The organism is Dactylosporangium sp. NPDC005572, assembly GCF_040605515.1.
Taxonomy (GTDB): Bacteria; Actinomycetota; Actinomycetes; order Mycobacteriales; family Micromonosporaceae; genus Dactylosporangium.
On the sequence record NZ_JBEXCY010000049.1, the window covers coordinates 1 to 56,773 of the forward strand.

Genomic DNA, 56,773 nt, shown 5'->3' on the forward strand with positions numbered 1-56,773 from the left:
CCCGCCGGTTCGTCCTCGTCCTCGTCGACGTTGTCGGGGTGGGGCGCGGCGCCGAGCGCGCCGCCGGCCGACCCCTGGACCCCGCCGGCGCAGCCGGCCGCAGCGGCCCCGCCGGCGCCCGGCGTGCGGCGCAAGCGGCGGCGGGTCGTGCTGCTCGCGGTCGCCGCGGCCGTGGTGGTCGCCGCCGCCATCGGCGTCCCGTTCGCCGTCGACCGGGCCGGCAAGGGCGACGGCGGGTTCGACCAGGCGCTGCTCAGGGCCGACGACATCCTGCTGCCGAGCTTCAACCAGCTCGTCTCGACGACCGGAAACCGGTTCCCGTCCGGGGGCACGTACGACGCCGAGCGGCGCGCCGTCGACAGCAGCACGAACTGCGCCGACGCCGCCAGCGGCCCGGCGCTCGCGCTCCTCACCACCCACGGCTGCGGCCAGCAGCTCCGCGCCGTCTACCGCGACCCCCGCAACGACGACTACGTCATCAACGTGGGCGTCTTCAACCTCCGGACCGCCACCGGCGCCGTCGAGGCCCAGCGGCGCATGGCGAGCCTGGCCGGCGGCCTGCTCCGCCTGCCGCCGGGGGTGGTCGGCGACCAGAACTCGCTGTCCACGTCGGTGATGACGTCCGGCGACCGCAGCCACTACTGGGTCTACGTCCTGATCACCGCCACCGATCCGGCCCGGACCCTGCAGGCGCACGAGGATCTCCCGGCCGCGTACCGCGACGCGCTCTGCGAACTGGTGCTCGCACGGCTCGCCACGTTCGGCGACGACTGACCGGCGCTACCAGCGGTTGTAGGCCTCCTCGGCCCAGCCGGTCAGGCCGTCCAGGTCGACCCGCGAACCGTCGTCCAGCGCGGCCCAGCCGGTGAAGTGGCCGAAGCACTGGTGGGTCTCGTTCGCCACGACCAGCAGGTTGGTGCGGGCCACCCGCTCGTGGAACGGGTGGAACGTGACGTCCACGCCGGCGCCGGTGATGCGCCAGGGCCGCAGCCAGTCGCGGCGGTCGTACGTCCAGGTCAGGTCGGCGCCCAGCTTGTGCAGGCGGCCGTCGACGAAGACGGCGTTCTCGGTGGAGCCGGTGCCGTCGGTCCACTTGCCGCCCAGCTGGATCGCGCGGCCGGGCGCGCAGCCGGCCGCCCAGTTCCAGCGGATCGAGTACGGCCACTTGCCGCGCCCGTGGTCCAGGACGGCGAAGCCGTCGACGGTGTGCTCGGCGGAGCCGAGGCGGAGGGTCCCGTGGGCGGGGCGGCCCAGGTCCTTCACCGTGTACTGGAAGCGCCGCGTGCTCCACGGCACGACCACACCGAGCGACTCGTGGCCGGGCGGCAGCGGTACTGTCACATCCACCTCGACCCCCGGAGCCGTCGCCCGGATCGAGGAGCCATCGATGTCGATCGACAGGCCGCCGCCGCGGACGTGCGCGGAGCCGAAGGCGCCCAGGGTCGCGCCGCGGGCGAACGGGACCACCGCGTCGCGGACGGTCTCCTGACCGGTCGCCCGGTCCAGGACGTAGACGCCGTGGACGCCCGCGTAGTCCAGGGACGACGCGACCAGGCCGATGACGTGGCCGGGCGTGACGATGCCCCAGTACTCCCAGCGCTTCGCCCGGCCCCAGCCGCGCAGGCCGGTCCGGTGCAGGGGGCGGCGGGTCCAGCCGACGGCGGCCGGGTTGAGGCGGCCGCCCGGGAGGCACAGGTCGACCGGCTCGGTGATCTCGCGCTCGTGGGTCGTCATGGCACGAGGTGGATCCGCACCTTGCGGGCGGTGACCGCCGCCTCCTCCAGCACGGCGAGGCGGGGCTCGGCGACCTCCAGCAGGTGCGGGTGCCGCTTGGCGGCGAGCGGGGCGAGGCGGCGGTCGGCGAGCACGGCGTCGACCATACCCCGGTCGCCGCCGCACACCAGCGCGGCCAGCTCGTCCGCGTGGGGGAGCAGCACGCGCGCCGCGATGTCAGCCGTCCTGGCGGCGACGGCGTCGCTCTGGTTGTCCCGGCGGCGGGCGTACCGCTGCTGCGACCACCCACCCGCCGCGGTCCGCCCGTGCACGTGGAAGCGCTCCACCTTGGACAGCCGGACGGTGGTCCCGTCGACGACCGCCACGCCGGCCGCCCCCTTGCGGGCGAGCAGGAGCCCGATGGCGGGCGGCGTGGGCAGCCCGGCCAGCAGCCCGTCGAGGTCGGTGACCGCCTCCAGGCCGGGCGGCGGGTGGACGGCGGCCGTGTCGCCGTTGCTCGCGCCGGTGAGCGTGAGCCCGTCCTCCTCGGCCCCGTCGTGCCGCCCGTAGAAACCGTCGAGCCACCCGCGCAGCCGCTCGGGCGAGATCTCCACCCACCGGCCGCCCCCGGCCGCCGGCCGCGCCGTCACCATCCCGCCAGCCTAGTAGCGTGATCGGTATGAAGGCGGCGCGGCTGTTCGGGATCGGGGACGTCCGGATCGTCGAGGAGGAGGCGCCGGTCGCCGGGCCGGGGGAGTGCCTCGTGCGCGTGACCGCGGTCGGGCTGTGCGGGTCGGACCTGCACTGGTTCGGCGAGGGCGGTATCGGCGACGCCGTGCTCGACCGGCCCCTGGCCCTGGGCCACGAGATGGCCGGGGTCGTGCTCGACGGGCCGCGGGCCGGGCAGCGGGTGGCGATCGACCCGGCCGTCGCCTGCCGGGCCTGCGAGTTCTGCCTCGGCGGCCACCCGAACCTCTGCCGGAACCTGCGCTTCGCCGGGCACGGGAGCACCGACGGCGGGCTGCGCGAGGTCATCGCCTGGCCGGAGCACCTGCTGCACCCGCTGCCGGACACGGTCAGCGACGCCGGGGGAGCGGTGCTCGAACCGCTCGGCGTCGCCCTGCACGGGCTCGACCTCGCGCACCTGCGGGTCGGTGCCACCGTCGCCGTGGTCGGGTGCGGGCCGATCGGGCTGCTGACCATCCAGCTCGCGAGGGTCGCCGGCGCCGCCCGGGTGGTCGCCGTGGAGCCCCGGGCGCACCGCCGCGCGGCGGCGCTGGCCGCGGGCGCGGACGCCGTCTACGCGCCCGCGGCGTCCGCGGCGTTCCCGGCCTCGGCGGCGCCCGACTCCGAGATCGACAGTGTCGCCGACGTCGCGTTCGAGATCGCGGGCACCGACGCCGCCGTGGAGAGCGCGATGCGCGCCTGCCGGCCCGGCGGCAAGGTGGTCCTGGCCGGCATCCCCGACGACGACCGCACCTCGTTCCCGGCCTCCCTGGCCCGGCGCAAGGGCCTCACGCTCCTGCTCGTGCGCCGGATGCGGGAGATGTACCCCAGGACGACCGCCCTCGCCGCGAGCCGCGCGATCGACGTCGAGTCCCTGGTCACGGCCCGCTACCCACTCGAGCGCACGGCCGAGGCGTTCGCCGCCGCGACCGCCCGCGAGGGCCTGAAGACCGTGGTGGAAGTTTCATAGGCATCGAGCGTCGTCATCGTCCGGGCATTGACAACCGTCGCAATGTTAGCGCTCACTCTCCGGCATGAGACGCAGGCTGGTGATGGCTGCCGCGGCGGCCCTGACCCTCGTGGCGGTCACCGCGATCGACGCCGAGGCCGCCACGTACCCGAACCCGGGCACGGTCACCGGGAGCACCCGGGTCCACGACCCCAGCATGATCAGGACGCCGGGCGGGAGCTACCTGCTCGTCCACACCGGCGACAACCTGGCGATCAAGACCTCGACCGACCGGGTCGCGTTCCGCGGTGCCGGCACCGTGTTCCCCGGCGGCGTGCCGTGGACCACCGCGTACACCGGCGGCAGCCGCACCCTGTGGGCGCCCGACATCTCGTACCGTGACAGGCGGTACGTCCTCTACTACTCCGCCTCGACGTTCGGCTCGAACCGCTCGGCCATCTTCCTCGCCACCAGCCCGACCGGCGCGTCCGGCAGCTGGACCAACCAGGGCCTGGTCATCGAGTCCCGCACGAGCGACACCTTCAACGCCATCGACCCCGGCCTCGTCGTCGACGACCAGGGGCGCTGGTGGCTCACGTTCGGCTCGTTCTGGTCCGGCATCAAGCTGGTCCAGCTCGACCCCGCCACCGGCAAGCGGGCCGACACCACGATCCGGTCGCTCGCCGGCCGGGGCGGCGGCCCGATCGAGGCACCGGTGATCGTCAAGCGCGGCGCCTGGTACTACCTCTACGTCTCCTTCGACTACTGCTGCCGCGGCGCCGCCAGTACGTACCGCGTCATGGTCGGCCGCTCGTCGAGCGTCACCGGCCCGTACACGGACCGCAGCGGCGTGGCGATGACCGCCGGCGGCGGGACCGAGATCCTGGCCGGCCACGGCGCGATCCACGGGCCCGGCCACCAGGCGGTCCTGGCGGACACCGACGGTGACCTGCTCGTGTACCACTACTACGCCGACAACGGCACCGCGCTGCTCGGGATCAACCGGCTCGCGTACGACGCCGCGGGCTGGCCGGTGGTCGGCTGAGTCGGGTGGCAGACTGACTGACCATGTCAGCAGCGCAGCCCTCCGGAGTGGTCATCCCCAGCGTCGACGGGAAGCCGAGCACGTCGGCGCTGGGCCGCGGGGTGGTCGCCGACGCGCTGCGGGCCGTCGACCCGATCGGTGCTCGGGCGGCCGAGTCGGCCACCAACTGGCGGCACGACTACCTGCTGCATTTCCGGCGGCTCGTCGAGGCCGGCCTGCCGTCCCGCGACGGGGCCCTGGCCATTGCCGGCGCCGGGCTGGCGTCGCTGCACGAGCGGATGCGCTTCTCCGACGGCACCGCGGAGCACGGGCTGGCGGCCGCGTTCGAGCCGGTCGGTGAGCCGCTCACCACGCGCGTCGTCGAGGGCCAGGGTGCGGCGCAGGCCACGCTGATCCTGCCGTACCGTGGCCGCCGTCTCGAAGGCGACGACCTTCTCCGCCAGCTCGACACCTGGGTCGCGGCCGGCGTCATCGAGTCCTCCTGCGCCGACGCGGTGCGGACCGTCGCCGCCAACCCCGGCTGGCTGCGCCTCGAGGGCCACCGCGTCGCGGTCCTCGGCGCCGGCGCCGAGATGGGCCCGCTGCGCGCCCTGCTGCGCTGGGGCGCCGAGGTGGTCGCCGTCGACCTGCCCCGCCCGCCGATCTGGCAGCGCCTCACCGACCTCGCGACGCAGTCGGCCGGCCGCCTGGTGCTGCCGGTGTCGGGCGACGAGCCCGGCGCCGACCTCCTGCACGACCTGGGCCGGGTCGCCCACTGGCTGGCCGGCGTCGAGGGCCGGCTGGTGCTGGGCAACTACGTCTACGCCGACGGCGCCGTGAACGTCCGCGTCGCCATGGCGGTCGACGCGCTCACCCAGTGGCTCCGCGAGCGCCGCCCCGATCTGGCCCTCGCGTTCCTGGCCACCCCCACGGACGTGTTCGCGGTCCCGGCCGACGCGGTCGACGAGTCCACCGAGCGCTACCGCACGGCGACCGGCATCGGCCGCCTCCGCCGCCCGCTGCGCCTGGCGAGCGGCGGCCGCCTGCTGACCCGCAACTACCCGCCGGGCATCTACCCGGGGATCAACGACAGCCTGGTACCGCAGCAGGGCCCGAACTACGCCCTGGCCAAGCGCCTGCAGCGCTGGCGGGCCGCCGAGGCCCGCGCGGCGGGCGTCCCGGTCTCCTTCACCGTGGCCCCGGCGACCCGCACCCGCAGCGTCCTGAAGAACCGCCTGCTCGCGGCGGCCTACGCGGGCGCCCACCGCTTCGGCATCGAGATCTTCGAACCGGCGACCTCGAACGTCCTGATGGCCGCCCTGCTCGTCCACGACCTGCACCAGGACCGCCCGGCCCACGACCACCCGTGGCAGGACGAGGCGCACGCCGCCGCCCACGGCGGCCTGTGGCGCCAGCCGTACTCCCCACGCAGCGCGCTGGGCATCGCGGTCCTGCTGGGCATCGGCGCCGCCCGCGGCTGACGGGCGCCGCTACCATCTTGCGCGGCGGGTGTAGCGCAGAGGTCGTCGCGCCGGGACTGCGATTCCCGAGGACGCCGGTTCGAATCCGGCCGCCCGCCATTCGACGTCTCGCCCAGGGGAGAACGGTGGCCAGAAGCGCGCCCGTGCTACGGCGGTACGACCTTCCGGCGGCCGCCGTGCGTGCCGCGACGCAGCGCCGGCTGGCGGGCGACTGGCGGGGTGCGTGCGCGGCGGCCGGCATCGAGGTCGACGCGACCGTGACCGCCGCCGAGCCCGGGATGCTCGACGACCTGCGGCACCTGGTGCCGGACCTGATCCGGTGGCACCTGCTCGGCGCAGACCTCACGTTCAACCACGGCGCGCGGCCGCCGTTGCTCCTGGCGCGCGACCCCGCCACCGGGCAGGACCTCGTCATCCTCGACCGCTTCGACCGGCACGGCCCGCCGCGGCTGGTGCTGGCGGTGGACCGGCGGCCGGTGATCGGCCGATGGGACACCAGCCGGCACCTGTGGGACGTCCGGCACGCCGACCGGCTGCGGCAGCGGCTGGGCGGCGGCGACCGGGTCCCGCACTTCCACCGCGACGGCCGCCCCGTGGACCGCGCGGACCTGCCGCGGGCGGCCCCGCCGCCGGACGACCGGGCCGCCTGCGCGGAGTGGGAGGACCACCTGCGCCTCGGCGACCTGTTCGAGGGCTGGCGCGCGGCCGGCATCGAGGTCGCCCCGGAGGTCGACGCCGCGTACGCCGTTCGTGGGGCACCCCGCCCGTACCTGCGGATGAGCGTGGTCGTGCCGGCCGCCCGGGACCTGCTCGGCGGCGGCACCGAGCCGGGCACCGTCGTGGTGACCCGGCTGTGGCACGCGCCCGAGCTGGTCCTGACGCTCACCCTGGCCCCGGACGCGAAGCCGGTACTGCGGGTGGCCGAGCGGCGGCAGGCCGAGCGCCTTCCCGTGGTACCGGCGAGTGCCCACGGTCTCCCGTGGTTCTTCGAACCGCTGCGGGCCGGGCACCTGCCGGCGACGGCCCTGCATCCGCTGGTCCGCGCCGCGATGTTCCCGGACGGCCCGGACGAGCCGTACGCTCCCGCGCCGGGCGTGCCGGTGCCCGACCGCGTCCATGTGCAGTGCGTCGCCCGCCACTACGTCGGATGGCGGGCCGGGCAGCTGCAAGCGCTGAGCCACACCCCGGACGACCTGCACCGCGAACGCACCCTGCTTGCCCTGGGCGGGCGTGCGACCGGCTGCCTCGCGGTGCTGGACGCCTGGGCGGCCCGGACCGGGACGCTGCCGCGGCAGCTCCGGGCGGTCGCCCACCACATGTTCCTCGCGGCCGCCCACGGCGACGCCGCCGAGGTGCACCGGCTGCTCGACGCCGGCGTCGACCCCCGCGGCGTCCGCGGCGTGCAGCGCCAGTCGCTGCTGCACGTCGCCCACCGCATCGGCGACGTCGCCCTCATCCGGCGCCTGCGAGCGGCCGGCGTCGACCCCCTCGCGGCGGACAGCCACGGCTGGAGCGCGGTGCGGGCGGCCGAGGCGGCCGGCGCCCCGGCCCCGGTCCTCGACGCGCTCCGCCTCGCCGCTACGTAACGGGGCGTACGGCGGATGCCGCCCTGGGACGGACGCCGTTGCCACCCGGGACCGGCGAGCATCGGCGGCATGACACTCAACGGCAAGGTGGCCCTGGTCACCGGCAGCTCCCGCGGCATCGGCGCGGCCATCGCAACGACCTTCGCCGCGGCCGGCGCCCAGGTCGTCCTCCACGGCCGGGACACGGCCGCCCTCGCCGAGGTCCAGGCCCGCACCGGCGCCGCCGCGGTCGTCACCGGCGACGTCACCGTCGCCGCCGACCTCGCCCGCATGCGCGAGGAGATCCTGGCCCGCCACGGCCGCCTCGACATCCTGGTCGCGAACGCCGGCAGCACGACGAGCCGCCCCGCGCCGATCGAGGACATCACGGAGGAGAGCTGGCGCGCGGACGTCGACCGCAACCTGACCGGCACGTTCCTGACCGTGAAGACGTTCCTGCCGCTCATGAAGGCCCAGCGCAGCGGCGCCATCATCACGCTGTCCTCGGCCGCGGGCCGCAAGCCGAGCGACCGGACGATCGTGGCGTACGCGGCGGCGAAGGCGGGCGTACAGCTGTTCACCCAGGACCTGGCGGCGCAGGCCGGCCCGTTCGGCATCCGGGCGAACTGCCTGGCGCCGGAGACGATCCTGACCGAGACCAACCGGCAGTGGATCCCGCCGGAGGTGCAGCGGTCGATGGCCGAGGCCCACCCGCTGCGCCGCCTGGGCACCCCGGCGGACGTGGCGCGGGCGGCACTGTTCCTGGCCTCGGACGAGTCGTCCTGGATCACCGGCGTGATCGTGGACGTGGCCGGCGGCGCCGTCCTGTCCTGACAGCGCGAGCAGCCGGAACCCGTCCGACGTCCGGCCGTCTCCAGGATTTGGTGATCGTCAATACTATGAGGCGATGCGGCGGCGAGGCGTTGCGAGGCATCCGATCATCAAGTACCCGCTGGCGTTGCGGATCAGCCGGCTGCGCCTGCGGACCATCATCACAGCGTGCGTGCTGACGCTGGCCGTGCTGGTGGTGGCGCTCGCCGTGGCGCTGCACTTCCTGGATCGGGATCGTCCGACCGTGCGGCACGCCATGCGGCTGGTGTGGGCGGAGATCGTGAACCCGGGCGGGCTCATCGCCAAGGACGGCCAGTCGCCGCTGTATTACGCCGTAGCCGCGGGGCTGTCGTTCCTGGCCGTGCTGGTGCCGATCTTCCTGCTCGGGTCGTTCGCCTTCAAGCTGTTCCTGCACGACCCGCTGGTGTGGCGGCCGACGGTCTCGCTGCAGGACCAGGCGGGTGCCGGGGCGATCCTGGCGCTGCGGTGCTACAACGGGACCAACGTCCCGCTGGTGTCCATCACCTTCAAGGTGCTCGCCCTGATCCGCTCCACCGGCAGTCCCGCGAGCCTCGACCATGTGCCGCTGCAGATCCTGGCCGGCGAACAGCGGGTCGACGCCCGCGAGTTCGAGCTGTCGCCGCCGGCCGAGCCGTTCACGGTGCGAGTGCCGCTCGCCGCGAAGGGCGCCCGGACGCGCTCGGCCCGCGAGGTGTTCGACCTTCCGGACATCGACCTGCAGGGGCGGCCGGCCAACAAGCGGCGGGTGACCATCGCCATCGTCGCGTCCGGGACGTACACCGTGACCGGCACGACGTTCGTGAGCCATCGTTCCTACGAGCTCAGCCGCGACCTGCTCCTGGGCCACTTCCAGTCCATCGAGGTCGACCCGCACACGCCGCCGCACCGGTGGGACGGCTGGCCCAACTTCGACGGCAACCGGGACATCTACCTGTTCGTGTACGACGAAGCGGTCGACCCGGCCGTCCTGGAGTCCTCGGCCGGCGTTGCGCTGGGCCCGGCCGTACCGGTCCAGGCCACCCTGCGCGGCTGGGTCCGCGACTGGACCGTGGCCACCGGCGACCCCGCCACGCCCACCCGCCTCGGCCTGACCCGCGCGCCGGGCGCCGAGTGCAACGGCGTCGTGTTCCCGGTCATCTCCGACGTCCTGGAGCGCACCGACGAGTCGCAGCCGTGGTACCGGCGCATCGACGTGACCGATGACGTCGACTGGCCCGGCCGGCCGGATCCGTGCACCGTCTACTGCTACGTCGCCGCGGCCGGAGCGTCCGCCGCGGCGCCGCCGACCCTCGCCGCGGCCGAGGCGGTCGAGCGGGCGTTCGCCGAGCTGGGCGACGAGGCGCTGCGCACGTACCGGGCGACCACCGGACCGCAGTGACCCGGAGGCAACCGGGAGCCGGCCGGAGCCGGGCACGGTGGCGGTCGTCATGACCGGGACCGGCGCGCACGACGCCGTCCACGACCGCTGAGCGGCCCGGGGTGCCGTGCGCCGCGGCGGTCCCGGCCGTCCCGTGTGCGCTCCGGGCCATCTGTCCGTGCGCTGCCCGCAGTGGTTGCGCCGAACTCAACCAGGCCCGAAGTTCTACCAAGCGTTTGCTTGATTCTCGGCGCCGCTGGACTTAATCTTCTAAAACATAAGGTGATTCACGGGGGACCTCATGGAGGTGGAGCGTGAGCACGACCGAGACACTGCGACAAGGGGGGACCGCCGTCTGGGCGCCCCGGATCACGCCGCCGATCGGGGTGGAGCTCGACGACCGCCAGGCCCTCGCCTGCGCGTTCCGAATCCTTGCCCACGGCGGCTTCAGCGAGAACATCGCCGGCCACATCACCCAGATCAAAGATGAGAGCGGCGCCATGTGGATCAACCCCTGGGGCCTCTGGTGGGAGGAGGTCAGCGCCTCCGACCTCTGCGTCGTCGACCGCGACGGACAACTGGTCGACGGGCGCTGGGACGTCACCCCGGCGTTCCACATCCACACGGAGCTGCACAGAAGGCGACCCGACGCGCGGGTCGTCGTGCACAACCATCCCTACTACGTGACCGTGCTGGCCGCGGTCGGCATCCTGCCGGAGATCGTGCACCAGACCGGGTCGATGTTCGACGGGGACCTGGCCTTCGTGCACGAGTACTCCGGCGAGGTCGACGACGCCGAGCTCGGGCGGGACCTCGCCGAACAGATCGGCGACAAGTCCGTCGTCATCCTGGCCAGCCACGGCATCATCGTCACCGCGCCGACCATCCAGGAGGCGACCTACCGGTCCGCGAGCATCGACCGGGCCTGCCGCCTCGCCTACGACGTCATGCTGCTGGGCCGCGACCCCCTGGCCATCTCGCCCGGCATCCGGCACGGCATGAAGCGCTCGCTGCTCGAACGCGGCTCGGACGTGTTCTGGGCCGGCGCCGTCCGCGCCCTCATCAAGCGTGAACCAGACGTACTGAAGTAAGGACACCCCACATGGCATCCATCGACGAACTGCTCAAGAATACCGCCTTCACCACCGCCGACCGAGGCAAGGTGACGTTCCTGCCCGACCCGCCGCGGCAGGAGCGCAAGTACACGTTCATCTCCGTCGACGACCACATCGTCGAGCCGCCCGACGCCTTCGAGGGTCGGATGCCGGCGAAGTACAAGGACCAGACGCCGCGCGTGATCGAGAAGGACGGCAGCCACGTCTGGGTGTACGACGGCAAGGAGTTCCCGAACGTGGGCTTCAACGCCGTCGTCGGGCGGCCCGTCGACGAGTATGGCATGGAGCCCTGCCGCTTCGACGACATGCGCCGCGGCTCGTGGGACATCCACGAGCGGATCAAGGACATGGACCTCAGCGGCGTGTACGCCTCGCTGTGCTTCCCGTCGTTCCTGCCCGGGTTCGCCGGCCAGCGCCTCCAGCTGTCCACACAGGACGCCGAGCTGGCCCTCGCCGCCACGCGGGCCTGGAACGACTGGAACCTGGAGGCGTGGTCCGGCGCGTATCCGGACCGGATGATCCCGTGCCAGCTGCCGTACTTCCTCGATCCCGAGGTCGGCGCCCAGGAGATCTACCGCAACGCCGAGCGGGGCTTCAAGGCGGTGACGTTCTCCGAGGCGCCGCACATGCTCGGGCTGCCGTCGCTGCACACCGGGCACTGGGACCCGATCATGCGGGCGTGCGCGGAGACCGGCACCGTCATCAACCTCCACATCGGATCGTCGGGCACGAGCCCGTCGACGGCGGAGGACGCCCCGCCGGACGTCGTGGGCGTGCTGTTCTTCGGGTACTCGATGTTCTCCGCGGTCGACTGGCTGTACTCGCGGATCCCGGTGCGGTTCCCCGACATCAAGATCGTGCTGTCGGAGGGCGGCATCGGCTGGGTGCCGGGCCTGGTCGACCGGCTCAACCACATGCTCAGCTACCACGCCATGTACGGCACCTGGAAGGGCATCGAGCTGACCCCGGCCGAGGTGCTGCTGCGCAACTTCTACTTCTGTGCCGTCGAGGACCCGTCGTCGTTCGCCCTGCGCGACGTCATCGGGGTCGACCACATCTTCCTGGAGCAGGACTACCCGCACTGCGACTCGACCTGGCCGTACACCCAGAAGGTCATCGACGAGGAGATCGGCGGCCTGCCGGAGGCGGACATCCGGAAGATGACGTGGGAGAACGCCGCCCGCGTGTACCGCCACCCCGTTCCGTCCGCCGTGCAGGACGACCCGGACGCTTACTAGGGTGAACGCCGTGGAGCCCCAGGTGCGCGTCCATCGGCTCGCCGAGCAGGTGGCCGACCACATCCGCGCGCGGATCATCCGCGGCGACTTCGCCGACGGCGACCTGTTGCCGGCGGCGGAGGAGCTGATCCGGCGGTACCCCGTGAGCATGCCCACGTTCCGCGAGGCGATGCGCATTCTGGAGGCCGAGGGGCTCATCACGGTCCGCCGGGGGCGGCTGGGCGGTGCCATCGTGCACCGGCCGTCCCCGGCGGGCCTCGCCTACAACCTGGGGCTGGTGCTCGCGTCCCAGCAGGTCGCGATCGGCGACGTCGCGGTGGCCCTGCGCCACGTCGAGCCGGCCTGCGCCGCGCTCTGCGCGAGCCGCCGCGACCGGGCCCGTGCCGTGGTGCCGGAGCTGCGCGAGCTGCACCAGGCCTACCTCGACAGCATCGAGGACCTGGTCGAGGTCGTCGCCGTGTCCCGCCGCTTCCACGAGGCCCTCGTCCGGCTGTGCGGCAACGAGCCGCTCATCGTGCTCGCCGGCGCCCTGGAGGCGCTCTGGTCCGTGCACGAGCAGGACTGGGCGACCCGGATCCGGGAGACCACCGGGGTACCGCTGAGGCAACGACGAGCCGCGGGGGAGGAGCACGGCCGGATCCTCGCCCTGATCGAGGCCGGCGACAGCGAGGGCGTGCACCGCCTGGTGGCCGGCCACCTCACCACGGCGCAGCGCAACCCCGAGCCGGCCGACGCACCGGTCGACCTCGGCATGGTGCTGTGTTTGAAAATGTTCGATAGTTAGCTATTCCGTTGATGTCTGGTGTCGTCTTACGATGAGGCCGCCCCGGCCGGGTCCCCTTCGCACTCCACTGCCAAGGAGACCGCATGCCCCGACATCTCCTGCGACTCGTCCTCGCCGCCGTCACCGGCGTGGCGGCGGCCGCCATCGCCGCCGCGCCCCCGGCCGCCGCCGCCCCGGCCCAGCCGTCACCGCTGACGACCCCGTGGACCAGCCAGGCCCTCAACGGCACCCCGCTGCCCGACTACCCGCGCCCGCAGATGGTGCGGCCGGACTGGATGAACCTCAACGGCGAATGGCAGCTGCGCCAGTCCGCCACCAACGACAGCCCGGTCTTCGGCCAGACCCTGCCGGAGCGGGTCAACGTCCCGTTCCCGGTCGAGTCGGCACTGTCCGGCATCAAGCGGCCGGCGAACGACAACCGCCTCTACCTGTTCTACCGCCGCACCTTCACCGTCCCCGCCGGCTGGGCCGGCCGCCGCGTGCAGCTGCACTTCGGCGCCGTCGACTACCAGGCCACGGTGTGGGTCAACGGCGTGCAGGTCGGCACGCACACCGGCGGCTACGACCGGTTCGAGTTCGACGTCACGCCGCAGCTCAACGGCGGCACCAACGAGCTCATCGTGCGCGCCTACGACCCGACGGACACGCCCGGGCTGAACATCGCCCGCGGCAAGCAGGTCCGCAACCCGGGCGGCATCATGTACACCCCGTCGTCGGGCATCTGGCAGACCGTCTGGATGGAGCCGACGCCGACGTCCTCCATCTACAGCACCGACTACTACCCGAACCTGGCGAACAACACCCTGCGGACCCGGGTCTTCACCCGCGGCGACGTCACGGGGTACACCGTGTTCGCCGAGGTTCTCGACGGCTCGACCGTCGTCGGCACCGCCACCGGCGGCTTCGCGGACTTCAGCGTCCCCGTGCCGAACGCGCGCCGCTGGTCGCCCGACGACCCGTTCCTGTACAACCTGCGCATTTCCCTGCGCAACGCGGCCGGCGTGACCGTGGACCAGACCATGCACTACTTCGGCATGCGCGAGGTCGGCACCGCCGTCGTCAACGGCCGCCGGGTGCCCACGCTGAACGGGCAGTTCGTGCTCCAGAACGGCGTGCTGGACCAGGGCTTCTGGCCCGACGGGCTGTACACCGCGCCGACCGACGCCGCCCTGGCGAGCGACCTGCAGAAGATCAAGGACCTGGGCTTCAACATGGTCCGCAAGCACATCAAGGTCGAGCCGCCGCGCTGGTACTACCACGCCGACCGGCTCGGTCTGCTGGTGTGGCAGGACATGCCGAGCATGGGCGAGGCCCCCGGTACCGCCGCATCCCACACCCAGTGGGAGAGCGAGGTCCGCGAGATCGTCGACGAGCACCGGTTCTCACCGGCGGTCGTGGTGTACGTGCCGTTCAACGAGGGCTGGGGCGAGTGGAACCTCGCCGACACCACCCGCGTCGCGCAGAACGTCAAGAACCAGGACCCGACCCGGCTGGTAAACCCGCACAGCGGCTACAACTGCTGCAACTCGCACGGCGACCCCGGCAACGGCGACATCATGGACTGGCACATGTACGTCGGCCCGGACAACCCGCTGCCGTCGGCCACCCGCGCCGGCGTGCTCGGCGAGTACGGCGGGCTCGGCGTGCGCACACCCGGCCACGAGTACAGCCCGAACGGCGGCTTCGGCGCCTACGAGATGCACGGCGACTCGACGTCGATGACGGACCGGTACGTCAGCCTCATCAACCAGGCCGCGAACCTCATGTACGCCAAGGGCGTGGGCGCGCTCGTCTACACCCAGCCGTTCGACGTCGAGGGCGAGGTCAACGGCCTCTGGACCTACGACCGGCAGGTGCTCAAGTTCGACGGGAACCGGGTCCGCGCCGCGAACCAGGGCATCATCATCGCCTCGAAGCGGCTCAACACGACCGGCCCGCCGCCCGGCCGCAACGTCAACGGCCCCGGCGGCAAGTGCGTGGACGTCGCCGCCGACGACACGGGCGGCAACGGCGCCGCGGTGCAGCTGTGGGACTGCCAGATCCACGCGGTCGACCAGCGCTGGAGCTGGAACGGCTCGGCCCTGGAGACGTTGGGCCGGTGCCTGGACGCGACCGGCAACGGTACCGCGAACGGCACCCTCCTGCAGCTGTGGGACTGCAACGGCGGCGGCGCCCAGCAGTGGGTGGCCCAGGCCGACGGCTCGCTGCGCAACCCGCAGTCGAACCGGTGCGCCGACTCGCCGAGCGGCTCCACGGCCAACGGCGCGCGGCTGCAGCTGTACGACTGCAACGGCTCGGGCGCGCAGACCTTCCGCCTCGGCGGCGGCTCGCCCGGCGCGACGTTCGTCAACGGCCCCGGCGGCAAGTGCGTCGACGTCGCCGCCGACGACACCGGCGGCAACGGCGCCGCGGTACAGATGTGGGACTGCCAGACGTTCGCGGTCGACCAGCACTGGACCTGGGACGGCTTCGGCCTGCGCACCCTGAACCGGTGCCTGGACGCGACCGGCAACGGTACCGCGAACGGCACGCTCATCCAGCTCTGGGACTGCAACGGCGGCGGCGCCCAGCAGTGGGTCCCGCAGCCGGACGGCACGCTGCGCAACCCGCAGTCGGGCCGCTGCCTGGACTCCCCGAACGGCTCCACGGCCAACGGCGCCCGCCTGCAGCTGTGGGACTGCAACGGCTCCCTGGCCCAAACCTTCCGCAAGCAGTGACCGGACGGTGGTGCGGCGCTCATGCAGGAGCAGTAGCGCCGCACCACCACATGGTGCGGATTGGGTAGCCGGAAGCCCGCACGCGCACGACGACGCGGGCCGGCCCCGGGCGGGATGGTGGTGTCTCCGGAAGTCAGAATGGAGACGCCCCTGTGGCAGGGATGTTGGCCCGGCTCGGCCGGGCATGTTTCAGGCGCCGAGGCCCGGTGGTCCTCGCCTGGCTGGTGGTCCTGGCCGGCGTGATCGTGGCCGGGCTGTCGGCGCCGGCGGTCCCCGACGACGACTTCTCGATCCCGGGCGTCGAGTCGCAGCAGGCCTTCGACGTGCTGCGGGAGCGGTTCCCGGGAATCACCGCGGACGCCGGCGGGGCGACCGTGGTGTTCGTCGCCCCCGCCGGCGAGCGGGTGACGTCGGAGCCGTACAAGGCGGCGGTCGAGGCGGCCGTCCGGCAGCTGGCCGGCGGCGGGCAGGTGGCGATGGTGGCCGACCCGTTCGAGGGTGGCGCGGTCAGCGGCGACGGCTCGGCGGCCTACGCCGGCGTCTCCTACACCGTCACGGCCGCCGGGGTCACCGACGCCAGCCGCGACGAGATCGCCGCGGCGGCCGACGCCGCCCGGAAGGCCGGGCTGACGGTCGAGGCCGGCGGCAGCGCGCTGGAGGGCGGCGGCGGCGGTCCCGGCGGTACCGCGGAGCTCATCGCCGTCGCGCTGGCCGCGCTGGTCCTGGTGGTCACCCTCGGGTCGCTGGTCGCCGCGGGACTGTCGCTGCTGACCGCGCTGCTCGGGGTCGCGGTGACCATGCTGTCGATCCTCGCGCTCAGCGACGCGCTCGGCCTGTCCGCGACCACCGGCACGCTGGCGCTCATGCTGGGTCTCGCCGTGGGGATCGACTATGCCCTGTTCGTGGTCTCCCGCTACCGCGAGGAGCGGGCCCGCGGCCGGTCCGCGGCCGACGCCGTGTCCCTGGCGGTCAGCACCGCCGGCTCGGCGGTCGCCTTCGCCGGCCTGACCGTGATGATCGCGCTGGCCGGCCTGGCCGTGGTCGGCATCCCGATGCTGACGAAGATGGGCCTGACCGCCGTCGCGGCGGTCGTCGTGGCGGTGCTCGTCGCGCTCACCCTGGTGCCGGCGATCCTCGGCTTCGTGCCCGACAAGGTGCTCGCCCGTGCAAGGACAACCGCCAGGACCGGCGCGGAGCGCAACGGCGGCGCGCGGTGGGCCCGGTTCGTGCTGCGCCGCCCGGTCGCCGTTCTCACCCTGGGCGTGGTGCTGCTCGGGGCGCTGGCGGTGCCCGCCCTCGGCCTCCAGCTGGGCATGCCGGGCGACGAGGCCCGGCCGACCTCGACCACGCAGCGCCGCGCCTACGACGCGCTCGCCAGGGCGTTCGGGCCGGGCTTCAACGGTCCGCTGATGGTCGTGGTCGACGCCCGGGGCGCGGCCGACCCGCAGGCGGCGGTCACCGCGATCGCCGGCCGGGTGGCCGGGACGGCCGGGGTGGTGTCGGTGTCGCCACCGATCTTCAACGACGCCGGGGACACCGCGATCTTCGACGCCGTCCCGTCGACCAGCCCCACCGACGAGGCGACCATGGACCTGGTCCGCGACCTGCGGGCGGCGCGGCTCGGGCTGACCGCCGGCACCGGCGCGACGTTCCAGGTCAGCGGCACCACCGCGGTCAACATCGACATGGCCGGCAAGATCCAGGGCGCGCTGCTGCCCTACCTGGCCACCGTGGTCGGGCTCGCCGTGCTGGTGCTGCTGGTCGTGTTCCGGTCGATCCTGGTCCCGGTCAAGGCGGCGCTGGGGTTCCTGCTGTCGGTGCTGGCCGCGCTGGGCGTGCTGGTCCTCGTGTTCCAGCGGGGGTACGGCGCGGACCTGCTCGGCGTCGCGCAGACCGGGCCGATCATGAGCGCGGTGCCGATCTTCCTGGTCGGGATCGTGTTCGGACTGGCCATGGACTACGAGGTGTTCCTGGTCTCGCGGATGCGGGAGGCGTACGTCCACGGCGCACCGCCGCGCCAGGCGATCGAGACCGGGTTCCGGCACAGCACCCGGGTCGTGGCGGCGGCGGCGCTGATCATGATGGCGGTCTTCGGCGGGTTCATCAGCGAGCAGGACCAGTTCATCAAGATGATCGGTCTCAGCCTGGCCACCGCGGTGCTCCTCGATGCGTTCGTCGTCCGCATGGCCATCGTCCCGGCCGCCCTCGCGCTCCTCGGGCACCGGGCCTGGTGGCTGCCGGGCCGCCTCGACCGCCTCCTCCCGCAGGTCGACGTCGAGGGCCGCACCTTCGAGGAGCAGCCGCCGCGGGCGATACTGGACGCCGGCACGCGGTGAACGACAGGAGCACGGGGATGGTCAGCCTGGAGTATGCCGAGCGGCATCCGCGGCTCGCCGACGCCGTCGTCGCGGTCGCGCTGTTCGCCGGTGCGGTCCTCGGGGCGCACCTGGTCGGTCCGGACGAGGGCCGCCCGCCGGCCATCTGGATCGCCGACGTGCTGTCCGGGCTGTCCTGCCTGGCCCTGCTCAAGGCGCGGGAACACCCGCGGGCCACGGTCGTCGTGACCGCCACCTGCGCCGTCGTGCTGGGCGGCCTCGGCTACCTGCTCACCCCGTTGCTCCTGGGCCCGGTGATGGTCGCGCTGTACCGGCTGGCCGCCTCGGCCACCACGCGGACGGCCAGGGTCTGGGGCGGCGTCACGACCGCGCTGGTCGTCGGCGCCGCCGTCGGGGTCACCGACCTCGACGCGACGGTGGCGCTCCGCGTCGTCGGGCCGGCGCTGTGGCTGCTGCTGCCGCTGTCCCTGGGCAGCCGGTCCCGGCTCCGCCACGCGTACCTCGACACGGTCCGCGCCCGGGCGGAGCACGCCGAGCGGACCCGCGAGGAGGAGGCCCGGCTGCGGGTCACGGAGGAGCGCATGCGCATCGCCCGCGAGCTGCACGACGTCGTCGCCCACCACATGGCCGTGGCCAACGCCCAGGCCGGCACCGCGGCCCACCTGCTCGACGCCGACCCGGCGCTCACCCGGAAGCTCCTCGCCGACCTGAAGATCACCACCTCCTCGGTCATGCTCGAGCTGCGCGACACGGTCGGCGTCCTGCGCGGCGCCGGTGACCCCGGCGCGGACCCCCTCGAACCCGCGCCGGGGCTGGCCCGGCTCCCGGACCTGCTGGAGATGTGCGGGTCGGCCGGGCTGAGCGTCGACCTCGAGATCGAGGGCGAGCCGCGGGACCTGCCGCCGGGCGTGGACCTGACCGCCTACCGGATCATCCAGGAGGCCCTGACCAACGCCACCAAGTACGCGACGCCGGCGGCCGCCTCGCTGCGGCTGCGGTACAGCGGCAGTACCCTCGTCATCACGGTCGCCAACGCCACCGACGGCGGCCGCGGCTCCGGCGGCACCGACGGCTTCGGCATCGTCGGGATGCGCGAGCGGGCCCACGCGGTCGGCGGCGACCTGCGGGTCAGCGCCGGCGGCACCGGCTTCGAGGTCGTGAGCGCCCTCCCGCTGCGGGTGACGCCGTGACGATCCGCGTCCTCCTCGCCGACGACCAGGCGCTCCTGCGGGGCACCTTCCGGATGCTGATCGACTCGTGCGCCGACCTGGAGGTCGTCGCCGAGGCCGCCGACGGCGCGCAGGCCGTCGAGCTCGCCCGGGTGCACCGCCCCGACGTCGTCGTGATGGACGTGCGGATGCCCGGCACCGACGGCCTGGCCGCCACCGAGACCATCTGCGCCGACCCCGCCCTGGCCGGCACCCGGGTGCTCATCCTCACCACGTTCGAGAACGACGAGCACGTCGCCCGGGCCCTGCGCGCGGGCGCCAGCGGCTTCCTCGGCAAGTACGTCACCACCGACGACCTGCTCGCCGCCATCCGCACCGTCGCCGCCGGCGAGAGCTTGCTGTCCCCGGGCGCGACCAAGGCCCTCATCGCCCAGTTCCTCGCCACCCCGCCGCCGGGGCCGCCCGCCCCGCCGCCCACCGTGCCGGGCATCGCGGACCTGACCAACCGCGAGCTGGAGGTCACGAGGCTCGCCGCCGACGGCCGGTCCAACGACGAGATCGCCGGCGAGCTGCACCTCAGCGTGCTCACAGTGCGCACCCACGTCCAGCGCGCCATGACCAAGCTCGGCGCCCGCGACCGGGCCCAGCTCGTCGTGCTCGCCTACAAGAGCGGCCTGGTGTGACGCCGGCTGTGACCGTCGGCGTCAGGCGAAGGTCTGGCGCTGGTGGCCCAGGCCGGTGATCTCCAGTTCGACCACGTCGCCGGTGCGCAGGTACGGCAGGCCGGGCAGGCCCATCGCCACGCCCGCCGGGGTGCCCGTGTTCACGACGTCGCCGGGGTGCAGGACCATGAACTGGCTGAGGTACCAGATCAGGTACGGCACGTCGAAGATCATGTCGGCGGCCCGCTCGTCCTGGCGGGGCTCGCCGTTGACCCACGAGCGCAGGCGCAGGTCGGGCACCGTGAGGCCGTCCGCGGGGACCAGCCAGGGGCCCAGCGGGTTGAAGGTCTCGCAGTTCTTGCCCTTGTCCCACTGGCCGCCGCGCTCGAGCTGGAACTCGCGCTCCGACACGTCGTTGCTGATCGCGTAGCCGGCGATGTGCGCGGCCGAGTCGGCCGGGCTGTCCAGGTAGCGGGCCTTGCGGCCGACGACCACCGCCAACTCGACCTCGTAGTCGGTCTTCACGCTCTTGCGCGGGATGAGCACCGTGTCGTCCGGCCCGACGACCGTGTCGGCGCCCTTCATGAACACGACCGGCTCGGCCGGCGGCGTGGCACCGGACTCGGCGGCGTGCCGGGCATAGTTCAGGCCGATGCACACCACCTTGCCGATACCGGTGACCGGCGCGCCGACCCGCAGGCCGGCGGGGTCGACCGCGGGCAGCTCCCCGGCGTCGAGCGCGGCGCGGGTGCGCGCGATCCCGTCCGCGGCGAGGAACGCGCCGTCGAGGTCGGCGGTGAGCGGCGTGAGGTCGTGGGCGGTCCCGTCGGCGGCGAACACGACGGGGCGTTCGGCGCCGAGCGGGCCGAGTCGGGCGAGTCGCATGCCGTGACCGTACTGACGAGAGGCCAAGTGGTCAAGCCAATCGCGCGCAGCCCGTCCGGGCGTGCCGTCGCGCGGCAGCCGGTTCTCCCTCACGCTGCTGCGCGTGACCGTCGTCTACGGCTGAAAACAGTCTGAAAACAAGCCTGTGGCATTTCGCCGTAATCCGGGCAGGACCTTGCCCTAGCGATCGACGTCACCCTATCCTCGCGATCAGGCGACCACAGGAAAGCGCTTTCCCCGGCAAGCGCTTTCCGAGCGCCGGATGACGCCGCCAACGTCAGTCCGGCCCCGCCGCGGATCACGCTGCCGCCCCGGCGCGACCCAAAGCACACGCCCAGCACGCGACGACGAAGGTGAGACGAGATGAGACGACCAGTCGCACGGCGACTGCAGGTGGCGTTGGCCGCGGCCGCCACCGCCGTCGGGACCACGGTCGGTGTGGTCCTGGCGATCCCCGACGCATCGGCCGCGACCGGCGGCGTCACCGGCTACGCGACCCAGAACGGCGGGACGACCGGCGGCGCCGGCGGGCAGACGGTCAAGGCCACCACCGGGACGGCGATCCACGCCGCCCTGTGCAACCGGGCCAGCAGCAGCACCCCGATCATCATCCAGGTCGAAGGCACGATCAACCACGGCAACACGACCAAGGTCTCGGGCGACAGCTGCAACACCGCCGCCGACAAGATCGAGCTCAAGGAGATCAGCAACGTCACGATCATCGGCGTCGGCAACGGCGCGGTGTTCGACCAGCTGGGCATCCACATCCGCGACTCGAGCAACATCATCATCCAGAACGTGACGGTCAAGAACGTCAAGAAGTCGGGCTCGCCCACGTCCAACGGCGGCGACGCCATCGGCATGGAGAGCACCGTGCGCAACGTCTGGGTCGACCACGTCTCGCTCGAGGCGTCGGGCGGCGAGTCGGCGGGCTACGACGGCCTGTTCGACCTGAAGGACGACGTGCAGTACGTGACGCTGTCCTACAGCACCCTGCGCAACTCCGGCCGTGGTGGGCTCATCGGGTCCAGCGAGACCGACACCGGGAACAGCTACATCACGTTCCACCACAACTCGTACCAGAACATCGACTCCCGCACCCCGCTGCTGCGCGGCGGCATCGCGCACATCTACAACAACTACTACGTGCAGCTCAACGAGTCGGGCATCAACTCCCGGGCCGGCGCGCGGGCCCGCATCGACAACAACTACTTCAAGAGCTCCAAGGACGTCATCGGCACGTTCTACACCAGCGAGGCCGGCTACTGGCAGGTCAGCGGCAACATCTTCGACACCGTGACCTGGTCGAGCCCGGGCTCCGAGAACAACCCGGCCGGCCCGAACCCGACGTCGAACACCAGCGTCAGCATCCCGTACTCGTTCACCCTCGACAGCGCCTCCTGCGTGCCGAGCGTCGTCACCGCGACGGCCGGCGCCAACAAGGGCCTGCAGGTGTCGAACGGCAGCTGCACGCCGACCAGCCCGACGGCCGGTCCGACGACCCCGGGCCCGACGACCCCCGGCCCGACCACGCCGGGTCCGACGACCCCCGGCCCGACGACCCCGGGCCCGACCCAGGGCGGCACCAACCTCAGCATCGGCGCCGGTTCGGACGGCTCCAGCAAGGCCAGCGGCACCAGCTACGGCGACGTCCGTGACGGCGACATGAGCACGTTCTGGTCTCCCAGCGGTACCACCGGAACCATCTCGATCAAGTGGGGCTCCGCCACCGCGATCTCGCGGATCAACATCCGTGAGGCGTCGGGCTCGACGGGCGTCATCCGCAACTGGCGCGTCCTCAACGGCGACACCGGAGCCGTCCTGGCCTCGGGCACCGGCGCGGGCGTCATCACGTTCACCCGCACCTCGATGAAGAAGGTGACGTTCGAGATCACGAGCGCGACCGGCACGCCGAAGGTCGCCGAGTTCGAGACGTACGCCTGACCCACCCCACGTGTGGACTGCGGTCAGGGAAGCTTCTGGCCGCAGTCCATGCAGAACAGCGCGCCGATCCGGTTGCCCTCGCTGCCGCAGCCGTCGCAGCGCACCCGCGGCGCCAGCGACGATCCGCAGGCCGAGCAGAACCGCCCGCCGTCGGCCCTGGTCCCGCACGACGGGCAGGCCACCACGGCCCGCGCGCTCATGTCCACCTCGGCCGTCCAGTCCGCCTGCTGGGCGCGCTCCCGGATCTGGTCCCGCTGCGCGGCGGCCTGCGCCCGGGCGACCTCCTCGGCCACCACGGGCGCGCACCGCAGGCACTGCCCGATCTCGTCGTTCCAGCACATGGCGGCGCACATCCAGTCACCGCACCCGCGGCACTGGCGGAACTCCTGCCGCGCCCGCTCGACCGCCTCGGCGAGCGCCCGGTCCTTCGCCGGGGAGTTGCTGGTCCGGTCGTACTGCCACTGGTCCACGGTCCGGCTGACCCGCTGCGTGAACCCGCCCAGCACGTGCCCGGCCGCCCGCAGCACCTTCTTGCCGGTCTCGACCGAGTCGCGCTTGAACGCCGACCGGTGCCCGTTCCCGCACCGCTCGCAGCGGAACTCGAACTGGTAACCCTGCGTGTTGGACAGGTCCCGGACGTTGTCGGTGAAGGGTACGAGCGCGCTCACGCAGCTCAGCGTAGCCAGCCGTGGCCAGCAGTACAGTCAGAGATCAGCCTTGTTTGGTCTCCCAGAAGATCTTCGCGATCTCGTCGATCCTGCCGAGGAGCCGCTCGGCGACGGCCGGGTCGGCCGAGCCCTTCGCGCCGCCGGCGCCGGCCAGCTTGGTGGCCTCGTTGAACAGGCCGTGCAGCTCGGGGTAGCGCTCGAAGTGCGGCGCCTTGAAGTAGTCGGTCCACAGCACCCAGAGGTGGTGCTTCACCAGCTCGGCCCGCTGTTCCTTGACGACCAGGGCGCGCGTGCGGAACTCCGGGTCGTCGCTGTCCTGGTACTTCTTCGCGATGGCGAGCAGTGACTCGGCCTCGATGCGGGCCTGGGCCGGGTCGTAGACGCCGCAGGGCAGGTCGCAGTGGGCGCGCACGACGGTCCGCGGGCGCAGCAGGGATGACAGACGCATTCCGGCACGCTAAAACCTCAACCGGACTCGAGGTCAAGTGGCCGCCTCGGGCGGGCGCATGATCGGGCCCGTTTCGGGCAGCCCTGCCGTGTCCGACGGCAGACACCGCAGGGAGGCCTGAGATGACCGGTCAGCGGAAGCACTGGGCGGCCCTCCCGGTCACCGATTGGGAACCCACATACGACACGCTGCACATGTACACCCAGGTCCTCGGCAAGATCTCACTGGCGTTGCGGCCCATGGAGAACCACTGGTGGCAGGTCGCGCTGGAGCTCTCCGCCAGAGGTCTGCGGACCGCGGCCATCCCGCACCCCGCTCGTACCTTCGAGATGGATCTCGACCTCATCGACCATGTGCTCCACATCGACGCCGAGGGCGGCGAGCGGCGGACCGTCGCGCTGGGCGGGTCCGTGCGCGACTTCTACACCGCCACGATGACGGCGCTCGACGACCTGGGGCTGCACGTGCCGATCTGGACCGTCCCGGCGGAGGTGGCGGATCCGATTCCCTTCGACGAGGACACCGTCCATTCGACGTACGACCCGGCCCAGGCGGAGCGGTACTGGCACGTCCTGTGCCAGGTCGAGGGGGTCTTCGACGAGTTCCGGGCCCGCTTCACCGGCAAGGCCAGCCCGGTCCAGTTCTACTGGGGCTCGTTCGACCTCGCCACGACGCGCTTCTCCGGCCGGCCCACCGAGCCGCCACCGGGCGCCGACACGATCACCCGGTTCAGCTACACCGCCGAGCAGAGCTCGCTCGGTTTCTGGCCCGGCGGCACCTGGCTCAACGGCACGCGCGTGGACCAGCCGGTCTTCTACTCGTACACCTATCCGGAGCCGCCGGGAGTGCGTGACCAGCCGGTCAGCCCGGCATCGGCGTCCTTCGACACCGGACTCGGCGAGTTCGTGCTGAGCTACGACGACGTCCGGCAGGCGGACGATCCGCGCCAGGCGATCCTCGACTTCGCCCAGACCACGTACGAGGCCGGCGCCCGGCTCCAGGACTGGCCGCGCGACGTGCTCGAATGGACGCCGCCAACGCCGCCGAGCTATCGCCGGGCGATGTCGATGGCGTAGCGCGGCAACCGTACTCACCGGTCGGTGGTCACGGTGAGTACCGTACTCAGGCCGGAAGCGAGTAGCGGCACCGACGCGGGGCGGACCGGCACGATCCTAGGCTGACCGCCATGGACAGGGCGATCCTCTTCGCCAAGGGGCTCGCGATGACGGCCGGGTGCCACGGGGTGCTCGTCGCGGTGGCCGTCGGCGGGTGGCTCGGGCTGTCGGACACCCCGGCCGGTGCGGAGTGCTCGGGCTTCGGCTGTTCGATGACGCCGCGGGACACCGCCACGCTGGTGGCGCTGTTCGCCGGCCTGCCGATGTTCGCCGCGAGCGCGCTCGTCGCGATCGCGGTGGTGGGCGGCCTCACCGCCGCGCGGGTCCGCTCCGGCGTGCTCGCCGGCGTGGTCGCGACGGCGGCCGGTTGGCTCGCCGCGGCGGTGGTGCTGCTGGTCATGCTGCAGTCGGCGGTCTCATAGCAGGGCGCGGCAGGCCTCGCGGTCGTACGGCAGGCCGGCCTGGCGGAAGCTCAGCGACGAGCGCCACAATCACCTCCGCGGCGGGTGGCGTCACGGTCCACGGCGTGCCCTGGTGGATGACCGCCGACCAGAGGTGCGACAGCGCCGCGGCCCGGGCCTCGGCGTCGGCGCCGGCGAGCGCGGCCAGGTGGGCAGGGGTGTCGGTGGCGCGGCCGTACGCGTGCAGCAGCGTCGCGAACGGCCCGGAGTCGGTCGGGACCACGGCGAAGATGGTAGGACCCCCGCTCCGCGGGCATCGGCGCGGTGGGGAGGGCCGGGAGACGGTGCTCACAGCCCGGCCCTTGTTGCCGCCGCCGTGGGTGAGGATGGGGTCGAGGAGGGCTGCGCATGTCATCGCGTACCGATCTGGTCGAGGACCTGATGGGCCGGTTTCCGCACGTGCCGCGGGAAGCCGTGATCAAGGAGGACCTGCTGCGCGGCGGGCTGGCGTTCGACGACTCGGCGCTGACCGACAACGAGGACGGCGCCGTCAAGCCGAAGTCGTACTTCATCTTCTCGTTCGACCACCGCACGCTGCCCGAGCTGGGCACCGCCGCGCTGCGGCGGCCGCCGGAGGAGATCGTCCTCACCGGCGGGCCCTACGGGCTGCGCCGCACGGTCGTCTCGGTCCGCATCAACCCGGGCTCGCCGTACCGGGTGCGCACGGACGACGACGGCCGGCTGCGGCTGTACCTGGACGGCCGGCCGATCGCCGACGTCGGGCTGCCGCCGATGCCGAACTACTACCGGCACACGCTGGCCAACGGCAAGTCGGTCATGGAGGTCGCCCCGACCATCCAGTGGGGCTACCTGATCTACCTGACGGCGTTCCGGGTCTGTCAGTACTTCGGCGCCAAGGAGGAGTGCCAGTACTGCGACATCAACCACAACTGGCGCCAGCACAAGGCGGCCGGCCGCCCGTACACCGGCGTCAAGCCGGTCGACGAGATCCTGGAAGCGCTGGAGATCATCGACCGGTACGACACCGAGCGGGCCTCGACGGCGTACACCCTGACCGGCGGCAGCATCACCTCGCACGTCGGCGGCAAGACCGAGGCCGACTTCTACGGCCAGTACGCCCAGGCCATCGAGGAGCGCTTCCCGGGCCGCTGGATCGGCAAGGTCGTCGCCCAGGCGCTGCCGCGGGCCGATGTGCAGCGCTTCAAGGACTACGGCATCCAGATCTACCACCCCAACTACGAGGTGTGGGACAAGCGGCTGTTCGAGCTGTACTGCCCCGGCAAGGAGCGCTACGTCGGCCGGGAGGAGTGGCACCGCCGCATCCTGGACTCGGCCGAGGTGTTCGGCCCGCGCAACGTGATCCCGAACTTCGTGGCCGGCGTCGAGATGGCCGCCCCGGCCGGTTTCACCACGGTCGGCGAGGCGATCGAGTCGACCGCCGAGGGTCTGCAGTACTTCATGTCGCGCGGCATCACCCCACGGTTCACGACCTGGTGCCCCGAGCCCACCACGCCGCTCGGCAAGGCGAACCCGGAGGGCGCACCCCTGGAGTACCACGTCCGGCTCCTCGAGACCTACCGCGCGATCATGGAGGCCAACGGCCTGTCCAGCCCGCCGGGCTACGGCCTGCCCGGTCCCGGCCGGGCCGTCTTCTCGGTCAGCTCGTTCATGGACAGCCTGCCCGCCGACGACAGCCTGCCCGCCGGCGCCGTGGAGCGGCCGTAGCGGCTCACGTATCTTCCGGGCGACCGACCGAAGCCACCCGACCGGCCCTGGGAGCGAGCCCATGTCCACGGACCCGACCGGCCACGCGGTGCTCCGCGTGGGCGCCGCACTCCGCGCGTGCGAGGATCTCGAGCTCCGTCCCCCGGCCACGGAGGCGGCGGTGGCCGCGTTCGAGCAGCGGATCGGGGTCCGGCTGCCCGCGTCGTACCGCACGTTCGTGCTCGAGGTGGCCGACGGGATCCGGATGGACGACGAGCCCTGGCTCTACGGGCTCGACGACGTGGCGCTCGAGGTCGAGAACGGCCAGGGCGATCCCACCCAGCCGTTCTGGTACGGCGACGCCGAGGCGTCCGCGATGCTCGCGGCCCTCGCCGAGCTCCCGGAGAGCGGGAGCGTCCTGGGTGACGAGCGCCTGGCCACGCTGCAGCGCGGCGGCGACCCGGACGGCTGCCTGACCGTCGCCAACCACGGCGGCAACGACTTCTCGGCCCTCGTGGTCACCGGCGAGCAGGCCGGGTGGGTGTGGCGCACCGGTGAGATCGACGTGCCGGAGACGCGGGAGCTCTACTCGGCCGCCCGGGGCGCGACCCCGCTCGACTTCCTGTCGTGGCTGGACGTGTGGGCGGAGGAGTTCGGCTGATCCGGTGATCCGGTGATGCCCAGCCTCCGGGCGATCTGTTCGAGGGCGGCGAGGTCCTCCGGGGCGAGCCGGTCGATGAAGTGGCGCCGGACCGACTCGAGGTGGGCCGGTGCGGCGTCCTGGAGAGCGTCCAGACCTTGTGCGGTGAGCACGAGGAGGCAGCCCCTGCCGTCGGTCGGGTCCGGCGCGCGCAGCAGGAGACCGCGTGCCTCCATACGGGTCGCGTGCCGGGACAGCCGGCTGCGTGACCAGCCCATCTTGTCGGCCTGCTCCCCCAGGGTGCTGGTGTGCGCGGGGCGCTCCGACAGCGTGCTCAGCACCTCGTAGTCCGGTTCGGAGAGGCCGACCGCGGCCAGGTCGCGGGCCGTGCCGGTCTGGACGGCGACCATCACGCGCAGGAAGGCCCGCCAGGCCCGCTCCTCGTCGGGGTTCAGCCAGCGCACGGCCCCGGCCGGCGACTTCGTTGACATGTAATCAATCTAGCACCTACGCTTCGTTTCCATGTCAACGAAATCGCTGCGTGTTCTCGCGCTGGTGTGCAGCACCCGGCCGGGCGCCCTCGGCCCCGTCGTGGCGCGGTGGCTGATCGACGCGGTCACGCCCCGGGCCGCGGAGCTGGGCGTCGAGCTCGTGCCGGTGGCCCTCGGCGACCTGGAGCTGCCGTTCCTGGACGAGGAGGAACATCCGTCGTCGGGCGTCTACCGCAATGAGCACACCCGTCGGTGGAGCGCGATCGCCGGGGCGGCGGACGGGTTCATCGCGGTCACGCCGGAGTACAACTACGGGATGCCGGCGACGCTGAAGAACGCGCTGGACTACCTCGGCGCCGAGTGGGCGTGGAAGCCGATCGGCTTCGTCAGCTACGGCAACACGTCGGCGGGCACCCGATCCGTCCAGCACGCCAAGCAGGTGGTGACCACGCTGCGCATGATGCCGTTGGGCGCCACGGTCGCGATCCGCATCGGCGACGCGGTGGAGCAGGGGCGGCTGCGGCCGGACGCCGGCCGCGACGCGGCGGGTGTCGTGCTGCTCGACGAGCTGGCGCGGGTCGCCCACGCCCTGCGGCCGATGCGCGAACGCGCGCGGGCCGGGATCGCCTCCGGCCCCGTGCCGGGGTCCTACGCGAGGCGGCTGACCCCGCACGACGCGCCGGAGGTGACGGTGCTGCAGCGGTGCTGCTGGGTGGAGGAGGCGGTGGCCAACGACACCATGGCCATTCCGGCGCTGCACGAGTCGCCGGAGGATGTGCGTGCGTGGCTGGCGAGCTGGCACACCACGGGCATCTGGCTCGACGGTCGGCTGCTGGGCATGGTGCGGACCCGCCGCGACGACACCGACTGGCACCTGGGTCGGCTCGCCGTCGTGCCCGACCTGCGCGGCCGGGGGCTGGGCCGGTGGCTGTTGCGGACCGCCGAGGCCGCCGCCGAGCCGGGTTGCCGCCGCATCGTGTTGTTCACCGGCGCCAAGAGCCTGCGGAACATCAACTTCTACCGGAGCGAGGGCTACCAGCCGGTGTCGCCCGCCGACCAGGACGGAACCATCCGCCTCGCCAAGGACCGTCAGGCGACCGGGAAGTTGTAGTACGTGTCCGGGAACGGCTCGTGGTCGAGGGTGTAGTGCCACCACTCCTTCGGGTAGTTCGTGAAGCCGCCGGCGGACATCAGGTCGACCAGCAGCGCCCGGTTCTTGCGCTGCGCCGCGCCCACGCCCGGCGCCGCCGTGTGCGCCAGCGGGTCGAAGCAGTCGAAGCCCGTGCCCATGTCGACGGTGTCGTCCGGGAACCGCTGCTGCGCCGGCGCGGTGCACGGCACCAGCGGGTCGTCCGCGCGGTACGACGGCTGCTCGCGCGCCGGCATCGCCACCAGCGTCAGGTCGAGCGTGCTGCCCCGGCTGTGCGCGGTGGGCCCGCCGATGTAGCCGTCGTCGAAGAGCGCGGACTTGTCGACCTCCGGGTAGAACTCGCCCTTCATGCGCTGGTCGGCGTCGCCGGACCAGCGGACGAAGTCGTCGACCGCCTGCTGCGGGCGGTAGCAGTCGTACACCTTGAGGCTGTACCCGCGGGCCAGGGCGCTCTGCTGCACGCGGTGCAGGGCATCGGCCGCCTGGCGGGTGAGCAGGCAGCGCGGCCGCAGGTATCCGGTGACCGGCCGGCCGACGAAGTTGTGCGCGGTGGCGTACCGGATGTCGGACAGGATGCTGCCGTCCACATCGGACAGTGCCACGAAGCCCGCCGGTAGCGGCGCGGGCGACACCGACGGCGACGCGGACGGGCTGGGTGGCGGCGCCGGCGATGACGACTCCGCGACGGCGGGTGCCGTAGCGGAGGCGGACGGCGTCGGCGCGGACCGCGCCGGGCCACCACACGCGGCCAGCAGCAGGCCGGCCGTCACGGCGATCAGCAGGCGCACGCCCGGATTATTCGGCGTGCGCGCAGGTCGATGCGGGGCCGGCCGCCGCGCGTGCCACCCGGCGGACCGCCCGAAGTCGGCCGGGACTGCGGCGAGGATGGTAGGACTGGAGCCATGACCGCCGCCGTCACGCTGACCGTCACCACCGGCTGCGCGCCGCCGAGGTCGTCGTGGAGCAGCTCAGGTGGGTGCCCCCGACCGCGCTGGGCACGGACGAGCGGGGCGGGGGCGAGGCATCGATTGACGTCACCCTGTAAGCAATGCGACAGTGGTTTTTCCGGAACGAATCTTGCGAACCCGTTGCCGACTACGACAGCGTTCGTAACCGTCGGTCGCGCACTCACGGGGGGTTCGGCGTGCAGACGATCCAGGCGTACCGGTATGCCGCCGGCCGGGTGCTCGCCAGAGCATGCTGAAGGCAACGGGACTGACCATGACGGTCGAGTTCGTCGTCTCCGCGTGGGGCCTGCCCAGGTGGTCGGTGCGGCAGCTCGTCGAGTCGGCGGCGGCGCTCGCGCTCATCGTGCTCTTTGCGCCCCTGCTGCTGGCGACCGCGCTCGCGGTCAAGGTCACCAGCCGGGGGCCGGTCCTGTTCCGGCAGGAGCGGGTCGGGCTGCGCCGTGCGGTCTTCACGATGTACAAGTTCCGCACGATGGAGGTCGGCAACGACGACACCGAGCATCGCCGGCTGATGCGGGAGCAGCTCACCGCCGACGAGCCGCCGACCGGCGGCGAGCCGGGCCTCTACAAGCTGGCCCGGGACCCGCGGATCACCCGGATCGGGCGGCTGCTGCGCCAGTTCAGCATCGACGAGCTGCCGCAGCTGTGGAACGTGGTGCGGGGCGAGATGGCGCTGGTCGGCCCGCGCCCCTACGTCCCGTGGGAGGTGGAGTGCTTCCCCGCCGGCGTCGAGCGGCGCTTCAGCGTGCGGCCCGGCATGACCGGGCTGTGGCAGGTCAGCGGCCGCAGCACGCTCGACTACCGCACCGCGCTGCAGATCGACGTCGACTACGTCGACCGGCGCTCGCTCTGGCTGGACCTGCGCATCCTGGCCCGCACTGCGGTGGTCGTGTTCGACCGCTCGGCGAGCCGGTGACCCGATGACCCGCCGCCCGCAACACGTCGCCATCGTCGTCGCGAACCTGCCGGCGGAGCGCGACCGCCGGGTCATCCGGGAGAGCCTGAGCCTGGAGGCGCGCGGCTACGAGGTGACGATCATCGCGCCGCGCGGCGACCGGACGCTGCGGACGCTGCCCGGCAGCCGCAACGTGCGGCTGCGGCCGTATCCGATGCTGCTGTACGGCTCGGGCGTCGTCACCTTCGCCGTCGAGTTCGTGTGGTCCTTCGTGTGCGTCGCCGTGCGGCTGGCCGGCGAGGTGCTCCGCGGGCGTGCGCAGGCGGTACAGGTCTGCAACCCGCCCGACGTGTACTGGCCCCTCGCCCTGGTGCTCCGGCTGCTGCGCCGGCCGTGGGTGTTCGACCACCACGACCTGTGCCCGGAGATCCTCGCCACGCGCGGCGGCGGCCCGCCGGGCCTGGCCTACCGGGCCCTGGTCCTGTTCGAGTGGCTGACCCTGCGCACGGCGAGCGCGGTCGTCGCCACCAACGAGTCGTTCCGGGACAACGCGCTGCGCCGCGGTGTGCCGTCCGCGCGGGTGACCGTGGTGCGCAACGGCCCGGCGGCGGACGAGATCGGGCCGGCCTCCCCCCGGGCCGGGAACCGGCACCGGATCGTGTACCTCGGCGTGCTCGGGCCGCAGGACCACGTCGAGGGGGCGGTGCTCGCCGCCGGTGCGCTGACCCGGCTGCGCGGGCGGACCGACTGGTCGATGACCATCGCCGGCGACGGCGAGAGCATGCCCGCGCTGACCAAGCTCGTCGCGGAGCACGGGCTCGGCGACGTCGTGGAGTTCGCTGGCTGGCTGGACGGGCCGGCGGTCGACGACCTCCTGCGCACGGCGACCGTGGCGATCCAGCCCGACCTGCCGACCCGGATGAACGACCTGTCGACGATGGCCAAGACGGTCGAGTACCTCGGGCGCGGCGTGCCCGTGGTCGCGGCCGACCTGACCGAGACCCGGCGCACCGCGGGCGACGCGGCGGTGTACGTGCCGACCGGGGACCCCGCCGAGTTCGCCGCGGCGCTCCACGCGCTGATGGACGACCCGGCCCAGCGCGCCGAGATGAGCGCGTGCGGCCGGCAGCGGTTCACCGACCGGCTCGCCTGGGAGCATCAGGCGACGGCGTATCTTGCCGTCTGGGACCGGCTGCTCGGTTCCCCGGCGGGCCGCCGGCGTGTCCTCTTCCAGCGCCGTCAATCAATTTCGAAAAGTTCCGAAATCCATTCCCGCCGGCGTCCGGAATGACTATCAAGACTCCATGTCGTATGTGGCGCTGACGTTCGACGACGGGCCGAGTCCCGGCACCACCGGGGCGCTGCTCGACGCGTTGCGCGCGGCCGGGGCGAGAGCGACGTTCTTCGACATCGGCGGGAACGCGCAGGCGCATCCGGCCCTCGTGCGGGCCAAGCGGGACGCCGGCATGTGGATCGGCAACCACAGCTGGACCCACCCGCACCTGCCCGGGCTGCCGGCCGGCCGGGTCGCCGCCGAACTGTCCCAGACCCAGGCCCTGCTGGAGCGGCTCACCGGCGCGGCACCGCGGCTGTTCCGCCCGCCGTACGGCGAGACCGACGCCACCGTCCGGGCCGCCGGGGCCCGGCTCGGGCTCACCGAGGTCCTGTGGACGGTGGACACGCGGGACTGGAGCGGTGCGACCACCGACCGGATCGTCGCCGCGGCCGACGAACTGGAGCCGGGTGGCGTGCTGCTCATGCACGACGGCTATCCGGCCACCGTCGCGGCCGTGCCGCGGATCGTGGCGGGGCTGCGCGCCCGGGGGCTGGAGCCGGGCATGATCTGCGCGTCGTCCGGCCGGGCCGTCGGCTTTTCGAAATAAATCCGGATCGGATATCCACCGGAAAATGTTTCGACGAATTCCCATACGTCACTCTTGACGGTTCATATTGTCGCGCAATAGCGTTTCGGGAAACGGTCCGAAACATTTCTACACCCCGCCGTTTTTCTCTTCGCTAGGAGCATCGATGAGATTACGAAGAATGGCCACCGCGTGCGCGTGCGCCGTGGTGGTCGCCGCGTCGCTCGGCAGCGTGTCGGCCTCCGCCCACGGCCCCCGCCCGCCGAAGCCGCAGGACCAGTCGCTGAAGGCGCTCGCCGCGCGGCACAACCTGTACTTCGGCACGGCGGTCGACGTGAACGCGTACGCGGATGCCGGTGACCCGCAGTACAAGACGATGGTCAACCAGCAGTTCAACACGGTCACCGCCGAGAACGCGATGAAGTGGGAGAGCCTCGAGCCGACCCGCGGCGTCTACAACTGGGGCCCGGCCGACGCGTTCGTGGCCGAGGCGATCCGCAACCGCCAGCTGGTCCGCGGCCACGTGCTCACCTGGCACAGCCAGCTCCCGGGATGGCTCACCGCCGGGATCAACGACGGCAGCATCGGCCCCGCCGAGGCCCGTGCCCTGCTCAAGCAGCACATCACCGCGGTCGTGTCGCATTTCAAGGGCAAAATCTGGCAGTGGGACGTGGTGAACGAGGCCGTCAGCGACCCGTGGGAGACGCCGAGCGCGATCCACCTGGGCGGCAACACCGGCTCGTTCAAACAGAAGTGGGCGGACACCCTCGGCCCGGACTACGTGGCGGACGCGTTCCGCTGGGCCCGCGCCGCCGACCCGAAGGCCCTGCTGTTCTACAACGACTACAACCTCGAGGCGTTCGGCGACGGCGGTCCGGGCGACAAGACCCAGTTCGTCTACGACCTGGTCAAGCGCCTGCGCTCCCAGGGCGTCCCGATCGACGGCGTCGGCAGCCAGGGCCACCTGGGGACGCGGTACGGCAACTACGACGTGTTCCAGGCGAGCGAGGCGCTGCAGAAGTTCACCGACCTGGGCCTCGCGGTGGCGTTCACCGAGGTCGACGTCCGCAGCCTGATGAAGAACGCCGACGACCCGGCCGCCGACGCGAACCCGGCCGACGTGGCGTCGCGCGACCAGGCCGCGGCCTTCAACCACTGGGTCCTGCTGCAGGCCTGCCTGATGAACCGCCACTGCCTGTCCTTCACGGTGTGGGGCTTCACCGACAGGTACTCCTGGATCCCCAACTGGTTCAAGAACCCGCCCGAGGGCTCGGGCTGCCTGTGGGACGCCGACTACCAGCCGAAGAAGTCCCTGCGCACGGTCCAGGGAACGCTGCTGGCGTCGACGCCGCTCGCGCGGATCCCGCAGACCCCGCGCCGCTGACGCTCCACCTCCCGGTCCCGGGTCCGGAGGGATGGCCGGACCCGGGACCTCCTCCGCACCCGCCCCGCCGGGTTGGAACTTTCGCTGATATGTCTTCGTCGGCGAAAGTTCCAACCCGGCGGCCTGTTCGGGGCATGTACTCGGACAGGACCGGTCTGAGGGGGCGTGCGTGGTCGACGAAGAGGGGTTCCGCGAGTTCGTGCAGGTGCGGCTGCCGCGGTTGTCGCGGGCCGCGTACCTGCTCGCGGGTGGGCATGCGCAAGCCGAGGACCTGCTGCAGGCAACGCTGATCAAGGCGGCGCTGGGCTGGTCGCGGATCTCCGAGGCCCAGGATCCCGAGGCCTACGTCCGCCGGATTCTGTACCACGAGCACGTGCGCACCTGGCGCCGACGACGATGGCGTGAGCACTCCACCGCGACCCCGCCCGAGCGGGCCCACGAGGACGGGACGAATCAGACGGTACTGCGGCTGGTCCTGCAACAGGCGCTGGCGAGGCTCACGCCGAGGCAACGGGCGGTCGTCATCCTGCGGTACTTCGAAGACCTCTCCGAGGCCCAGACCGCGCAGGTCATGAGTGTGTCGGTCGGCACCGTCAAGAGCCAGACCAGCCACGCCCTGGCCCGGCTGCGCAAGCTCGCGCCCGAGCTGGCGGACCACGTGCGGGAGTCCATGGAGGTGGGATCGTGACCCGGCTGTCGGAGATCCTCGACGAGCTCGCGGACCAGGCGAAGGTGTACGACGTCACCGATCAGTCCGTGCGGGCCGCCCGACGGCGCCACCGGCAGCGCTTCGGCATGAAGACCGCAGTCCGCGTCACCGCCGCGGTGTGCCTGATCGCCGTGGTGGCGGCGATCCTCCCGCTGTCCTTCAGCGGCGGCACGGGCGTGCCCGAGGCCGGGCCCGGCCGGCTGGACGGCGAACCGGCCGCGCTGGTCCGGCCGCTGCTCGACGCGCCGACCCGCGGCTCGCTGGCCGGCGACCGGGCCTATCTCGACGCCGTGCTCGCCCGGATCACCGGCGACCCCGAGCGGTACGGGCTCCCCGACGACCGGGCGCGGCTGCGCATCCTGTTCGCGGGCGACGTGCCCGGCAAGCGGCGGCTCGTCATCGTCGCGGGGTTCACCGCCCAGCCGCGGAAGGTCGAGCTCACCGGGTCGCGGGGGGCCTCGGCCCGGCGGCTGGACCTGACCGGCTGGTCGGACCTCGAGGAGCCGATCGTGCGGACCGAGTGGCGCGGTGAGCGGCTCGACACCGGGTACGCGCTGGTATTCGGGCCGGCGGGGTACGACGTGTGGGTGTCGGAGCGGCCCCGGTATCTGGCCGACGGGACGGTCGGGCGGGACTGGCGGCCGGAGCCGGCCGGCTACGTCCTGCGCGATGTCGCCGACATGCCGGCCGGGCTGCGGGTGCGGATGAGCCGCGGGGAGACGGTGCTGTACGAGGGGCCGGTCGCCGCGGTGGGCGCGAAGCGGACCGGCGCCGTCGATCCCGCACCGCTCTACGGCCGTGGCACGCCGGCGCCGACCGCCGCCGGGAGCGCCGCCGACGCGCTCGCGTACCAGTTCGGGCTCACCGGGCCGGACGTGCACTACGTGGTGCTGTGGAGCGACGCGTTCGAGGTCGACGACCCCAACGGCACCGGCACCGGCATGGGGCAGATCGCGACCGTGATGGCGGTGACCGCCGACGGAGGCGGCCCGTACATCACGATCGCCACCGACGCGAGCCCGCAGCCCAACGCGCGGAACCATCCGACCGGCGAGGGCGTGGCCGGCGACCCGGCGAAGGCGCTCATCGCGATGCGGCTGCCGCACTTCACCGCCGAGGCGTCCGACGCGCTGCAGATCATCGGGCCGCCGGCGGCGAGCCGGGCCGAGATCCGGCAGGGCGACACCGTGGTCACGACCACGCCACTGGACGACGGCGTGGGCCGGGTCGAGCTCCCGGGCCCGGCGGACGTCACGGTGCGCGTCTACGACGAGCACGGCGCGGTGCTCGCCGAGCGGGCCTTCGCCGACGTCGGTGCCACGCCGGCCGGCTCCGTCGAACCCGAGCTGAAGGGCTGGAAGTGAGCCCGGCGGCCCGGCCCCCGCGCCGGGGACCGGGCCGCCGATGCCCGGTCCCCGGAGCCTGTGCGGGGTCCTGCTCAGCCCTTGACGGAGCCGGTCAGGCCACCCACGATGTGGCGCTCGGCGAAGACGAAGAAGCCGATCGCCGGGATCATCGAGGCCGCCGTGTAGGCGAGGATCTTCGCCGTGTCCTGGGAGAACTGGCTCTGGAACGCCGCCACGCCCAGCGGGAGCGTGAAGTTGTCCGGGTTGCTCAGCACCAGCAGCGGCAGCAGGTAGGCGTTCCAGCTCGTCACGAACGCCAGGATGCCCACCGTCGTCAGCGCCGGGCGGCTCAGCGGGATCAGGATCCGCCAGAAGAACCCCAGGCGGCTCGCCCCGTCCATCGCCGCCGCGTCCTCCAGCTCGCCCGGGATGGCGGCCATGAACGGGCGGAGGATGACGATCGTGATCGGCAGCGCGAACGCGGCCTGCGGCAGCGCCACGCCCAGCGAGGTCTCCAGCAGGCCGAGCTCCCGCAGCAACAGGTAGAGCGGGAGCGCGGCCGCGGTCACCGGGAACAGCAGGCCGATCGTGAAGAGGGTGTAGAGGCCCTCGCGGCCCTTGAAGCTGTACCGCGACAGCGCGAACGCCGCCATCGAGCCCACCACGAGCGTCAGGCCGGTCGCGATGACCGCGATGACGGCGCTGTTGCCCATCGCGTTCCAGAACACCTCGGACGTGAACACGTCCGTGAAGTTCGACAGCACCCACGGGTCGGGCCAGCCGGCCGGGGCGTTGTTGATCTGCGCGTTGGTCCGGAACCCGCCGAGGATCGTGAACAGCAGCGGGATGACCGTCACGCCGACGACGAGGATCACCGTGAGGTACGTGAACGGGGTGCCGAGCGTCAGTGCGGCGGCGCGTCTCTTGGGCATGTCACCCCACCATCCGGGTCAGCGCGCCGTCGGTGTCGCGGCGCAGCGCGAAGCGCTGATAGATCAGCGCGAAGATGAAGCACACGACGAAGAGGACGACCGCGACGGCGCTGCCGAAGCCGAACTCGTACCGGTTGAAGCCGTGGTCGAGCAGGTAGGTGGCCATGGTCGCCGAGGCGCTGGCCGGCCCGCCGAGCGTCATGATCCACACGATGTCGAAGAGCTGGAGCGACCCGATGATGGACAGGAAGATCCAGATCCGGATCGTCGGGCCGAGCAGCGGCAGCACGATGCTGCGCGTGGTCTGCCAGGCGGAGGCGCCGTCGGTGGCGGCGGCCTCCCGCAGCTCGGCCGGGATGCTCTGCAGGCCGGCGAGCAGCAGGATGATGCCGAAGCCGATGTACTTCCAGGTGATCACGACGAACAGCGTGTAGAGCACGAGGTCCCCGTCGGCGAGCCACTCCTGGATCAGCCCGCCCAGTCCCACGGCTTTGAACGCCTGGTCGACGAAGCCGCCCGGCTGCAGCATCAGCAGCCACACCACCGCGGTCACCGCCTCGGACAGCACGTACGGCATGAAGACGACCAGCCGCAGCACCGCCCGCCCGCGGATCTTCCGGTTGAGCAGCAGGGCCAGCCCGATCGACAGCGGCAGCTGCACGGCGACCGACAAAGCCGCGATGATGATGTTGTGCCACAGCGCGCTGCGGAAGACCTCGTCCTCCAGCACCCGCCGGTAGTTGCCGAAGCCGTACGGCGTGCGCGGGCTGAAGCCCGTCCACTTGTAGAAGCTGTAGTAGATCGCCACCGCGATCGGCAGCAGCACGAACCCGACGAAGAGCACCAGCGCCGGGGTCAGCAGCAGCGCCAGCTCCAGGCGCTTGCCGCTGCGGCGCGGACCGCGGGCCGGCCGCGAGACCTCGCGGCCGGCCGTGGTGTCGTCGGGGCCCGCCGAGACGGCGGGGTCACCCACTCTGGTCATTTGTTCGCTACGGCCTTGTTGAACGCGTCGACGATCCCCTGCGGGCTGCCCTTGCCGGCGAAGAAGTCGGCGATGGCGTCGTTGAGGGCCTGACCGACGCTGGTGGGCAGGGCCTGGTCGAAGTACACCTGGATGTAGGGCGCCTTGTTGAGGGCCTCCTGCACCGTCTTGAGCGACGGGTCCTGGATCGCGGAGATGGCGGCCGGGTTCGCCGGCAGCGTCGCCGTGTTCGTCGTGACCAGCTTCGTCTGCACCTCGGTGCTGGCGATGTACTTCAGGAAGTCGGCACAGGCCGCCCCGCCCTTGACGCTGCAGGAGAAGCCGTCGCCGCCGCCGAGCGCGGTGCCCGCGGTGCCCTTGCCGCCCTCGACCTCGGGGAACGGGAACCAGCTGAGCTTCTTGGCGAAGTCCTTGTCCTCGGTGAGCGGGATCATCGTGGGCAGTTCCCAGTCACCCTGCAGCTCCATCGCGGCCTTGCCGTTGGCGACCAGTCCGGCCGAGCTGCCGGCACCCTGCTGGGCGGGGGTGCCGAGGAAGGCGTCCTGGAACGGCTTGGTGTCGATGAACTTCTTCAGGTCCTCGCCGGCCTTCACGAAGCACGCGTCGTCCATCTTCAGGCTCTTGACGGTGTTCTTGAGGACGTCGAGCGAGCACTCGCGGATCGCGAAGTACGACCACCAGAACGCGTCCGGCCACTTGTCCTTGCCGCCGAGGGAGATCGGGGTGATGCCCTTGGCCTTGAGCTTGGTGACCGCGTCGTTGAGCTCGGTCATCGTCTTCGGCGGGGCGGAGATGCCGGCCTGCTCGAAGAGGTCCTTGCGGTACCAGAACCCGACGACGTGCAGGTCGTAGGGGATGCCGTACTGCTTGCCGTCGACCGCCCAGCCCTGGGCGGACGCACCCATGGAGCTGATCCAGTCCTTGGTGTCGGCGCTCATGTCGTAGAGCTTGCCCGACTCGACCTGCGTGGCCAGGGCGCCGCCGCCCCACTGCTGGAAGATGTTCGGCGGGGTCGGCGACTGCAGCGCCACCGAGATCTTCGTCTTCAGGGCCTCGTTCTGCGTCGGCTCCACCTGGAACTTCACGTTCGGGTGGGCCTTGGTGTACTCGTCTGCGATGGACTGCCAGACGCTCTTGCCGGGGTCCTGGGCGCCGTTGTGCCACCAGGTCAGGGTGACGGGCGCGTTCGGGTCACTGGAACTGGGTTCGTCGTCGCCGCATGCGGTGAGGGAGGGCAGCGCCATCGTCAATGCGATGGCGATCGTTGCCAGCCTCCGTGGGGTGCTCAGGCGGACGTTCAAAGTGATCATCTCCTGACGGGGGCGGGGCGAGCTATGCGCTCGGCCCTCGATGCCGCCAGAGTCTCCGCCTTAGTTACAACTCTTGTCAATCGTTGTTGATAACGTTATCGGAAGCTATTGTGCCCTCGTGAAACCCAGTTCCCGCGTCACCATCCGGGACGTCGCGGTCGCCGCCGGCGTCTCGGTCGCCACGGTGTCCAAGGTGCTCAACGCCCGTTACGGCGTGTCCGCGACCACCAGCGCCCACGTGCAGAGCGTCATCCGCGAGCTGGGCTACGAGGCCAGCCTCGTCGCGCAGAGCCTGCGAAACCACCGCACGAACGTCATCGGCATCCTGGTCGCCGACCTGGAGCCGTTCAGCACCGAGCTGCTCAAGGGCGCGGCGAAGGCGATCAAGGGCACCGGCTACGAGCTCGTCGTGTACTCGGCGGGCGGCCGGTCCAGCGACCACGCGGGCTGGGAACAGCGCTACCTCTCCCGGCTGTCGGGCACCCTCATCGACGGCGCCGTCCTGGTCACCCCGACGGTCGTCGACGTCGACTACGGCACCGCCGTCGTCGCCGTCGACCCGCACGCCGGCCCGAGCGGGATGCCCACGGTCGACTCCGACAACCTGCTCGGCGCGCGGCTGGGCACCCAGCACCTGCTCGACCTCGGGCACCGGCGCATCGCGATGCTCAGCGGCCGGCCCGACCTGGAGTCGGCGAAGCTGCGCGAGCAGGGCTACACCGACGCGCTGCGCGCGGCCGGGGTACCCGTCGACCCGGCCCTCATCCAGGTCGGCAACTACGACCCGGACGCCTCCGCGGAAGCCGCCCGGCGGCTGCTCGACGGACCCGACCGGCCCACCGCGATCTTCGCGGCCAACGACATCTCGGCCATCGCGGCGATCGAGGTCGCGAACGGCATGGGCCTGCGGGTCCCGGAGGACCTGTCGGTGGTCGGGTTCGACAACGTCCCTGAGGCGGCCCTCGCCACGCCGGCCCTCACGACCGTCGAGCAGCCCATCCACGAGATGGGCCACCGCGCCATCGACCTGCTCATCCAGCTGATGCGCGGCGAGCCGGTCGAGCAGACGCACGTCCGCCTCACCACGAGCCTCGTGGTGCGGCAGTCCACCAGGGCAATTGGAGCAAACGCGTGACACTTGACAGCGGCGTCGCCGCCGGGACCTGGCGGGACGCGTCGGCGCCCGTCGCGGTGCGGGTGGCGGACCTCATGGCCCGGATGACGCTGCGCGAGAAGGTGGCGCAGATGTACGGGATCTGGCTGAACATCGACGAGACCGCGGGGGAGGTCGCGCCGCACCAGCACGACCAGGCCGCCGAGCCGGTCGACTGGCCGGAGCTCATCCGCGACGGCCTCGGCCAGGTCACGCGGACCTACGGCACGATCCCGATCGCGCCCGCCGACGGCGCCGCCCGGGTCGCCCGCCTCCAGCGCGAGATCGTCGCCGCCGGCCGCTTCGGCATCCCGGCGGTCATGCACGAGGAGGTCCTCACCGGCCTCGCGGCCTGGCAGGCCACCATCTACCCCGGCCCGCTGTCCTGGGGCGCCAGCTTCGACCCGGCGCTCGTCGAGGAGATGGGCGCCCGGATCGGCGCGACCATGCGCCGCCTCGGCATCCACCAGGGCCTCGCGCCGGTCCTCGACGTCGCCCGCGACCTGCGCTGGGGCCGGGTCGAGGAGACCATCGGCGAGGACCCGCACCTGGTCGGCACGATCGGCAGCGCGTACGTGCGGGGAATGCAGTCCGCCGGGGTCGTCGCCACGCTCAAGCACTTCGCCGGGTACTCCGCCTCGCGCGCCGGGCGCAACCTCGCGCCCGTCTCCATCGGCCCGCGCGAGCTCACCGACGTGCTGCTGCCGCCGTTCGAGATGGCGCTGCGGGCCGGCGCCCGCTCGGTGATGAACAGCTACACCGACAACGACGGCGTCCCCGTCGCCGCCGACCGGACCGTCCTCACCGGACTGCTCCGCGACGAGCTCGGCTTCGGCGGTACCGTCGTCTCGGACTACTTCTCGATCGCGTTCCTGCAGACCCTGCACGGCGTCGCCGGCAGCCGCGCCGACGCCGGTGCCCAGGCCGTGCTCGCCGGCATCGACGTCGAGCTGCCCGGGCTCAACTGCTACGGCGCGCCCCTGCTGGAGGCGGTCGAGGCCGGCGACGTCGACGAGGCCCTCGTCGACCGGGCGGTGGCCCGCATCCTGACCCAGAAGTGCGAGCTCGGCCTGCTCGACCAGGACTGGCGGCCCGAGCCGCCGGTCCTGGACACCGGCGACTTCGACGTCGACGACCCGGCCTCGCGCGACCTCGCCCGGCGCCTCGCCGAGCGCGCTGTGGTCCTGCTGCGCAACGAGCCGGTCGGTGACGCGCCGGTGCTGCCGCTGCGCCCCGGCGCCCGGCTCGCCGTCGTCGGCCCCGGCGCCGCGGACGCCGGGATGCACCTGGGCTGCTACTCGTTCCCGCGGCACGTGCTCGTCCACCACCCCGGCGTGCCGGCCGGCGTCGACCTGCCGTCCATCGTGGACAGCCTGCGCGACGGCCACGACGTCATCCACGCGCTGGGCTGCCCGGTGCTGGGCGGCGACGACGCCGGCATCGCCGCCGCGGTCACCGCTGCCGCCTCCGCGGACGTGTGCGTGGCGGTCCTCGGCGACCTGGCCGGCCTGTTCGGCACCGGTACCTCGGGCGAGGGCTGCGACGCCGCCGACCTGCGCCTGCCGGGCCGCCAGGAGGAGCTCCTCGAGGCGCTGCTCGGCACCGGCACGCCGGTCGTGCTCGTGCTGCTGGCCGGCCGGCCCTACGAGCTGTCCCGGCAGGTCGACCGGCTCGCCGCGGTCGTCTGCGCGTTCTTCCCCGGCGAGGAGGGCGGCACCGCCGTCGCCGGCGTGCTCACCGGCCGGGTCAACCCGTCCGGCCGGCTGCCGGTCAGCTTCCCGGCGGCGGGCGCCAGCCAGCCGTCGACGTACCTGGCCGCGCCCCTCGCCCGCCGCAGCGAAGTGAGCACGGTCGACCCGACGCCGGTGTTCCCGTTCGGCCACGGCCTGTCGTACGCGAGCGCCGAGTGGGGCGAGGTCGTCCTCGACGCGCCCGGCGGCTGGCCGACCGACGGCGCCGTCGAGCTGACGGTCCCGCTGTGGAACCCGACCGACCGCGAGACGAGCACGGTGGTCCAGGTGTACCTCCACGACCCGGTCGCCGAGGTCGCCCGCCCGGTGGTGCAGCTGCTGGCCGCGCCGCGGGTCGACCTGGCCCCGGGCGAGCGCCGGACGGTCGTGGTCGGCCTGCACGCCGACCTGCTGTCCTACCCGGGCCGCTCCGGCCACCGCCTGGTCGAGCCGGGCGAGGTCGAGCTGCGCATCGGCGCGTCGAGCGCCGACGTCCACGCGACGCTGAAGGTGGACGTGGTGGGCCCCCGCCGCAAGGTAGGCGCCGACCGCCACCTGACCCCGGAGATCACGCTGATCGGTTAGCCCACCCCACCCCACCGCCCACGCGATCTTGGAGCCGCGGTCCCGTCTTTACTGCGATATTTCCGGTAAATCGGGCGCCGCAACTCCAAGATCGCGCGGGCGGGTCCGCGCGTGGCGGGCGCCGCCAGGGGGTCAGGTGGCGGTGCAGGTCGGGGTCAGCGTGCCTGCCGTGCCGGTCGACTGGAAGCCGAACTCGGTGACCTGGCCCGCGTTGATCTTTCCGTTGTAGGACACGTTCGTGAACGTGACCGCGCCGGTGCTTGCGCTGCGGTTGGTGTTCCAGGCGTTGCTGATGGTCGCGCCGGACGGCAGGGTCAGCCGCACCGACCATGAGTTCGTGCCGGACGTACCGGCGGTGACCCGGACCGTGGCGACGAACCCGCCCTGCCACTGGTTGATCGAGACGGTGGCGGTGCAGCCGGCGGTGCCGGGGTTCGGGTTGGACGGCGAGGGCGACGAGGGGGTCGACGGCGACGGCGACGAGGAGGACGGCGGGGGCGAGGTCGGGCCGCTACCGGTCAGGCCGAAGAACGCGATCGCCATCGCGGCCTGCCCGGCGAGCGGCAGCGAGTGCCCGACGCCCGCGATGCTGATCGCCTCGACCGGCGCCTGCGCGCTCGCGTTGCCGTAGCGGGTGCGGGTCCAGTTCGCCTGCGGCGAGTCGGTGGACACCGGTGTCTGGCCGACGCCGAGCACGTTGGTCCACTGCTCGATCTCCTCGTTGAAGTTCGGGTAGGCGAGCGTCGTGTCCGTCGTGCCGTGCCACACCTGCATCCGCGGGCGCGCACCGGTGTAGCCCGGGTACGCCGCCCGGACCAGGTCGCCCCACTGCTGCGGGGTCATGTTGCGCTGGCCGCTGGAGCACTGGCTGTTCCACGACGAGCCGTCGGTGGTGGCGAAGCAGCCGAACGGCACCCCCATGAACGCGGCGCCGGCCTTGAACACGTCGGGGTAGTCGCCGAGCAGCACGTTCGTCATCATGCCGCCGGACGACGCGCCGGTGACGTACACCCGGTTCGGGTCGGCGTTGTTGTTCTGCAGGACGTAGTTGACCATCGACATGATCCCGACCGGGTCGCTGCCGCCGCCGCGGCGCAGTGCCTGCGGGGAGGAGACGTCGAAGCAGCTCCCGCTGCGGGTCGCCGACGGGTAGACGACGATGAACCCGTAGCGGTCCGCGAGCGAGGCGAACTCGGTGCCCGAGTAGAACGCCGGGCCCGAGCCGGTGCAGTAGTGCACGGCCACCACGACGGCCGGCCGGGCGGCCACGGTGTTCGGCACGTAGAGGTGCATCCGCAGGCCGGAGGGGTTGGTGCCGAAGTTGGTGACCTCGGTCAGGGTCGCGGCCTGCGCCGGTGACGCGAGCAGGGTGATGCCGGTGACGGCCAGCACGAGGGCGGCCAGCCCGGCGAGGAGGCGGTTGCGGTTCATGCCCAACACCTTGGCCCGACCGCAATGGACATTGATGAGTTTCGAAAACTTCACGTACTCTGAGCTGGGTTTTCGAACGGAAATCGTGAAACTTTCAATTACTGTCGGGAAATGTCTCATTTTCGCAAAGCACCAGCCGGGTGGCCAATTCGGGGTGGCCTGAACGGTGATGACAGCCGTCCATGGCAGCCAGCATGATCGATGCGTGCCGGTCCCGTCACCTACCGAGCAGCCCCTCGTCCCGCTGACCCGCCTGGTCTCCGTCCCCGTGCGGTTCCAGGGCTGGCGGGCCGCGACCGGTCCGCTGACCGTCGGTCAGCTCAACATCGCCCGGTGGCTGGCCGACGCGCCGCACGCCCCGGCCGCGCTGCTCGACCAGGTCTTCGGCATCCCGCCCGGGACCCGGGTCGCCGACGTCGCCGAGTGCTTCGGCGTGCTGCTGTGCCGCCACGAGGGCCTGCGCAGCCGGTACGTGCCGGGGGAGCCGGGCGAGCAGCGCGTGCTCACCGCCGGCGAGCTGCAGATGGCCGTCTACGAGGCCGGCGACGGCGAGCCCGCCGAGCGCGTCGCCGCCCGGATCGTCGAGCTGACCCGCGCCGAGCCGCTCGACGTGAAGGTGGACCCGCCGGTGCGCCTGGCCGTCGCGATCCGCCACGGCATCGTGCTGACGGCGGTCGCCGTCTACTCGCACCTGGCCGTCGACTTCCAGGCCCTGGTGGTGCTCGACCACGAGTTCGCCGAGATGATCCGCGAGCCGAAGGCCCGGGTCCTCGGCGAGGCCCGCCAGCAGCCGCTCGACCGGGCCACCGTGGAGCGCCAGCCGGGCAAGCGGCGCCGCCTCGACCAGGCGCTGCGGTACTGGAGCCGCCATCTCGCCGCCGCGCCGGTCCACCTCTACGCGAAGCCGCGGGTGCACCACGCCACCGGCTCGGGCGCCTGCGGCATGACGTCGGAGAGGGCCGCCCGAGCCCTCGACCGGATCGCCGCGCGCACCCAGGTCAGCCGGCCCACCATCGTGCTCGCGGCGCTGAGCGTCCTGCTGTCGCACCGCACCGGCTACGGCACCTGCCAGTTCGTCATGCTGTCGGCGAACCGCTTCGAGTCGAGCCTCCAGCGGTACGTCGGCACGCTCGCCCAGTCGACCTACGTCTCCGTCGAGGTCGGCGACGCCGGCTTCGACGAGCTCGTGCGCCGCTGCTTCGGCGCCGTCCTGCAGGCCGGCCTGCACGGGGCGTACGACGTGTACCGCCAGCACGACCACGCCGCCTGGGTCGCGACCGAGCGGGGCGTCGCGCCGTCGTTCGAGCCGCTGTTCAACAGCGTCGTCGTCGACACGCGCGGCTTCGATCCCGTGCCGTACTCCGGTACCGCTGCCGAAACCCACCTGGAGTGGGCCGACCTCCCGCCGACCGACATCCTGCTCCGCTTCGACCTCGGCCGGGTCGAGGGCGCGCTGGTCGCCCGCGTGTGGAGCGGCGACACCGGCCGGGTCACCCCCGACGAGGCCCGCGACCTGCTGCTGGCCCTGGAGCGCCTGCTGGTCGCGGCCGCGGACGGCGACCTCGGCCACGATGCCGCGGTGACGGTCACCGGCCTGGCGCCGATCGAGCGCCCGCCGGGATGGCTGCTCGTCGACAACTGCTGGGTCGACCTGGCCGACATCCAGTGCCTGCTCGACGAGGCGCTCGCCCCGGCCGTCTCCCGCGTCTTCGCCGACGCGGCCGGCGACCCGCTCGTCGCCTACGTCGCCGGCGACGTGTCGACCCCGGCCGAGGTGCACCGCCGCTGCCTCGCCCGCCTGCCCGGCCGGCACGCGGCGATGACGCCCCGGCGGTACGTCATCTGCCAGCGCGCCCCGGAGAATGTGGCGAGCCTGGAGGCGTGGCGCGACCAGCCGATCCTGGCGTCGGGCACCGGCCGCAAGTAAGGCGAGTCTTAAGCGTTGCTTTGGTCGGCGTGCGCTGCCCGCCGTCTTCGTTACGATCCGGCCCGTGCTGGACTCTGTGGAACCCACGCCCTGGTGGCGACTGCGGCGCACCTGGCTGATCGCCGGCGCGGGCGCCGTGGTGGCCGCGACGGCAACCGTCGCGCTGGTCGCGCAGTCCTCGGGTGCCGCGTGCGCGGCCGCGGCGGCGACGACGGGCCAGGCCACCTACTACGCGGCCGACGGCGGCGGCAACTGCTCGTTCGACCAGGTGTCCAACCCCCTCGTCGTCGCGCTGGGCAACGCGGAGTACAAGGCCGGCGCCGCCTGCGGCGGTTACCTGGACGTGAAGGGCCCGAAGGGCACGGTGCGGGTCAAGGTCACCGACCGCTGCCCGGAGTGCCCGGCCGGCCACATCGACCTGAGCAAGCAGGCGTTCGCCAAGATCGGCGACGTGAGCGCGGGCGTGATCAAGGTGACGTACACCCCGGTCACGAGCGCCTCGGTACCCGGCCCGATGTCGGTCCGCGTGAAGGAGGGCTCGTCCCGCTACTGGCTGGCGCTGCGGCTGGACAACGTGGGCAACCCGACGTCCACTGTGGAGCTCCAGCAGTCCGGCGCCTGGAAGGCGCTGACCCACACGGAGTACAACTACTGGATCGCCCAGAACGGCGCCGGCCCCGGCCCGTTCACGGTCCGCGTCACCGATTCGGCCGGCCGCCGCACGACGCTGACGGGCGTCACCCTGACCCCGGGCACGGTCCAGCGCCCGGGCGCCACGGGCGGCGGCACGGTGGCCCCGAAGACCACGGCGGCCTCCCCGAAGCCGGCCGCATCGTCGGCGGCCCCGCCGTCCACTGCCCCATCGACCCTGGTCGCCGACTCACCGGCGGCCGAGTCACCGGCCACGGACACCCCATCGGCGGCGTTCGCCGGCTCCCGCTGCTGACGCCGGTCGCGCCGCGGTGCGACGTTCGCGGCCGCTCAGTCGAGACAGAACTCGTTGCCCTCGACGTCCTGCATCACCAGGCACGACTCGTTGAACTCGTCGGCAACCAGGAGCCGCACGCGTGCCGCGCCGAGCGCGACCAGCCGTGCGCACTCGGCCTCGAGCGCGGCCACCCGCTCCGCACCGACCAGCCCGGTGCCGACCCGCACGTCGAGATGCACCCGGTTCTTGACGACCTTGCCTTCGGGAACGCGCTGGAAGTACAGCCGCGGACCCACCCCCGAGGGATCACCGCACGCGAACGACGCACCCTGACGCTCCGCCGGCAGCGTGCGATCGTAGTCGCCCCAGGTGGCGAACCCCTCCGGTGGCGGCGGCACGACGTACCCCAGCACCTCGCACCAGAACCGAGCGACACGCTCCGGCTCCGCACAGTCGAAGGTGACCTGGACCTGCTTGACCGACGCCATCGGTACACCATAAAGGCGTGATCTTCCGCCGCCTCCACGGGCCCGCCCCTGGCCAGGCCCGACGGTGACCGCGGCGGCTGTTCGCCGGCAGCGCAGCCGGCGGGGCTGCGGGGGCCGCGTGCGTGGCGGAGGCTGGGAGGATGCGAGTTGCGGTGCTTGCCGACATCCATGGAAACCTCCCGGCCCTCGAAGCCGTCCTCCGTGAGGTCGAGGACAGCGGGGTGGACCACGTCGTGCTGCTGGGCGACATCGCCGGTGGGCCGATGCCCGCGCAGACCCTCGACCTCCTGGCTTCCCTCGGAGACAAGGCGATCTGGATCCACGGCAACGGTGAGCGGGAACTCCTTGCCGGGCTCGACGGCGAGGTGCTGCCCGGGCCGGCCGGCGACACCGTGGCGGCGTGTGTCCCGCTGCTCGACCAGCGGCACCGCGACCTGATGACCGCCCTGCCGATGACCGTCACGCTCGACATCGACGGTCTGGGGCCCGCCCTGTTCTGTCATGCCACGCCCCGGCGGGACGACGAGTTCGTCCTCGTCGACTCGCCGATCGCGCGCTGGGAGCAGGTGCTGCGGGGCGTGACCGAGCAGGTCGTCGTCTGCGGGCACACCCACATGCCGTTCGATCGTCTGGTCGACCGGCGCCGGGTGGTCAACCCGGGCAGCGTCGGCATGGCATACGGGCCTCCCGGTGCCTACTGGGCCGTCCTCGGACCGGCCGTCGAGCTGCGGCGGACGGCGTACGACGTCCATGCCGCCGCGCAGCGGATCGTCGACAGTGGTTATCCGGATGCCGCCGGCTGGGCCGAGGCGTACGTCCTGCGGCCCTACGGTGACGTGGCAGCGCTCGAGGCGTTCACGGCGATCGTCGCCGCGGAGACGGACGCCCCGGCGGCGCACCGGCCCTGACGCATCGCTGCTGATGCGGCACGGCCGGTGCGACGCACCGGGCGAGGTCAGCGGGTCGCGGCGAGGACCAGGTTGAAGCCCGTGTCCGCGGCCACCCGCGCGTCCGCGAAGCCGGCCTCCTCCAGCAGGCGCACGCGGTGGGCCGGGCCGCCGGCCGTGCCCAGGCCGTACGCGCCGGGCTGGGCGAGGGAGTTCGGCGTGCAGAGGGACACCGACGAGCCGTACGCGAGCACCAGCTGCGGGTTCCCGATCCCGTCCTCCAGGCGGTCGACCGACCACGGCTCGACCGCCACCAGGATGCCGCCGGGGCGCAGCAGCGAACGGGCGTGCACCAGCGCCGCGAGCGGGTCGCCCAGGTCGTGCAGGGCGTCGAAGAAGAACACCACGTCGTACGCGCCGAGCGTGCCGGCGGCGGTCGCGTCGCCGACCTGGAAGGTCACGTTCGGCGGGTTGCCGGCCTCGACGGCGCGGGCGCGGGCCGTGACGACCGACGGGGCGTGGAAGTCGAAGCCGTCGAAGCTCGACGCCGGCCACGCCTGGGCCATGAGCAGCGTCGCCGCGCCGTGGCCGCAGCCGATGTCGGCGACCCGGGCGCCGGCCTCCAGCAGCGCGGTCAGGCCGTCGACCGCCGGGACCCAGACCTGGGCGAGCTGGTGGCGGTACGCCGTGTGGAAGAACCGCTCGATGCCGTGGTGCACCGAGTGCGGGTACTCGCCGTAGCCGATGCCGCCGTCGCCGCGCATCGCGGCCTCCAGGCGGTCGAGGATGAGGAACTGCCCGGCCACGATCTCGGCGGCGCCGACCAGGTAGGCCGGCGACTCGGGGACCGAGAGCACCATCGCGTGCTCGGCCGGCAGCTCGTAGGTGCCGGCTGCCGGGTCGTACCGGACGTACGACGCGACCGCCTGCACGGCGAGCCACTCGCGGACGAGCCGCGGGTTGAGGCCGGTCTGCGCGGCCAGCTTGTCGGCGGTGACCGGGCCGGCGGCGGCGAGCGCGCGGTACAGCCCGAGGCGGTCGCCCGCCACCACCATCGAGGTCGTGGCGGCGCCGGCCAGGTCCTGCTGCAGGCGGCCGGCGAAGGCCTGGACCGCCTCGAGGTCAAGGTCAGGAGTTGTCATGCGGCAAGCCTGCGGCGCCGCGCCTGCCGGTCGCTGACTGCGCGCTTGCCGCCGCCAGCACGTCCAGGGCAAGCGCGACCGCCTCCGTGCGCGGCAGCGGCGCCCGCGGCGCCTGCTCGCCGATCGCCGACCAGAGTTCCTCCTGGTGCAGGCGCTCCGGTGGCAGTACCGCCGGCGCCAAAGGATCGACGTCGGCCGAAGCCAGGAGGCGGGCCGCGCTCGCCGCGTCGCCGAGGTCGAGCAGCAGCTCGGCGGTGAGCCGCAGCAGCACCCACAGCTGCGGCCACATCCCGGTCTGCCGCAGGCTCTCCAGGGTGTCGCGGCAGGCGAGCACCGCGTCGTCCGTGCGGCGCAGCCGGATGAGCACCGCCGCCCGGCCGATCGCCGCGATCTCCTGGGTGTACCGGTGGCCGTGGCCCTCCGCGCGCCGGGTGGCCCTGGCGAACCACTCCAGCGCGGTCTGCGGGTCGGTCGCGGCGGCCAGCTCGCCGTGCGTGTAGGCGACGAACCCGTCGAGCGCACCGACCCGGTCGACGAGCGCCGCGTGGGCGGCCAGCCGGGCCTGCGCCGCGGCCGGGTCGCCGTTGTACAGGTGGGTCAGCGCCCCGCAGCAGACCGCGTTGGCCGCGGCGACCTCCGGCAGGTGCGGCTCGGTGAGCAGCGCGTCGACGTCGCGCTGCACGGCCTCGGACGCGCCGTCGAACATGTGGGTGACCATCAGGAAGTACCCCGCCACCCAGCGCAGCGGCTCGTCCGCCGGCAGCCCGCCGAGCGCGCCGGCGAGCAGCCCCTCGGCCCGGGTGCCGTCGCCCTGCAGCCAGGTCGCGGCGCCGGCCGCGGCCAGGCACCGCGCCCGGTCCCCGGCCGGCACGTCGTCGGGGACCATGGCGAGCCGGTCGAGCTGCGCGAGGAGCCCCAGGTCGGGGTGGTTCATCATGGCGTACGCCGTGGGCAGCCCGATCCGGCCGGCCTGCGCCCACCGCCCCGTGTCGACGAGGAACGCGAGCGCCTCGCGCAGGTTCGCGAGGTCGGCCCGGAGCGCCGGCGCGGCGAGCGGCGACCGGCCCGCCTGCAGCTCGTAGCAGTGGGCGGCGTGCGCGGTCATCCAGGACGCGTGCATCACGCGGGCCGCATCGGGGTCGGGCAGGTGCCCCAGCCCGACGCGACGCATGGTCTCCAGCAGCCGGTACCGCCGGGTGCCGTCCGGCTGCGGCAGCGCGACGACGAGCGACGCCTCCACGAGGTCGGCCAGCAGCGGCTCGGGATGCTCGACGAAGTGCCCGGCGGCGTCGAGCGGGAAGCCGTGGCACACCGACAGCCGGTCGAAGAGCGTCCGGGCGGCCGGGTCGAGCAGGTGGTACGACCACTCCACGGTCGCCGTGACGGCCGTGGCCCGGTCGCCGTCGCGCACCGGTTCGAGCACGTCGAGCCCGGCCGCCAGCCGCTCGCGCAGCTGCCGCAGCCCGAACACCGCCTCGCGGCTGGCCGCCAGCTCGACGGCGAGCGGCAGCCCGTCGAGCGACCGGCAGATCTCCCGGACGTCGGGGGTGGGCGTGAAGTCGGCCCGCAGCAGCGCCGCCCGGTCGCAGAACAGCGTCACCTGGTCGTCGTCGGCGAGCGGCCCGAGCCGCAGCACCTTCTCGCCGGGCAGGCCGAGCCGCTGCCGGGAGGTGGCCAGCACCCGCAGCGACCGGCACCGGGCCAGGAGCGTCTTCGTGAGCTCGTGCGCGGGGCCCCTGACGTGCTCGCAGTTGTCGAGCACGAGGAGCGCCGGCCGTCCCGTGAGGCGGTCGGCGATGTTCCCGACGAGGGCGTCGGGCCCGGCCGGCGCCCGGAGCCCGACCGCGGTCGCCACCGCCGCCGGCACGTCCTCGGCCCGGCCGACCAGGTGCAGCTCGACGAGGTGGACCTCGGTCCCGGCGCCGATCCGGTCGAGCAGCTCGAGCGACAGCCGGGTCTTGCCGACCCCGCCGGGCCCGGTGAGTGTGACGAGCCGGTGCCCGCCGAGGGCGTCCTCCGCGGCGGCCAGCTCGGCGTCCCGCCCGACGAACCGGTTCTCGGGCGCGTGCCTGCGGGCGCCGTCGCCGGGCGGCTCGGCGCTCAGCAGCCGGGCGGTCGTCTCGGCCACCGCCGGCCCGGGGTCGAGGCCGTGCTCGTCCGCGAGCCGGCGCCGGTACGCGGCGAGCCGCTCCAGGCCCTCCGCGGTCCGCCCGGCCCGGTGCAGCGCCGTCGCGAGCAGCACGTGCACGTCCTCCAGCAGCGGCTCCGCGGCGGCCGCGGCCTCCAGATCAGGGAGCACCCACTGGGCATCACCTGCGGCCAGTCGCGCGGTCAGCCACTCCACCCTGATCCGCCGCCGCAGCGCCGCGATCCGCGCCAGGTCGGGCTCGAACCGGCTGTGGTCGGGCAGGTCGGCGAGCGGCTCGCCGCGCCACAGCTCCAGCACCGTCCCGAACGCCTTGGCGGCGGCGTCCGGCGGGAGCTCGCGGGCCTGCGCGGCAAGCTGCTCGGCCCGGTCGGTGTCGACCTCGACGTCGCCCGCCAGCCGGTACCCGCCCGGCTCCAGCGCGATCCGCCCGGCTCCGAGCACCTGCCGCAGCCGCGAGACATACGCCTGGAGGTTGCCGGTGGCGTTGCGCGGCGGCCCGTCCGGCCACAGGGTGTCCACGAGACTGCCGGGCGAGACGGTGTACCCCGGAGCGAGCGCGAGGCGGGCCAGCACCACTCGCTGCGGTACCCCGCTGAGGACGGCCTCCCGCCCGTCGACCCGCACGGCGACGGGCCCGAGCACGCCCACCTCCACCCGCTCACCCATGCGCGCCATTGTCACCCGTAGTCGGCGAAGACCCGGCGCTGTTTCCCGTCGACCGTGACGCTGCCGCCGTGCGGCAGGATCCACTGCGGCCGGGTGTGCCCGAACGGCAGCCCGGCACAGACCACGGCCTCCGGGTTGTACCGCCCGACGATCTCGACCACGACGTCCCGCTGCGCCGCCCGCAGCCGCGCCCGCTCACCGGCGTCCGGCCGCCGCGTGTGGTCGGAGACCGGCGGCCGCGCCACCAGCACCGCGCCGACGGCGGCGAGCAGCCCGCGCTCCCCGAGCGCCCGGACGATCCACCCCACCTCCCGCGCGGGCAGCAGCTTCTCCGACGTCTCGATGATGAGCACACCGCCGTCCAGCGCCCCCGGCGGGAACGGGAACCGCCCCGCGGTGAGGATCCACTGGATCACCTCGACGCACCCGCCCCAGGTCCTCCCGGTCACGACCCGCGCCGGCCCGTGCCAGCTCCACGGCTCGGTGGCCTCCCGCTCCCCGAAGCACTCGAGGGCCCGCGGGTCGGCCCAGTCGACCCCGATGTCCTCCGACTCACCGGGATCGGTGATCTCGACCCGCCCGCCGGTCAGCAGCGCGGCGCGCAGCGACCGGGCGTGGACGTCGTCGACCCGCGGCCCGGGCCCGAGGTGCACCTGCGACGAGCCGCCGTAGAAGCTCGCGATCCCGTTGCCCCAGAGCCAGTGGTGCAGGTTGGTGTTGTCGCTGGTACCGAGGAAGGGTTTGGGATCGGCCCGGGCGAGCTCGGCGTCGAGGTGCGGTACCACGGTGATCTGGTCGTCGCCCCCGGCAACGGCGAGCAGGCCGCGAATCCCCGGATCGGCGAAGGCGGCGTTGACGTCCGCGGCCCGCGCTTCGGCGGATGCCCCGACGAGCCGCGTGGTCGGATACTCGACCGGCAGCAGCCCGGTGACCTCGGCCAGCCGCCGCATGGCCTGCTCGTGCACGGCGGGAAACGCCCCCGCCACCGCGGCCGACGGTGCCAGGACGGCGATCCGGTCGCCGGCCCGGGCCTTGGGCGGCTGCACAACCTCACGTGTCACGCCCGGGATCCAACCACGCCCCGGCCGTCCGTGTCGGTCGTCGTCAGTCGTCGGGCTCCGCGGTGAACCACCAGTCACCGCTGACGTGGACCTGGAGCCGGGTGCCGATTGACATCTCCTCCCGTACCTCTGCCGGGGCGTCGGCCGGGGTGCCGGGAACGTAGGAGTAGTACCAGTTCCACCGCCAGGAGTCGTCGCGGAGATGGAACGAGGTGCCGGGGCCCCAGCCGCCCTTGTCGATCCGGTACACGTTCACGCCGGAGTGCTCGATCGCCTGGGATACCCGGGTGAACGCCGCATCGCTCTCGGCGTCGAACGACCGCCCGGGGTCGTCGGGGTTCGCGCACCCCGAGCCGCGGTCCAGGAACGCTCCGTGCGACCAGGTCAGCCCGCGGCAGGCCGGACGGTTCCACGCCCCCCGGTCGTTGCCGTACCCGGTGAGACCCAGGTTCTCGACCACCGGCAACACCTGACGGTCCAGCTCCGCGACGTCGTCGAGCATCCGCTGGCGCGGGTAGACGGGCGGCTCACCCTGGTCCGGGAGCGCGTTGATGTCGCGCCAGCCGGGTATGGCGAACGTGCCGAGGCCGGGCAGCTCGATCGGGCCGGCCGCGGTGAGCCCGACGAGCACGGCCAGCACCGCGGCCACGCTGCCGAGCACCCGCCGGCGCCGGCTGCGGCGCAGCGACCGCCGGGCGGCCGCGAGCGTACGCCCGGCGTCGGGACCGGCCTCCGGGTAGTCCGGGACGCCGGCCCGGAGGCGGGCGACGACGTCGTCGTCGCGCGGCTGGACGCTCATCACCGGTCCCCTTCCGCTTCCGATTCCGCTTCCGTGAAGATCTCGCGCAGCCGCGCGATGCCCCGCGCGTGGTGGGACTTGACCGTGCCGACCGAGATCTCCAGCTCCCGGGCGACCTCGGTCTCGGTGAGGTCGAGCAGATGGCGCAGCACCACGACCCGCCGCTGCGCGAGCGGCAGCCGGGCAAGAGCCTGGATCACGGCGTTGCGGGCGACCATGGCGGCTGTGGGGTCGGGCCCGGCCCGGTCGGGCAGGGCGGCCGGGTCGACGACGACCTCGCGCCGCGTGCGCCGCCACCCGTCGATCCGCAGGTTGACCAGCACCCGGCGCGCGTACGCCTGCGGGTCGGCCTCGCGCGCCACGCGCCAGGAGCGGTACGTGCGCTCGTAGGTGGCCTGGACCAGCTCCTCGGCCCGGACCCGGTCGCCGCACAGCAGTACGGCAGTGTGCAGCAGATAGCGGCCGGACACCCGCACGAACTCGAGGAACTCCTGGTCACGCCCGCCAACTGCCGCAACGGGCCGGCCGGTGGCCGCGGCCCCGTCGACCACCGTGGGCACCACGGAAGCGGGGCCCACGGCAGAGGGGTCGCTGTCCATGCTCACGTAAACCAACACGCAGCAGCGTCCCCGACGGTTGTCAACGGCCGCAGAGAATCACCCCGGGCCATGCCCGGCAGGCGCCGTCCGCTCAGTACGGCTTCAGACGGCCACCAGCCCACCCTCGAACGCGATGATCACCAGCTGCACCCGGTCCCGCGCGTCGAGCTTGGTGAGCAGCCGGGCGACGTGCGCCTTCACGGTGGCCACCGTGATGTGGAGGTCGCCGGCGATCTCATGGTTGGACCGCCCCTGCCCGATGAGCGTCAACACCTCCCGCTCCCGCTCGGTGATCTGGTCGAGCACCCGCCGCGGCCCGGGAGCGGGCGCGTCACTCAGGAAGTGCGCCACGAGCAGCCGCGTCACCCGCGGCGCGACTATCGCCTCCCCTCCCGCGACCACACGAACGGCGGCAAGGATGTCGTCGAGCGCCATGTCCTTGACCACGAACCCACTGGCCCCGGCCCGCAGGGCACCGTAGACGTACTCGTCGTCATCGAAGGTCGTCAACACCAGCACCCGAGCTGAGGCCCCACTGGCAACGATCCGCCGCGTGGCCTCGATCCCGTCCATCCCCGGCATCCGGATGTCCATCACGACAACGTCGGGCGCCTCCCGCGCCACGAGGACGAGGGCGTCGTCCCCGGAGCCGGCCTCCCCGACGACGACAAGATCCTCGGCGTCGGCGATGAGCACCCGCAACGCACTCCGGATGAGCGGCTGATCGTCGACGAGCACAACCCGCGTACTCACCGCGGCCCCCCGACCCCACGCGCACGGGCCGAACCGCCAGCCGCCCCGGCACCGGTCGCGCGCTCACCGACGGAACCGGAACCGGCCGCGGAGGCGGAGGCAGGACCGGCTGCGGAGGTGGTGGAGGACGCGGGGGCGGGGCCAAGAGTGGGAGCGGACGTGCGGCCGGTGGTGGATGTGGGGCCGGCGGTGGGAGTTGGGGGTAGTAGGGCGGCCGGGAGTGGGATCGTGGCCGTGACGCGGAAGCCGCCGCCCGGGCGCGGAGCGGCCGAGAACGAGCCGCCCAGCAGCGCGACCCGCTCGCGCATGCCGGCGATGCCGTGGCCGCCCTCCGCGATCGGGCCGCCGCGGCCGTCGTCGGTCACCTCGATCCGTAACGCGCCGTCCGCCGTGGCCACGACCACGTCGCAGCGGGTGGCGTGGGCGTGGCGGGTCACGTTGGTCAGGGACTCCTGGACGATCCGGTACGCGGCCAGGTCGAGGTCCGCGGGCAGCGCCACCGGAGCCGCCGTGCGCAGTTCGATGTGGAACCCGCCGGCCCGCGAACGCTCCGCCAGCCGCTCCAGGTCGGCCAGCCCGTGCGCCGGCGCGAGGGGCAGCGCCTCCGCCTCCGGGTCGGTGCGGCGGAGGGTGCCCAGGGTGCGGCGTAAGGCGGCCAGCGTCTCGCGGCCCGTCTCCTCGATCACCGCCAGGGCCTGGCGGGCCTCGGACGGTTGGGTGTCGATCACGCGGCGGCCCATGCCGGCCTGCATGGCGATGACGCCGATGCTGTGGGCGATCAGGTCGTGCAGCTCGCGGGCGATGCGCAGGCGCTCGGCCTGGGCGGCCTCGCGGGCCGTCTCCGCCAGGCGGGCCTCGGCGAACACCCGGCGCTGGCGGATCGAGTTGCCGATGAGCCACGTCGCCAGCATCGCCAGGGCGTCCTGGACGCT

At 72.9% G+C, this 56,773-nt stretch carries 51 protein-coding genes and 1 tRNA gene (1 of these 52 cut by a window edge); 32 read left to right on the forward strand and 20 right to left on the reverse strand.

Annotated elements, in window-relative coordinates; translation table 11 throughout:
- The coding region (locus ABZS66_RS23680) for a hypothetical protein (RefSeq protein WP_354761026.1) at window positions 1–774 on the forward strand (774 nt) is incomplete at its 5' end.
- Window positions 775–780: 6 nt separating this feature from the next.
- On the opposite strand, the gene ABZS66_RS23685 is transcribed toward ABZS66_RS23680, so the two are convergent.
- The gene (locus tag ABZS66_RS23685; protein WP_354761028.1) at window positions 781–1,734 is read right to left on the reverse strand and encodes a DUF2804 domain-containing protein; all 954 of its coding nucleotides are present in this window, start codon (window positions 1,732–1,734) and stop codon (window positions 781–783) included.
- Complete coding sequence (locus ABZS66_RS23690; protein WP_354761030.1) at window positions 1,731–2,366, reverse strand: acVLRF1 family peptidyl-tRNA hydrolase; 636 nt, start codon at window positions 2,364–2,366, stop codon at window positions 1,731–1,733. The genes ABZS66_RS23685 and ABZS66_RS23690 overlap by 4 nt, the downstream gene beginning before the upstream one ends.
- Window positions 2,367–2,392: 26 nt before the next feature.
- On the opposite strand from ABZS66_RS23690, the gene ABZS66_RS23695 reads away from it, so the two are divergent.
- From ABZS66_RS23695 to ABZS66_RS23760, 14 genes are all read left to right on the forward strand, one after another.
- Window positions 2,393–3,409, forward strand: coding sequence for an alcohol dehydrogenase catalytic domain-containing protein (locus ABZS66_RS23695; RefSeq protein ID WP_354761129.1), 1,017 nt, complete (start codon window positions 2,393–2,395; stop codon window positions 3,407–3,409).
- Between the two features lie 64 nt (window positions 3,410–3,473).
- A complete protein-coding gene (locus tag ABZS66_RS23700; RefSeq protein ID WP_354761032.1) occupies window positions 3,474–4,433 on the forward strand; it encodes an arabinan endo-1,5-alpha-L-arabinosidase in 960 nt (319 codons plus the stop codon).
- Window positions 4,434–4,456: 23 nt separating this feature from the next.
- Window positions 4,457–5,893: a hypothetical protein gene (locus ABZS66_RS23705; protein WP_354761034.1), complete on the forward strand. Its 1,437-nt coding sequence runs from the start codon at window positions 4,457–4,459 to the stop codon at window positions 5,891–5,893.
- Between the two features lie 24 nt (window positions 5,894–5,917).
- Window positions 5,918–5,991: transfer RNA gene (locus ABZS66_RS23710), tRNA-Arg, on the forward strand.
- A gap of 27 nt (window positions 5,992–6,018) precedes the next feature.
- Entirely contained in the window at window positions 6,019–7,479 is a 1,461-nt protein-coding gene (locus tag ABZS66_RS23715) for a hypothetical protein (protein WP_354761036.1), read from the forward strand.
- A 69-nt stretch (window positions 7,480–7,548) separates the two neighbouring features.
- Entirely contained in the window at window positions 7,549–8,292 is a 744-nt protein-coding gene (locus ABZS66_RS23720; RefSeq protein ID WP_354761038.1) for an SDR family NAD(P)-dependent oxidoreductase, read from the forward strand.
- A gap of 73 nt (window positions 8,293–8,365) precedes the next feature.
- Window positions 8,366–9,688 (forward strand): hypothetical protein, encoded by a 1,323-nt coding sequence (locus ABZS66_RS23725; protein WP_354761040.1) that lies wholly within the window; start codon window positions 8,366–8,368, stop codon window positions 9,686–9,688.
- A 293-nt stretch (window positions 9,689–9,981) separates the two neighbouring features.
- Complete coding sequence (locus ABZS66_RS23730) at window positions 9,982–10,758, forward strand: class II aldolase/adducin family protein (RefSeq protein ID WP_354761042.1); 777 nt, start codon at window positions 9,982–9,984, stop codon at window positions 10,756–10,758.
- Window positions 10,759–10,769: 11 nt separating this feature from the next.
- Window positions 10,770–12,020, forward strand: coding sequence for an amidohydrolase family protein (locus tag ABZS66_RS23735; protein WP_354761044.1), 1,251 nt, complete (start codon window positions 10,770–10,772; stop codon window positions 12,018–12,020).
- 1 nt (window position 12,021) lies between these two features.
- Window positions 12,022–12,804, forward strand: coding sequence for an FCD domain-containing protein (locus ABZS66_RS23740; protein WP_354761046.1), 783 nt, complete (start codon window positions 12,022–12,024; stop codon window positions 12,802–12,804).
- Between the two features lie 83 nt (window positions 12,805–12,887).
- Complete coding sequence (locus tag ABZS66_RS23745; RefSeq protein WP_354761048.1) at window positions 12,888–15,521, forward strand: ricin-type beta-trefoil lectin domain protein; 2,634 nt, start codon at window positions 12,888–12,890, stop codon at window positions 15,519–15,521.
- 206 nt (window positions 15,522–15,727) lie between these two features.
- The gene (locus ABZS66_RS23750) at window positions 15,728–17,857 is read left to right on the forward strand and encodes an MMPL family transporter (protein ID WP_354761050.1); all 2,130 of its coding nucleotides are present in this window, start codon (window positions 15,728–15,730) and stop codon (window positions 17,855–17,857) included.
- A 17-nt stretch (window positions 17,858–17,874) separates the two neighbouring features.
- Window positions 17,875–19,047: a histidine kinase gene (locus ABZS66_RS23755; protein WP_354761052.1), complete on the forward strand. Its 1,173-nt coding sequence runs from the start codon at window positions 17,875–17,877 to the stop codon at window positions 19,045–19,047.
- Window positions 19,044–19,709, forward strand: a complete 666-nt coding sequence (locus ABZS66_RS23760; protein WP_354761054.1) for a response regulator transcription factor — start codon at window positions 19,044–19,046, stop codon at window positions 19,707–19,709. Before ABZS66_RS23755 ends, ABZS66_RS23760 begins: the two co-directional genes overlap by 4 nt.
- Window positions 19,710–19,730: 21 nt before the next feature.
- Here the strand turns inward: ABZS66_RS23760 and ABZS66_RS23765 are convergent, their stop codons facing one another.
- Window positions 19,731–20,573, reverse strand: coding sequence for a fumarylacetoacetate hydrolase family protein (locus ABZS66_RS23765; RefSeq protein ID WP_354761056.1), 843 nt, complete (start codon window positions 20,571–20,573; stop codon window positions 19,731–19,733).
- A gap of 363 nt (window positions 20,574–20,936) precedes the next feature.
- Between ABZS66_RS23765 and ABZS66_RS23770 the strand changes: the two genes are divergently transcribed.
- Window positions 20,937–22,517: a pectate lyase gene (locus ABZS66_RS23770; RefSeq protein ID WP_354761058.1), complete on the forward strand. Its 1,581-nt coding sequence runs from the start codon at window positions 20,937–20,939 to the stop codon at window positions 22,515–22,517.
- A gap of 23 nt (window positions 22,518–22,540) precedes the next feature.
- On the opposite strand, the gene ABZS66_RS23775 is transcribed toward ABZS66_RS23770, so the two are convergent.
- Together ABZS66_RS23775 and sodN are read right to left on the reverse strand one after the other, a co-directional pair.
- Window positions 22,541–23,185, reverse strand: a complete 645-nt coding sequence (locus tag ABZS66_RS23775) for a zinc ribbon domain-containing protein (RefSeq protein ID WP_354761060.1) — start codon at window positions 23,183–23,185, stop codon at window positions 22,541–22,543.
- A 43-nt stretch (window positions 23,186–23,228) separates the two neighbouring features.
- Window positions 23,229–23,633 (reverse strand): superoxide dismutase, Ni, encoded by a 405-nt coding sequence (sodN, locus tag ABZS66_RS23780; RefSeq protein ID WP_354761062.1) that lies wholly within the window; start codon window positions 23,631–23,633, stop codon window positions 23,229–23,231.
- A gap of 122 nt (window positions 23,634–23,755) precedes the next feature.
- On the opposite strand from sodN, the gene ABZS66_RS23785 reads away from it, so the two are divergent.
- Both ABZS66_RS23785 and ABZS66_RS23790 read left to right on the forward strand, forming a co-directional pair.
- The gene (locus tag ABZS66_RS23785) at window positions 23,756–24,709 is read left to right on the forward strand and encodes a DUF5996 family protein (protein WP_354761064.1); all 954 of its coding nucleotides are present in this window, start codon (window positions 23,756–23,758) and stop codon (window positions 24,707–24,709) included.
- Window positions 24,710–24,819: 110 nt separating this feature from the next.
- Entirely contained in the window at window positions 24,820–25,170 is a 351-nt protein-coding gene (locus ABZS66_RS23790; protein ID WP_354761066.1) for a hypothetical protein, read from the forward strand.
- Here the strand turns inward: ABZS66_RS23790 and ABZS66_RS23795 are convergent.
- Window positions 25,145–25,432, reverse strand: a complete 288-nt coding sequence (locus ABZS66_RS23795; RefSeq protein ID WP_354761068.1) for a hypothetical protein — start codon at window positions 25,430–25,432, stop codon at window positions 25,145–25,147. The genes ABZS66_RS23790 and ABZS66_RS23795 overlap by 26 nt on opposite strands.
- Window positions 25,433–25,557: 125 nt before the next feature.
- Between ABZS66_RS23795 and ABZS66_RS23800 the strand changes: the two genes are divergently transcribed.
- Window positions 25,558–26,895, forward strand: a complete 1,338-nt coding sequence (locus ABZS66_RS23800; RefSeq protein WP_354761070.1) for a radical SAM protein — start codon at window positions 25,558–25,560, stop codon at window positions 26,893–26,895.
- A gap of 61 nt (window positions 26,896–26,956) precedes the next feature.
- Complete coding sequence (locus ABZS66_RS23805) at window positions 26,957–27,535, forward strand: SMI1/KNR4 family protein (RefSeq protein ID WP_354761072.1); 579 nt, start codon at window positions 26,957–26,959, stop codon at window positions 27,533–27,535.
- On the opposite strand, the gene ABZS66_RS23810 is transcribed toward ABZS66_RS23805, so the two are convergent.
- Window positions 27,460–28,005 (reverse strand): MarR family winged helix-turn-helix transcriptional regulator, encoded by a 546-nt coding sequence (locus ABZS66_RS23810; RefSeq protein WP_354761074.1) that lies wholly within the window; start codon window positions 28,003–28,005, stop codon window positions 27,460–27,462. The two genes, ABZS66_RS23805 and ABZS66_RS23810, sit on opposite strands and share 76 nt — an antisense overlap.
- A gap of 31 nt (window positions 28,006–28,036) precedes the next feature.
- Here ABZS66_RS23810 and ABZS66_RS23815 point away from each other — a divergent pair, with 31 nt between their 5' ends.
- Entirely contained in the window at window positions 28,037–29,116 is a 1,080-nt protein-coding gene (locus ABZS66_RS23815; protein ID WP_354761076.1) for a bifunctional NAD(P)H-dependent oxidoreductase/GNAT family N-acetyltransferase, read from the forward strand.
- Here ABZS66_RS23815 and ABZS66_RS23820 read toward each other — a convergent pair.
- Complete coding sequence (locus ABZS66_RS23820; protein ID WP_354761078.1) at window positions 29,095–29,943, reverse strand: M15 family metallopeptidase; 849 nt, start codon at window positions 29,941–29,943, stop codon at window positions 29,095–29,097. The two genes, ABZS66_RS23815 and ABZS66_RS23820, sit on opposite strands and share 22 nt — an antisense overlap.
- Window positions 29,944–30,352: 409 nt before the next feature.
- Between ABZS66_RS23820 and ABZS66_RS23825 the strand changes: the two genes are divergently transcribed.
- From ABZS66_RS23825 to ABZS66_RS23850, 6 genes are all read left to right on the forward strand, one after another.
- Entirely contained in the window at window positions 30,353–31,039 is a 687-nt protein-coding gene (locus ABZS66_RS23825) for a sugar transferase (protein WP_354761080.1), read from the forward strand.
- A gap of 4 nt (window positions 31,040–31,043) precedes the next feature.
- The gene (locus ABZS66_RS23830; protein ID WP_354761082.1) at window positions 31,044–32,309 is read left to right on the forward strand and encodes a glycosyltransferase family 4 protein; all 1,266 of its coding nucleotides are present in this window, start codon (window positions 31,044–31,046) and stop codon (window positions 32,307–32,309) included.
- Between the two features lie 13 nt (window positions 32,310–32,322).
- Window positions 32,323–32,901 (forward strand): polysaccharide deacetylase family protein, encoded by a 579-nt coding sequence (locus tag ABZS66_RS23835; protein ID WP_354761084.1) that lies wholly within the window; start codon window positions 32,323–32,325, stop codon window positions 32,899–32,901.
- 145 nt (window positions 32,902–33,046) lie between these two features.
- Window positions 33,047–34,264 (forward strand): endo-1,4-beta-xylanase, encoded by a 1,218-nt coding sequence (locus ABZS66_RS23840; RefSeq protein ID WP_354761086.1) that lies wholly within the window; start codon window positions 33,047–33,049, stop codon window positions 34,262–34,264.
- A 169-nt stretch (window positions 34,265–34,433) separates the two neighbouring features.
- Window positions 34,434–34,952 (forward strand): SigE family RNA polymerase sigma factor, encoded by a 519-nt coding sequence (locus tag ABZS66_RS23845; protein ID WP_354761088.1) that lies wholly within the window; start codon window positions 34,434–34,436, stop codon window positions 34,950–34,952.
- The gene (locus ABZS66_RS23850) at window positions 34,949–36,337 is read left to right on the forward strand and encodes a hypothetical protein (protein ID WP_354761090.1); all 1,389 of its coding nucleotides are present in this window, start codon (window positions 34,949–34,951) and stop codon (window positions 36,335–36,337) included. Before ABZS66_RS23845 ends, ABZS66_RS23850 begins: the two co-directional genes overlap by 4 nt.
- A 74-nt stretch (window positions 36,338–36,411) precedes the next feature.
- Here ABZS66_RS23850 and ABZS66_RS23855 read toward each other — a convergent pair whose 3' ends face one another.
- From ABZS66_RS23855 to ABZS66_RS23865, 3 genes are read right to left on the reverse strand one after another with little or no spacing between them, the layout of a single operon-like run.
- Window positions 36,412–37,251, reverse strand: a complete 840-nt coding sequence (locus ABZS66_RS23855; RefSeq protein ID WP_354761092.1) for a carbohydrate ABC transporter permease — start codon at window positions 37,249–37,251, stop codon at window positions 36,412–36,414.
- A 1-nt stretch (window position 37,252) separates the two neighbouring features.
- The gene (locus tag ABZS66_RS23860; protein WP_354761094.1) at window positions 37,253–38,233 is read right to left on the reverse strand and encodes a sugar ABC transporter permease; all 981 of its coding nucleotides are present in this window, start codon (window positions 38,231–38,233) and stop codon (window positions 37,253–37,255) included.
- Window positions 38,230–39,543 carry an extracellular solute-binding protein gene (locus ABZS66_RS23865; RefSeq protein ID WP_354761096.1) on the reverse strand — a complete coding sequence of 438 codons (1,314 nt, stop codon included), beginning with the start codon at window positions 39,541–39,543 and terminating at the stop codon, window positions 38,230–38,232. Before ABZS66_RS23865 ends, ABZS66_RS23860 begins: the two co-directional genes overlap by 4 nt.
- A 118-nt stretch (window positions 39,544–39,661) precedes the next feature.
- On the opposite strand from ABZS66_RS23865, the gene ABZS66_RS23870 reads away from it, so the two are divergent.
- Together ABZS66_RS23870 and ABZS66_RS23875 are read left to right on the forward strand one after the other, a co-directional pair.
- Complete coding sequence (locus ABZS66_RS23870) at window positions 39,662–40,678, forward strand: LacI family DNA-binding transcriptional regulator (RefSeq protein ID WP_354761098.1); 1,017 nt, start codon at window positions 39,662–39,664, stop codon at window positions 40,676–40,678.
- Window positions 40,675–43,011 carry a glycoside hydrolase family 3 N-terminal domain-containing protein gene (locus tag ABZS66_RS23875; protein WP_354761100.1) on the forward strand — a complete coding sequence of 779 codons (2,337 nt, stop codon included), beginning with the start codon at window positions 40,675–40,677 and terminating at the stop codon, window positions 43,009–43,011. The genes ABZS66_RS23870 and ABZS66_RS23875 overlap by 4 nt, the downstream gene beginning before the upstream one ends.
- A 132-nt stretch (window positions 43,012–43,143) precedes the next feature.
- On the opposite strand, the gene ABZS66_RS23880 is transcribed toward ABZS66_RS23875, so the two are convergent.
- Complete coding sequence (locus tag ABZS66_RS23880; RefSeq protein ID WP_354761102.1) at window positions 43,144–44,442, reverse strand: PHB depolymerase family esterase; 1,299 nt, start codon at window positions 44,440–44,442, stop codon at window positions 43,144–43,146.
- Window positions 44,443–44,647: 205 nt separating this feature from the next.
- Here ABZS66_RS23880 and ABZS66_RS23885 point away from each other — a divergent pair, with 205 nt between their 5' ends.
- On the forward strand, window positions 44,648–46,369 hold the full coding sequence (locus tag ABZS66_RS23885) for a condensation domain-containing protein (protein ID WP_354761103.1): 1,722 nt from the start codon (window positions 44,648–44,650) through the stop codon (window positions 46,367–46,369).
- A gap of 64 nt (window positions 46,370–46,433) precedes the next feature.
- Window positions 46,434–47,315, forward strand: a complete 882-nt coding sequence (locus tag ABZS66_RS23890) for an expansin EXLX1 family cellulose-binding protein (RefSeq protein ID WP_354761105.1) — start codon at window positions 46,434–46,436, stop codon at window positions 47,313–47,315.
- Between the two features lie 35 nt (window positions 47,316–47,350).
- Here the strand turns inward: ABZS66_RS23890 and ABZS66_RS23895 are convergent, their stop codons facing one another.
- A complete protein-coding gene (locus ABZS66_RS23895) occupies window positions 47,351–47,785 on the reverse strand; it encodes a VOC family protein (RefSeq protein ID WP_354761107.1) in 435 nt (144 codons plus the stop codon).
- Between the two features lie 140 nt (window positions 47,786–47,925).
- On the opposite strand from ABZS66_RS23895, the gene ABZS66_RS23900 reads away from it, so the two are divergent.
- On the forward strand, window positions 47,926–48,693 hold the full coding sequence (locus ABZS66_RS23900) for a metallophosphoesterase family protein (protein WP_354761109.1): 768 nt from the start codon (window positions 47,926–47,928) through the stop codon (window positions 48,691–48,693).
- 47 nt (window positions 48,694–48,740) lie between these two features.
- Here ABZS66_RS23900 and ABZS66_RS23905 read toward each other — a convergent pair whose 3' ends face one another.
- The 7 genes from ABZS66_RS23905 to ABZS66_RS23935 all read right to left on the reverse strand — a co-directional run.
- Window positions 48,741–49,814: a class I SAM-dependent methyltransferase gene (locus ABZS66_RS23905; RefSeq protein WP_354761111.1), complete on the reverse strand. Its 1,074-nt coding sequence runs from the start codon at window positions 49,812–49,814 to the stop codon at window positions 48,741–48,743.
- Entirely contained in the window at window positions 49,801–52,629 is a 2,829-nt protein-coding gene (locus ABZS66_RS23910; RefSeq protein WP_354761113.1) for a BTAD domain-containing putative transcriptional regulator, read from the reverse strand. The genes ABZS66_RS23905 and ABZS66_RS23910 overlap by 14 nt, the downstream gene beginning before the upstream one ends.
- 11 nt (window positions 52,630–52,640) lie before the next feature.
- Window positions 52,641–53,633: an LD-carboxypeptidase gene (locus ABZS66_RS23915; RefSeq protein WP_354761131.1), complete on the reverse strand. Its 993-nt coding sequence runs from the start codon at window positions 53,631–53,633 to the stop codon at window positions 52,641–52,643.
- Between the two features lie 100 nt (window positions 53,634–53,733).
- On the reverse strand, window positions 53,734–54,489 hold the full coding sequence (locus ABZS66_RS23920; RefSeq protein ID WP_354761115.1) for a hypothetical protein: 756 nt from the start codon (window positions 54,487–54,489) through the stop codon (window positions 53,734–53,736).
- The gene (locus ABZS66_RS23925; RefSeq protein ID WP_354761117.1) at window positions 54,489–55,106 is read right to left on the reverse strand and encodes a SigE family RNA polymerase sigma factor; all 618 of its coding nucleotides are present in this window, start codon (window positions 55,104–55,106) and stop codon (window positions 54,489–54,491) included. Before ABZS66_RS23925 ends, ABZS66_RS23920 begins: the two co-directional genes overlap by 1 nt.
- 84 nt (window positions 55,107–55,190) lie before the next feature.
- Entirely contained in the window at window positions 55,191–55,841 is a 651-nt protein-coding gene (locus ABZS66_RS23930; protein ID WP_354761119.1) for a response regulator transcription factor, read from the reverse strand.
- Window positions 55,838–56,773, reverse strand: the 3' portion of a protein-coding gene (locus tag ABZS66_RS23935) for a sensor histidine kinase (protein ID WP_354761121.1). It continues 420 nt past the right edge of the window; the window shows 936 of its 1,356 coding nt (coding positions 421–1,356); its start codon lies off the right edge, out of view; it ends in the stop codon at window positions 55,838–55,840. The genes ABZS66_RS23930 and ABZS66_RS23935 overlap by 4 nt, the downstream gene beginning before the upstream one ends.

What these genes read in the sequence shown, in the direction of transcription:
- ABZS66_RS23860 (WP_354761094.1), bottom strand. Translation starts at nt 38,233, where the DNA reads ATGACCAGAGTGGGTGACCCCGCCGTCTCGGCGGGCCCCGACGACACC.
- ABZS66_RS23790 (WP_354761066.1), top strand. Translation starts at nt 24,820, where the DNA reads ATGGACAGGGCGATCCTCTTCGCCAAGGGGCTCGCGATGACGGCCGGG.
- ABZS66_RS23785 (WP_354761064.1), top strand. Translation starts at nt 23,756, where the DNA reads ATGACCGGTCAGCGGAAGCACTGGGCGGCCCTCCCGGTCACCGATTGG.
- ABZS66_RS23690 (WP_354761030.1), bottom strand. Translation starts at nt 2,366, where the DNA reads ATGGTGACGGCGCGGCCGGCGGCCGGGGGCGGCCGGTGGGTGGAGATC.
- ABZS66_RS23765 (WP_354761056.1), bottom strand. Translation starts at nt 20,573, where the DNA reads ATGCGACTCGCCCGACTCGGCCCGCTCGGCGCCGAACGCCCCGTCGTG.
- ABZS66_RS23805 (WP_354761072.1), top strand. Translation starts at nt 26,957, where the DNA reads ATGTCCACGGACCCGACCGGCCACGCGGTGCTCCGCGTGGGCGCCGCA.
- ABZS66_RS23865 (WP_354761096.1), bottom strand. Translation starts at nt 39,543, where the DNA reads ATGATCACTTTGAACGTCCGCCTGAGCACCCCACGGAGGCTGGCAACG.
- ABZS66_RS23745 (WP_354761048.1), top strand. Translation starts at nt 12,888, where the DNA reads ATGCCCCGACATCTCCTGCGACTCGTCCTCGCCGCCGTCACCGGCGTG.
- ABZS66_RS23825 (WP_354761080.1), top strand. Translation starts at nt 30,353, where the DNA reads ATGCTGAAGGCAACGGGACTGACCATGACGGTCGAGTTCGTCGTCTCC.
- ABZS66_RS23830 (WP_354761082.1), top strand. Translation starts at nt 31,044, where the DNA reads ATGACCCGCCGCCCGCAACACGTCGCCATCGTCGTCGCGAACCTGCCG.
- ABZS66_RS23905 (WP_354761111.1), bottom strand. Translation starts at nt 49,814, where the DNA reads ATGACAACTCCTGACCTTGACCTCGAGGCGGTCCAGGCCTTCGCCGGC.
- ABZS66_RS23835 (WP_354761084.1), top strand. Translation starts at nt 32,323, where the DNA reads ATGTCGTATGTGGCGCTGACGTTCGACGACGGGCCGAGTCCCGGCACC.
- ABZS66_RS23685 (WP_354761028.1), bottom strand. Translation starts at nt 1,734, where the DNA reads ATGACGACCCACGAGCGCGAGATCACCGAGCCGGTCGACCTGTGCCTC.
- sodN (WP_354761062.1), bottom strand. Translation starts at nt 23,633, where the DNA reads ATGCGTCTGTCATCCCTGCTGCGCCCGCGGACCGTCGTGCGCGCCCAC.
- ABZS66_RS23920 (WP_354761115.1), bottom strand. Translation starts at nt 54,489, where the DNA reads ATGAGCGTCCAGCCGCGCGACGACGACGTCGTCGCCCGCCTCCGGGCC.
- ABZS66_RS23815 (WP_354761076.1), top strand. Translation starts at nt 28,037, where the DNA reads ATGTCAACGAAATCGCTGCGTGTTCTCGCGCTGGTGTGCAGCACCCGG.
- ABZS66_RS23700 (WP_354761032.1), top strand. Translation starts at nt 3,474, where the DNA reads ATGAGACGCAGGCTGGTGATGGCTGCCGCGGCGGCCCTGACCCTCGTG.
- ABZS66_RS23900 (WP_354761109.1), top strand. Translation starts at nt 47,926, where the DNA reads ATGCGAGTTGCGGTGCTTGCCGACATCCATGGAAACCTCCCGGCCCTC.
- ABZS66_RS23735 (WP_354761044.1), top strand. Translation starts at nt 10,770, where the DNA reads ATGGCATCCATCGACGAACTGCTCAAGAATACCGCCTTCACCACCGCC.
- ABZS66_RS23770 (WP_354761058.1), top strand. Translation starts at nt 20,937, where the DNA reads ATGAGACGACCAGTCGCACGGCGACTGCAGGTGGCGTTGGCCGCGGCC.
- ABZS66_RS23810 (WP_354761074.1), bottom strand. Translation starts at nt 28,005, where the DNA reads ATGTCAACGAAGTCGCCGGCCGGGGCCGTGCGCTGGCTGAACCCCGAC.
- ABZS66_RS23855 (WP_354761092.1), bottom strand. Translation starts at nt 37,251, where the DNA reads ATGCCCAAGAGACGCGCCGCCGCACTGACGCTCGGCACCCCGTTCACG.
- ABZS66_RS23910 (WP_354761113.1), bottom strand. Translation starts at nt 52,629, where the DNA reads ATGGGTGAGCGGGTGGAGGTGGGCGTGCTCGGGCCCGTCGCCGTGCGG.
- ABZS66_RS23695 (WP_354761129.1), top strand. Translation starts at nt 2,393, where the DNA reads ATGAAGGCGGCGCGGCTGTTCGGGATCGGGGACGTCCGGATCGTCGAG.
- ABZS66_RS23755 (WP_354761052.1), top strand. Translation starts at nt 17,875, where the DNA reads ATGGTCAGCCTGGAGTATGCCGAGCGGCATCCGCGGCTCGCCGACGCC.
- ABZS66_RS23840 (WP_354761086.1), top strand. Translation starts at nt 33,047, where the DNA reads ATGAGATTACGAAGAATGGCCACCGCGTGCGCGTGCGCCGTGGTGGTC.
- ABZS66_RS23705 (WP_354761034.1), top strand. Translation starts at nt 4,457, where the DNA reads ATGTCAGCAGCGCAGCCCTCCGGAGTGGTCATCCCCAGCGTCGACGGG.
- ABZS66_RS23895 (WP_354761107.1), bottom strand. Translation starts at nt 47,785, where the DNA reads ATGGCGTCGGTCAAGCAGGTCCAGGTCACCTTCGACTGTGCGGAGCCG.
- ABZS66_RS23800 (WP_354761070.1), top strand. Translation starts at nt 25,558, where the DNA reads ATGTCATCGCGTACCGATCTGGTCGAGGACCTGATGGGCCGGTTTCCG.
- ABZS66_RS23880 (WP_354761102.1), bottom strand. Translation starts at nt 44,442, where the DNA reads ATGAACCGCAACCGCCTCCTCGCCGGGCTGGCCGCCCTCGTGCTGGCC.
- ABZS66_RS23720 (WP_354761038.1), top strand. Translation starts at nt 7,549, where the DNA reads ATGACACTCAACGGCAAGGTGGCCCTGGTCACCGGCAGCTCCCGCGGC.
- ABZS66_RS23725 (WP_354761040.1), top strand. Translation starts at nt 8,366, where the DNA reads ATGCGGCGGCGAGGCGTTGCGAGGCATCCGATCATCAAGTACCCGCTG.